This window comes from Mycobacterium sp. SMC-15, assembly GCF_045310925.1.
In the GTDB taxonomy this organism is placed as follows: domain Bacteria; phylum Actinomycetota; class Actinomycetes; order Mycobacteriales; family Mycobacteriaceae; genus Mycobacterium.
In genome coordinates this window covers 115,344-171,964 of sequence record NZ_JBJIAJ010000008.1, presented here as the reverse complement: position 1 = coordinate 171,964, position 56,621 = coordinate 115,344, and the positions used below count along the sequence as shown (strand labels likewise).

Annotated in this window: 55 protein-coding genes and 1 pseudogene (1 of these 56 only partly in view); 22 read left to right on the top strand and 34 right to left on the bottom strand. The window is 66.9% G+C overall.

The window, feature by feature from the left end; translation table 11 throughout:
* Nucleotides 1-19 precede the first annotated feature (19 nt).
* The 5 genes from ACJH71_RS13810 to ACJH71_RS13790 all read left to right on the top strand — a co-directional run bounded on the left by ACJH71_RS13810 (nt 20) and on the right by ACJH71_RS13790 (nt 5,248).
* A complete protein-coding gene (locus ACJH71_RS13810; protein WP_406758572.1) occupies nt 20-949 on the top strand; it encodes a hypothetical protein in 930 nt (309 codons plus the stop codon).
* Nucleotides 950-1,094: 145 nt separating this feature from the next.
* On the top strand, nt 1,095-1,952 hold the full coding sequence (locus tag ACJH71_RS13805; RefSeq protein ID WP_406758571.1) for an SDR family NAD(P)-dependent oxidoreductase: 858 nt from the start codon (nt 1,095-1,097) through the stop codon (nt 1,950-1,952).
* A gap of 11 nt (nt 1,953-1,963) precedes the next feature.
* On the top strand, nt 1,964-2,884 hold the full coding sequence (locus tag ACJH71_RS13800) for a ferritin-like domain-containing protein (RefSeq protein WP_406758570.1): 921 nt from the start codon (nt 1,964-1,966) through the stop codon (nt 2,882-2,884).
* Between the two features lies 1 nt (nt 2,885).
* Nucleotides 2,886-4,355 carry a flavin-containing monooxygenase gene (locus ACJH71_RS13795; RefSeq protein WP_406758569.1) on the top strand — a complete coding sequence of 490 codons (1,470 nt, stop codon included), beginning with the start codon at nt 2,886-2,888 and terminating at the stop codon, nt 4,353-4,355.
* Nucleotides 4,352-5,248, top strand: a complete 897-nt coding sequence (locus tag ACJH71_RS13790; protein WP_406758568.1) for a MerR family transcriptional regulator — start codon at nt 4,352-4,354, stop codon at nt 5,246-5,248. Before ACJH71_RS13795 ends, ACJH71_RS13790 begins: the two co-directional genes overlap by 4 nt.
* A 21-nt stretch (nt 5,249-5,269) precedes the next feature.
* Here ACJH71_RS13790 and ACJH71_RS13785 read toward each other — a convergent pair whose 3' ends face one another.
* The 4 genes from ACJH71_RS13785 to ACJH71_RS13770 form a co-directional block, all read right to left on the bottom strand.
* Entirely contained in the window at nt 5,270-5,539 is a 270-nt protein-coding gene (locus tag ACJH71_RS13785; RefSeq protein ID WP_406758567.1) for a metal-sensitive transcriptional regulator, read from the bottom strand.
* Nucleotides 5,540-5,609: 70 nt separating this feature from the next.
* The gene (locus tag ACJH71_RS13780; RefSeq protein ID WP_406758566.1) at nt 5,610-6,956 is read right to left on the bottom strand and encodes a salicylate synthase; all 1,347 of its coding nucleotides are present in this window, start codon (nt 6,954-6,956) and stop codon (nt 5,610-5,612) included.
* Between the two features lie 65 nt (nt 6,957-7,021).
* Complete coding sequence (locus ACJH71_RS13775) at nt 7,022-7,516, bottom strand: hemerythrin domain-containing protein (RefSeq protein WP_406758565.1); 495 nt, start codon at nt 7,514-7,516, stop codon at nt 7,022-7,024.
* The gene (locus ACJH71_RS13770) at nt 7,513-8,538 is read right to left on the bottom strand and encodes a Rieske 2Fe-2S domain-containing protein (protein WP_406758564.1); all 1,026 of its coding nucleotides are present in this window, start codon (nt 8,536-8,538) and stop codon (nt 7,513-7,515) included. The genes ACJH71_RS13775 and ACJH71_RS13770 overlap by 4 nt, the downstream gene beginning before the upstream one ends.
* Before the next feature lie 514 nt (nt 8,539-9,052).
* Between ACJH71_RS13770 and ACJH71_RS13765 the strand changes: the two genes are divergently transcribed.
* A complete protein-coding gene (locus tag ACJH71_RS13765; protein WP_406758563.1) occupies nt 9,053-9,325 on the top strand; it encodes a hypothetical protein in 273 nt (90 codons plus the stop codon).
* Here ACJH71_RS13765 and hemW read toward each other — a convergent pair.
* From hemW to ACJH71_RS13750, 3 genes are read right to left on the bottom strand one after another with little or no spacing between them, the layout of a single operon-like run.
* On the bottom strand, nt 9,322-10,506 hold the full coding sequence (gene hemW, locus ACJH71_RS13760; protein WP_406758562.1) for a radical SAM family heme chaperone HemW: 1,185 nt from the start codon (nt 10,504-10,506) through the stop codon (nt 9,322-9,324). The genes ACJH71_RS13765 and hemW overlap by 4 nt on opposite strands.
* A gap of 50 nt (nt 10,507-10,556) precedes the next feature.
* Nucleotides 10,557-10,952, bottom strand: a complete 396-nt coding sequence (locus ACJH71_RS13755) for a transglycosylase family protein (RefSeq protein WP_406758561.1) — start codon at nt 10,950-10,952, stop codon at nt 10,557-10,559.
* A complete protein-coding gene (locus ACJH71_RS13750; RefSeq protein WP_406758560.1) occupies nt 10,949-11,620 on the bottom strand; it encodes a hypothetical protein in 672 nt (223 codons plus the stop codon). Before ACJH71_RS13750 ends, ACJH71_RS13755 begins: the two co-directional genes overlap by 4 nt.
* Here ACJH71_RS13750 and ACJH71_RS13745 point away from each other — a divergent pair.
* The 6 genes from ACJH71_RS13745 (at nt 11,606) to ACJH71_RS13720 (ending at nt 17,583) form a co-directional block, all read left to right on the top strand.
* Nucleotides 11,606-11,776, top strand: coding sequence for an Ms4527A family Cys-rich leader peptide (locus tag ACJH71_RS13745; protein WP_406758559.1), 171 nt, complete (start codon nt 11,606-11,608; stop codon nt 11,774-11,776). The two genes, ACJH71_RS13750 and ACJH71_RS13745, sit on opposite strands and share 15 nt — an antisense overlap.
* Before the next feature lie 113 nt (nt 11,777-11,889).
* On the top strand, nt 11,890-13,569 hold the full coding sequence (locus tag ACJH71_RS13740) for a nitrite/sulfite reductase (RefSeq protein WP_406758558.1): 1,680 nt from the start codon (nt 11,890-11,892) through the stop codon (nt 13,567-13,569).
* Nucleotides 13,566-14,309, top strand: coding sequence for a phosphoadenylyl-sulfate reductase (locus ACJH71_RS13735; RefSeq protein WP_406758557.1), 744 nt, complete (start codon nt 13,566-13,568; stop codon nt 14,307-14,309). Before ACJH71_RS13740 ends, ACJH71_RS13735 begins: the two co-directional genes overlap by 4 nt.
* The gene (locus ACJH71_RS13730; RefSeq protein WP_406758556.1) at nt 14,288-15,031 is read left to right on the top strand and encodes a sirohydrochlorin chelatase; all 744 of its coding nucleotides are present in this window, start codon (nt 14,288-14,290) and stop codon (nt 15,029-15,031) included. The genes ACJH71_RS13735 and ACJH71_RS13730 overlap by 22 nt, the downstream gene beginning before the upstream one ends.
* Nucleotides 15,032-15,136: 105 nt before the next feature.
* Nucleotides 15,137-15,949, top strand: a complete 813-nt coding sequence (locus tag ACJH71_RS13725; RefSeq protein ID WP_406758555.1) for an iron reductase — start codon at nt 15,137-15,139, stop codon at nt 15,947-15,949.
* Nucleotides 15,946-17,583, top strand: a complete 1,638-nt coding sequence (locus tag ACJH71_RS13720; protein WP_406758554.1) for a sulfite reductase flavoprotein subunit alpha — start codon at nt 15,946-15,948, stop codon at nt 17,581-17,583. Before ACJH71_RS13725 ends, ACJH71_RS13720 begins: the two co-directional genes overlap by 4 nt.
* Nucleotides 17,584-17,626: 43 nt before the next feature.
* On the opposite strand, the gene ACJH71_RS13715 is transcribed toward ACJH71_RS13720, so the two are convergent.
* From ACJH71_RS13715 to ACJH71_RS13695, 5 genes are all read right to left on the bottom strand, one after another.
* A complete protein-coding gene (locus ACJH71_RS13715; protein WP_406758553.1) occupies nt 17,627-18,658 on the bottom strand; it encodes a sulfate/molybdate ABC transporter ATP-binding protein in 1,032 nt (343 codons plus the stop codon).
* The gene (cysW, locus tag ACJH71_RS13710) at nt 18,655-19,467 is read right to left on the bottom strand and encodes a sulfate ABC transporter permease subunit CysW (protein WP_406758552.1); all 813 of its coding nucleotides are present in this window, start codon (nt 19,465-19,467) and stop codon (nt 18,655-18,657) included. The genes ACJH71_RS13715 and cysW overlap by 4 nt, the downstream gene beginning before the upstream one ends.
* Nucleotide 19,468: 1 nt before the next feature.
* On the bottom strand, nt 19,469-20,320 hold the full coding sequence (gene cysT / locus ACJH71_RS13705) for a sulfate ABC transporter permease subunit CysT (RefSeq protein WP_406758551.1): 852 nt from the start codon (nt 20,318-20,320) through the stop codon (nt 19,469-19,471).
* Nucleotides 20,317-21,300, bottom strand: a complete 984-nt coding sequence (locus tag ACJH71_RS13700; RefSeq protein ID WP_406758638.1) for an extracellular solute-binding protein — start codon at nt 21,298-21,300, stop codon at nt 20,317-20,319. The genes cysT and ACJH71_RS13700 overlap by 4 nt, the downstream gene beginning before the upstream one ends.
* A 417-nt stretch (nt 21,301-21,717) precedes the next feature.
* Nucleotides 21,718-21,915, bottom strand: coding sequence for a hypothetical protein (locus ACJH71_RS13695; protein WP_047320021.1), 198 nt, complete (start codon nt 21,913-21,915; stop codon nt 21,718-21,720).
* A 341-nt stretch (nt 21,916-22,256) separates the two neighbouring features.
* Here ACJH71_RS13695 and ACJH71_RS13690 point away from each other — a divergent pair.
* Nucleotides 22,257-24,161: pseudogene (locus ACJH71_RS13690) on the top strand (glycoside hydrolase family 15 protein); the annotation flags it as partial.
* A gap of 16 nt (nt 24,162-24,177) precedes the next feature.
* Here ACJH71_RS13690 and ACJH71_RS13685 read toward each other — a convergent pair.
* The 4 genes from ACJH71_RS13685 to ACJH71_RS13670 form a co-directional block, all read right to left on the bottom strand.
* Nucleotides 24,178-24,942, bottom strand: a complete 765-nt coding sequence (locus ACJH71_RS13685; RefSeq protein WP_406758550.1) for a sensor domain-containing protein — start codon at nt 24,940-24,942, stop codon at nt 24,178-24,180.
* Nucleotides 24,942-26,831, bottom strand: a complete 1,890-nt coding sequence (gene lepA / locus ACJH71_RS13680) for a translation elongation factor 4 (protein ID WP_406758637.1) — start codon at nt 26,829-26,831, stop codon at nt 24,942-24,944. Before lepA ends, ACJH71_RS13685 begins: the two co-directional genes overlap by 1 nt.
* A 115-nt stretch (nt 26,832-26,946) precedes the next feature.
* Nucleotides 26,947-27,483 carry a hypothetical protein gene (locus ACJH71_RS13675; protein WP_406758549.1) on the bottom strand — a complete coding sequence of 179 codons (537 nt, stop codon included), beginning with the start codon at nt 27,481-27,483 and terminating at the stop codon, nt 26,947-26,949.
* A gap of 356 nt (nt 27,484-27,839) precedes the next feature.
* On the bottom strand, nt 27,840-28,388 hold the full coding sequence (locus tag ACJH71_RS13670) for a hypothetical protein (RefSeq protein ID WP_406758548.1): 549 nt from the start codon (nt 28,386-28,388) through the stop codon (nt 27,840-27,842).
* Nucleotides 28,389-28,966: 578 nt separating this feature from the next.
* Between ACJH71_RS13670 and ACJH71_RS13665 the strand changes: the two genes are divergently transcribed.
* A complete protein-coding gene (locus ACJH71_RS13665) occupies nt 28,967-29,581 on the top strand; it encodes a type II toxin-antitoxin system PemK/MazF family toxin (RefSeq protein ID WP_406758547.1) in 615 nt (204 codons plus the stop codon).
* Between the two features lies 1 nt (nt 29,582).
* On the opposite strand, the gene ACJH71_RS13660 is transcribed toward ACJH71_RS13665, so the two are convergent.
* Nucleotides 29,583-30,011 carry a CBS domain-containing protein gene (locus ACJH71_RS13660; RefSeq protein WP_406758546.1) on the bottom strand — a complete coding sequence of 143 codons (429 nt, stop codon included), beginning with the start codon at nt 30,009-30,011 and terminating at the stop codon, nt 29,583-29,585.
* Nucleotides 30,012-30,136: 125 nt separating this feature from the next.
* Between ACJH71_RS13660 and ACJH71_RS13655 the strand changes: the two genes are divergently transcribed.
* Nucleotides 30,137-30,994, top strand: a complete 858-nt coding sequence (locus ACJH71_RS13655) for a ribonuclease Z (RefSeq protein ID WP_406758545.1) — start codon at nt 30,137-30,139, stop codon at nt 30,992-30,994.
* Nucleotides 30,995-31,094: 100 nt separating this feature from the next.
* Nucleotides 31,095-31,355 carry a 30S ribosomal protein S20 gene (gene rpsT, locus ACJH71_RS13650; RefSeq protein ID WP_406758544.1) on the top strand — a complete coding sequence of 87 codons (261 nt, stop codon included), beginning with the start codon at nt 31,095-31,097 and terminating at the stop codon, nt 31,353-31,355.
* A 69-nt stretch (nt 31,356-31,424) separates the two neighbouring features.
* Here the strand turns inward: rpsT and holA are convergent, their stop codons facing one another.
* The 4 genes from holA to ACJH71_RS13630 form a co-directional block, all read right to left on the bottom strand.
* Nucleotides 31,425-32,387 carry a DNA polymerase III subunit delta gene (holA, locus tag ACJH71_RS13645; protein ID WP_406758543.1) on the bottom strand — a complete coding sequence of 321 codons (963 nt, stop codon included), beginning with the start codon at nt 32,385-32,387 and terminating at the stop codon, nt 31,425-31,427.
* Between the two features lie 12 nt (nt 32,388-32,399).
* A complete protein-coding gene (locus ACJH71_RS13640) occupies nt 32,400-33,962 on the bottom strand; it encodes a ComEC/Rec2 family competence protein (RefSeq protein WP_406758542.1) in 1,563 nt (520 codons plus the stop codon).
* 2 nt (nt 33,963-33,964) lie between these two features.
* Nucleotides 33,965-34,810, bottom strand: coding sequence for a ComEA family DNA-binding protein (locus ACJH71_RS13635; RefSeq protein WP_406758541.1), 846 nt, complete (start codon nt 34,808-34,810; stop codon nt 33,965-33,967).
* Between the two features lie 105 nt (nt 34,811-34,915).
* The gene (locus ACJH71_RS13630; protein WP_406758540.1) at nt 34,916-35,452 is read right to left on the bottom strand and encodes a DUF4352 domain-containing protein; all 537 of its coding nucleotides are present in this window, start codon (nt 35,450-35,452) and stop codon (nt 34,916-34,918) included.
* A 109-nt stretch (nt 35,453-35,561) separates the two neighbouring features.
* Between ACJH71_RS13630 and ACJH71_RS13625 the strand changes: the two genes are divergently transcribed.
* Together ACJH71_RS13625 and ACJH71_RS13620 are read left to right on the top strand one after the other, a co-directional pair.
* Nucleotides 35,562-36,722: an acyl-CoA dehydrogenase family protein gene (locus tag ACJH71_RS13625; protein ID WP_406758539.1), complete on the top strand. Its 1,161-nt coding sequence runs from the start codon at nt 35,562-35,564 to the stop codon at nt 36,720-36,722.
* Nucleotides 36,723-36,736: 14 nt separating this feature from the next.
* Nucleotides 36,737-37,846: an acyl-CoA dehydrogenase family protein gene (locus tag ACJH71_RS13620; protein ID WP_406758636.1), complete on the top strand. Its 1,110-nt coding sequence runs from the start codon at nt 36,737-36,739 to the stop codon at nt 37,844-37,846.
* Between the two features lie 3 nt (nt 37,847-37,849).
* On the opposite strand, the gene ACJH71_RS13615 is transcribed toward ACJH71_RS13620, so the two are convergent.
* The gene (locus tag ACJH71_RS13615) at nt 37,850-39,067 is read right to left on the bottom strand and encodes an enhanced intracellular survival protein Eis (protein ID WP_406758538.1); all 1,218 of its coding nucleotides are present in this window, start codon (nt 39,065-39,067) and stop codon (nt 37,850-37,852) included.
* A gap of 75 nt (nt 39,068-39,142) precedes the next feature.
* On the opposite strand from ACJH71_RS13615, the gene ACJH71_RS13610 reads away from it, so the two are divergent.
* Nucleotides 39,143-40,195: a dihydrodipicolinate reductase gene (locus tag ACJH71_RS13610; RefSeq protein WP_406758537.1), complete on the top strand. Its 1,053-nt coding sequence runs from the start codon at nt 39,143-39,145 to the stop codon at nt 40,193-40,195.
* A 39-nt stretch (nt 40,196-40,234) separates the two neighbouring features.
* On the opposite strand, the gene ACJH71_RS13605 is transcribed toward ACJH71_RS13610, so the two are convergent.
* Nucleotides 40,235-40,822 carry a PepSY domain-containing protein gene (locus ACJH71_RS13605; protein ID WP_406758536.1) on the bottom strand — a complete coding sequence of 196 codons (588 nt, stop codon included), beginning with the start codon at nt 40,820-40,822 and terminating at the stop codon, nt 40,235-40,237.
* 232 nt (nt 40,823-41,054) lie between these two features.
* Between ACJH71_RS13605 and ACJH71_RS13600 the strand changes: the two genes are divergently transcribed.
* Together ACJH71_RS13600 and ACJH71_RS13595 are read left to right on the top strand one after the other, a co-directional pair.
* The gene (locus ACJH71_RS13600) at nt 41,055-41,498 is read left to right on the top strand and encodes an MmpS family transport accessory protein (protein WP_406758535.1); all 444 of its coding nucleotides are present in this window, start codon (nt 41,055-41,057) and stop codon (nt 41,496-41,498) included.
* On the top strand, nt 41,495-44,413 hold the full coding sequence (locus tag ACJH71_RS13595; RefSeq protein WP_406758534.1) for an RND family transporter: 2,919 nt from the start codon (nt 41,495-41,497) through the stop codon (nt 44,411-44,413). Before ACJH71_RS13600 ends, ACJH71_RS13595 begins: the two co-directional genes overlap by 4 nt.
* Nucleotides 44,414-44,434: 21 nt before the next feature.
* Here ACJH71_RS13595 and ACJH71_RS13590 read toward each other — a convergent pair whose 3' ends face one another.
* From ACJH71_RS13590 to nadD, 5 genes are read right to left on the bottom strand one after another with little or no spacing between them, the layout of a single operon-like run.
* Entirely contained in the window at nt 44,435-45,277 is an 843-nt protein-coding gene (locus ACJH71_RS13590) for a DegV family protein (protein WP_406758533.1), read from the bottom strand.
* A 7-nt stretch (nt 45,278-45,284) separates the two neighbouring features.
* A complete protein-coding gene (gene octT, locus ACJH71_RS13585; RefSeq protein WP_406758532.1) occupies nt 45,285-46,067 on the bottom strand; it encodes a diglucosylglycerate octanoyltransferase in 783 nt (260 codons plus the stop codon).
* Nucleotides 46,033-46,728 (bottom strand): glucosyl-3-phosphoglycerate phosphatase, encoded by a 696-nt coding sequence (gene gpgP / locus ACJH71_RS13580; RefSeq protein WP_406758531.1) that lies wholly within the window; start codon nt 46,726-46,728, stop codon nt 46,033-46,035. Before gpgP ends, octT begins: the two co-directional genes overlap by 35 nt.
* Nucleotides 46,725-47,120: a ribosome silencing factor gene (gene rsfS / locus ACJH71_RS13575; protein WP_406758530.1), complete on the bottom strand. Its 396-nt coding sequence runs from the start codon at nt 47,118-47,120 to the stop codon at nt 46,725-46,727. Before rsfS ends, gpgP begins: the two co-directional genes overlap by 4 nt.
* Nucleotides 47,117-47,740, bottom strand: a complete 624-nt coding sequence (gene nadD, locus ACJH71_RS13570; RefSeq protein ID WP_406758529.1) for a nicotinate-nucleotide adenylyltransferase — start codon at nt 47,738-47,740, stop codon at nt 47,117-47,119. The genes rsfS and nadD overlap by 4 nt, the downstream gene beginning before the upstream one ends.
* Before the next feature lie 166 nt (nt 47,741-47,906).
* Here nadD and ACJH71_RS13565 point away from each other — a divergent pair, with 166 nt between their 5' ends.
* A complete protein-coding gene (locus tag ACJH71_RS13565; protein WP_406758528.1) occupies nt 47,907-48,959 on the top strand; it encodes a class I SAM-dependent methyltransferase in 1,053 nt (350 codons plus the stop codon).
* A 13-nt stretch (nt 48,960-48,972) separates the two neighbouring features.
* Here the strand turns inward: ACJH71_RS13565 and ACJH71_RS13560 are convergent, their stop codons facing one another.
* From ACJH71_RS13560 to ACJH71_RS13535, 6 genes are all read right to left on the bottom strand, one after another.
* Nucleotides 48,973-50,025, bottom strand: coding sequence for an NAD-dependent epimerase/dehydratase family protein (locus ACJH71_RS13560; RefSeq protein ID WP_406758527.1), 1,053 nt, complete (start codon nt 50,023-50,025; stop codon nt 48,973-48,975).
* A 59-nt stretch (nt 50,026-50,084) separates the two neighbouring features.
* Nucleotides 50,085-51,527 (bottom strand): vWA domain-containing protein, encoded by a 1,443-nt coding sequence (locus ACJH71_RS13555; protein WP_406758635.1) that lies wholly within the window; start codon nt 51,525-51,527, stop codon nt 50,085-50,087.
* A gap of 7 nt (nt 51,528-51,534) precedes the next feature.
* The gene (locus ACJH71_RS13550; protein ID WP_406758526.1) at nt 51,535-52,443 is read right to left on the bottom strand and encodes an AAA family ATPase; all 909 of its coding nucleotides are present in this window, start codon (nt 52,441-52,443) and stop codon (nt 51,535-51,537) included.
* A gap of 25 nt (nt 52,444-52,468) precedes the next feature.
* The gene (locus tag ACJH71_RS13545; RefSeq protein ID WP_406758525.1) at nt 52,469-53,722 is read right to left on the bottom strand and encodes a glutamate-5-semialdehyde dehydrogenase; all 1,254 of its coding nucleotides are present in this window, start codon (nt 53,720-53,722) and stop codon (nt 52,469-52,471) included.
* A gap of 68 nt (nt 53,723-53,790) precedes the next feature.
* Nucleotides 53,791-55,158 (bottom strand): mechanosensitive ion channel domain-containing protein, encoded by a 1,368-nt coding sequence (locus ACJH71_RS13540; protein WP_406758524.1) that lies wholly within the window; start codon nt 55,156-55,158, stop codon nt 53,791-53,793.
* A protein-coding gene (locus tag ACJH71_RS13535; RefSeq protein WP_406758523.1) for an adenylate/guanylate cyclase domain-containing protein crosses the window boundary here: on the bottom strand, nt 55,155-56,621 show its 3' portion. 729 nt of this gene lie beyond the right edge of the window; only the last 1,467 of its 2,196 coding nucleotides appear in the window; its start codon lies beyond the right edge, outside the window — the gene reads right to left on this strand; it ends in the stop codon at nt 55,155-55,157. The genes ACJH71_RS13540 and ACJH71_RS13535 overlap by 4 nt, the downstream gene beginning before the upstream one ends.

The window sequence follows — 56,621 nt, the reverse complement described above, 5'->3', positions numbered from 1 at the left end:
GTCACGATAAGGAGAAGCAATGCAGCTCGCCCTGGCCGCCGGTTCGACCGACCGCGGCACCGTATCTAACGCGCGCGCCACGGGCCTGCTGGCCGCGGGCGTCGCCCTGGCCGGCGCCGGCGTGATCGCCGTCAACCCGATCGTCCCGATGATCAGCGCGGCCGCCCAGCAGACCGCGGTCGAGCTCACCGCCACCACTGGCGAAAACCTCGACCACATCATGGACCTGCTCACGGGCCCGAACCCGGTCTTCACGGCCCTCGGTGAGCTGGGCAGCTACTACGGCGAGACCACCAGCAACAGCTTCAACGGCGTGCTGGATGGCCTCGAGGTCATGTGGTCCGGCGGAGGCCGGGTCATCGGCCTGGAGACCCTGCTCCCGCAGGTCGCTGAGTTCCTCCAGCAGGGCGACTTCCTCAACGCCTGGAACCTGCTCAACAACGACATGCTGTACAACTTGAACGGGATCTTCCAGCCGCTCTTCGACCACACTGTGCGTGGCACCGGCGAGTTCGTACCCGGCGTGATGGGCATCGGCGCGGACCTGACCAATGTTTGGGCGGCCGTGCAGGAAATCTTCGGCGACTTCAACTTCTGGAAGACCACCGCCAAGTACTTCATCGAACCGCTTACCGGTTTCGCGTTCGCGCTGTCGGAGAACCTGACCGGCGTGCCGGACGGTGTGGAGCACACGTTGCAGGACCCGTTCGACGCACTGCTCAACGGTTACATCACCTGGGACTCCGAGACCGGCGAAGACACCGGCCAGTGGTGGGGCCTGCTTACCGAGAACGGCACCTTGTCGTACTTCCTCGACTTCCTGCCGGGCAAGTTCGCCGACGCGTTGACCTCGACCATCCCGGTGCCCGAGGTGGACGTCGACCCGGGCGACGCGGCTGCCGCTGCCAGCCTGCTCGACTTCGGCTGGCTCGACAGCCTGTTCAACTAGCAGTACCGCACCACCTGTCTCGCGCGAGCGCTGGCGATCCCAGCGCTCGCGCGGCAGCAGAGCCGGGTTCGGGCCGCCACGCGCCCGAGCCCGGCTCTAAACATTGCCATTGACTAATGGCACCATTGACTGTTGACTCAGTCACATGATCCTTGGCCGATCGCCCAAACGCAGCCACGGGGCCTCCGCCGTCGTGACCGGCGCCGGAAGCGGCATCGGAGCCGCCTTCGCCATCGAACTCGCCCGCCGCGGCAGCGCCGTGGTCTGCAGCGATATCGACGATGACGCCGCCCAGGGCACCGCCGCGGCCATCACCGGCGCGGGCGGCCGCGCCACCACCGTGCACTGCGACGTCTCGCGGCTCGACGAGGTCACCGCGCTAGCCGAGGCCGCACAGTCCTGGTTCGGCCACGCCCCCACCCTGGTGATCAACAACGCCGGCGTCGGAGCCGGCGGGCAACCGATCGGCGAGATGCCGATGGATGACTGGAACTGGACGCTGGGCATCAACCTGTGGGGCCCCATCCACGGCTGCCACGTCTTCACCCCGATCCTTCGGGAGGCAGTACCCGATCAGCCTCGCGGCATCATCAACGTCGCCTCCGCCGCATCGTTCGGCGCCGCCCCGGAAATGGCGGCCTACAACGTCAGCAAGGCGGGCGTGCTCTCGCTGTCGGAGACCTTGGCGGCCGAGCTGTCCGGTACCGGCATCGGTGTCACCGTGCTGTGCCCGACGTTCGTCAAGACCAACATCGTCGAATCCGGCCGGATCACCGCCCAATCCAGCGAGGCGGCGAACCTGCTGATGCGCTGGACCGGGCTCTCCGCTGGGCGCGTTGCCCGCGACTGCCTGGACACCCACGACCGCGGCGGGCTGTACTGCATGCCGCAACTGGACGCCAAGATCGGTTGGAACATCAAACGTTTCGCACCGGAGACATTCACCCGAACCATCGGACTGGCATTCCGTGCCAGTGCGGCATTCCCAGGTAGGTCCGACTAAAGGAGATCACGATGGCTCTCGACATGGACGTCATGCTCACCAAGATCAAGGATCGGCAATGGGCGCTGGCCGATATCGACTGGGACGCACCGGGAGCCGAGCTGATCCGTCCCGAGATGGCGCCGAAGCTCAAGAAGTTCATGGCCGACCTGTGCTGGATCGAGAACATCGGCGCCCGCGGCTTTGCGGCCATGGCACGCAAGGCGCCCACCGCAACGCTGGCCGAGATCTACCGCTACTTTCATGCCGAGGAGCAACGCCACGCCAACGCCGAACTGGCGCTGATGAAGCGCTGGGGCATGCTCGAAGACGGCGAGATGCCCGAGCCCAATGTGAATATCCGGTTGGCGATGCAATGGCTCGACGACTACTCCGACGACCTGCCGCTGTCGGTGCTGGGCACGGTGATCCCGATGCTGGAAGTGGCACTTGACGGCGCCCTGCTCAAGTTTCTGCTCGACGAGGTCGATGACCCGGTCTGTCATCAGGTGTTCGAGAAGATCAACAACGACGAATCCCGGCACATCGCCGTTGATTTCGAGGTGCTGGAGCTGATCGGCCACGCCGACGCCCGCAGGCTGGCCATCGAGTTCGTCGGCACCGTAGCCTCCCCCTCACTGATCGTCGGCGCGCTGATCTCGGTCCCGCTGCTCAACCGGATTCGCAACGAGGTCATCGGCATGGGACTGGATCCCCAGCGGCTCTACGCGGCGCTGATGCGTTTTACGCAGTTCGGCGAACGAGGCGAACACACCCGGCGGGTGCCGGCCTACCAGGTGATCAAGCGCTACTCGGGCTGGATGGCCAACCCGGACAGCCCCTATCACCTGCTGGCCAACCCGGCGGTGTGGCTCTCCGGCTTGTACCCCAAACGACTGCTCAAGCCCATCCCGAGCTGGTTCAAAGAGCTCACCCACGAACCGGCGGCCTGACATGGCGCGCGCGCACATCTACCAGACGCTGATCGTGGGCGCCGGGTTCACCGGGATCGGCGCGGCGATCAAGCTGGCGGAGGCCGGCCTCGCCGGACCCGACGAGATCGTCATCCTGGAGCGCAGCGACCGGGTCGGCGGCACCTGGCGCGACACCCGCTATCCCGGTGCGGCGTGCGATATTCCGTCGCTGCTGTATTCCTTCTCGTTCGTCACCAACCCCGCGTGGTCGAGGGCCTACCCCTCGGCCAGTGAGATCTGTGCGCACATCGAGGACATGGTCGACCGGTTCGACCTGCGCCGCCACATCCGGTTCGGCACCGAGGTCACCGGACTGACTTTCGATGAGGGCGACGGCGTGTGGACGGTGTCGGCCGGGCGCACGAAGTTTCGGGCCCGCACCGTGGTGCTGGCATCCGGGCCGCTGCCGGATTCCAGCCTCCCGGCCCTGCGCGGTCTGAAGAGCTACACCGGCCACAAGATCCACAGCGCACGCTGGGATCACGACTACGACTTCACCGGCAAGCGGGTTGCGGTCATCGGCACCGGCGCCAGTGCGGTGCAGATCATCCCGGAGCTGGTCGAACAAGCTGGATTCGTCAAGGTCTTTCAGCGCACTCCGGGCTGGGTGATCCCCCGCCTGGACATGGCCATGCCGGCCGCGGTCCAGGATCTGTTCGCCAAAGTCCCTGCCGCCCAGCAGCTTGCCCGCCAGGCGCTGTTCTGGGGGCACGAGGCTAGCGCCACCGCACTGGTGTGGAACACTCCGCTCACCGGCCTGGTGGCCCAACTGGGCAAAGCCCACCTACGCGCAACGGTCAAAGATCCCTGGTTGCGTCGCCAACTCACCCCGGACTTCACCCCCGGCTGCAAGCGCATGCTGATCTCCAGCGACTACTACCCGGCGCTGCAGCGTGACAATTGCAAGCTGATCGCCTGGCCGATCGCCACGCTCAGCCCGTCGGGCATCCGCACCAGCGACGGCGTGGAGCACCACCTGGACGCCATTGTGTTCGCGACCGGCTACGACGTGCACCTGACCGGCCCGCCGTTTCCGGTCACCGGGCTGGGCGGCCGCTCACTGGCCGCGGACTGGAGCGGCGGCGGCCAGGCCTTCAAGAGCATTCAGGCCCACGGCTACCCGAACCTGTTCTTCATGACCGGCCCCAACTCCGGGCCGGGCCACAACTCCCTGCTGGTCTACGTCGAAGGCCAGATCGACTATGTGGTGCGTGCCATCGGTGCGATCCGCGGGCGGCGCCTGCGCTACCTGGACGTGCGTGACGATGTACAACGGCGCCATAACGAGCAGATTCAGCGGCGACTGGGTAAGACGACCTGGATGTCGGGATGTCGCAGCTGGTATCTGACCGAGGACGGTTTCAACGCGTCGATGTACCCGGGGTTCGCAACGCAGTATCTTCGGCAGATGCGCAGTTTCCGCCTCTCCGACTACCACGCGGTGGCATGACCGGACCGGATCGTCCCGCCAAGCCCGACTCCATCGCCGGGGTGCTGGCCAATCTGCGGCGGGTCCCCCGCCGAGTGCGGCGCGAGTCCCGCGAGGTGATCGAGGCCGCGGTGACCCAGCTCTTCGAGATCGTGGTGCGCCATCCGGGCGGCAACACGGCATCGCGCGAATACCGGATCGACGACCTGGCCCGATTGGGCGGCACCACCACCCGCAACGTACGGGTGTACCGGGACCGGGATCTGCTGCCGCCGCCGCGACGGGTCGGGCGGATCGCGTTGTACAACGACACTCACCTGACCCGGCTGCGGCTGATCACCTCGATGCTCGACCGCGGCTACACCATCGCGCACGTCAAAGAGATGATCGGCGCCTGGGAGCAGGGCAAGGACCTCGGCGACATCCTGGGATTGGAAAGCGCGATCGCCGGTAGCTGGACCACCGAACGGCCCGAGACCATGCCGCGCGCGGAGGCCGAGCGGCGAATCGGCGACCCGCCGGCGATGCGGCGACTGGTGGCGCTCGGGGTGGTCCGCCTCAACGAGGCCGACGCCGTGGCCACCATAACCAGGCCCAAGCTGATCGATGCGTTCAACGAGGTCCGCGGCTACGGCATTGCCATCGACAAGCTCATCGACCTCTACGAGCAGTCATTGCCGCACATCGACGCGATCAGCCAGATGTTGGTGCGAGCCGGCGCCGAGCACGTCCTGACCCGGATCCAGCCCGGTGCGCCCCTGCCGGCCGACACCGAGATCGCCGAACTGATCGGCATGCTGGTGCGGTTCCGCACCCAGGCCGTCGCATCAGTGACCGCCACCCTGGCCTCGTCGATCGAATCGACCATCGAGTCGATGGTCAGCGGCCTGCTCACCGAGTCGCTGCTGCAGTGACCCACGCCGCGTACGATGCCGCTAGGCCAGGGCGAGGAACAGCTTCTCGAGCTCGTCCTCGGTGAGCGGCGCCTTACCGTTGGCGGATTCACCGGACAGGCATTCGCGAAGTCCACTGGCGACGATCTTGAAGCCAGCTCGGTCCAGCGCCCGCGAGACCGCGGCAAGCTGGGTGACCACGTCCTTGCAGTCGCGGCCGCCTTCGATCATCGCGATCACCCCGGCGAGCTGGCCGTGCGCACGGCGCAACCGGTTCAATACCGACTTGACGCTGTCTTCGTCATCAAGCACGTGAGGTCCTCTCCCCGAGCCGCCTGTTATACCCTATAGGGTATCTCACTCCGGGAGTGGGGCGGCGGATTCAGCGCTCGGCGATCAGATACGGCGCCAGGGTGGCCAGCTTCTCGCAGGTCTCCTCGAATTCCCGCTCGGGCCGTGACTCGGCGATGACACCCGCTCCGGCCCGCAGCCAGCAGCGCCCGCCGCCTTCGTAGGCCGCCCGCAGCGTCAACGCGGCATCGAGGCCGCCGTCCGCCGAGAACATCACCACCGCGCCGGAGTACAGCCCTCGCGGGCACTCGTCGAGCCGCAGGATGGCGTCGATGCCGGCCGATTTGGGAATTCCCGACGCCGTGACCGCGGGGAACAGCGCCTCGAGGGCATCCATCCGATCCCGGGCGGGATCCAGCCGGCCGCGCACCGTCGACCCCAGATGCTGGACACTCCCCCGCTCTCGGACGGTCATGAAATCGGCGACGACGGTGGTGCCGGGCTCGGCGATCGCGGTGATCTCGTCCACCGAGGTGCGAACCGAGATCGCGTGCTCCACGATCTCCTTGGCATCGGATTCCAGCTCGGCTCGGACCGCCGCGTCGATCGCGGGATCACCGGTGCGTGCACGAGTCCCGGCCAGCGGCTCGGTGACCACCACGCCGTCGCCGCGCACCTCGGCCACCAGCTCCGGGCTGTACCCGAGCGCCCTAATCCCGCCCAACCGCAACAAGAATGACCGAGCCGGGGTGTTGTGCCGCCGGCCCAGCCGGTAGGTCGACGGGAAGTCCAGCGCGAACGGCACGTCGACGCAGCGCGACAGGATCACCTTGCGGTAGCCGCCGGCACGGATCTCCTCGACCGCGGTCGCCACCCGATCGCGATAGCCGGCGCCGTCCGCGTCGACCACGATCGGCGACGGCTCCGCCAGCGCGGGGACTCCGTCGGCCAACAGGCGCTCCAGCACCCCGACCGCCCGGTCACTGTGCCCGAACAGCTCGACTTTCTCGGCGGTGACGACGATACGGGTCTGCGGCCAGAACACCCGCGCCAGTGCGGTTCCCGGTGCCAACCGCTCCTGCAGTCCGAATCGGTAGGTTCCGAATTCGAAAGCCACCCAGCCGAATACCTCGGCCGCCTCGAGCAGCAACCGGTCCACCGCCTCACCGAGCACTGCTGCCGGTCGGCCCCGCCAGTGTTCGCGACGCACCACCCCGTCGCGGACCGTGCGCAGCTCGTCGCTGTCCAGCTCGACGGCGGCGCGAACCCCGGCGGCCAGGGTCCAACTTCCGCCGCGCTCGTAGAGCAGGTACTCCTGACCGTCATGTTCGGGCAGTTCCGCGGCCAGCGCGGCAGCCAGATCGGCCGGCTCGATACCCGGCGGCAACGGCACCGACGACGCAGCTTCGGAGACTGTTTCGACACCGACCTCGGACACGATTAGTAAATGTAGCCTAACCTACCAAGTGACGTGCGCCTCGCCCCGCGAACCCGCGCGCGACCTCAGCCGGGCAGCAGGGCCAGCAGTCTCGCTCGCGCTTTCACGTGCAGCTGCTCGAACTTGGAATTGCGCTGCCGCTCCATCTCCGCGGCCATCCGATTGCCCAGGTCCTCCAGCTCCGCATCGGTCAGGTCGACCGGCGCCGGCGGAGGCACCAGGTCGCGCTCCTCTTCGTCGGCGTGCGCCTCCAGGACCGTCAGGAAGGAATTCCACTCGTCCACATACCGAGGTGAGCTGGTCGGCGTCCGCAATGCCACCGCCAGCTGGTCGTAGATCTGTCGATGCTCGGCGTGTGCGATCGCGATCAGCTTGCTCGCGGCCGCCAGCGCCGGATAGTAGATGTCGTCCTCGATCTTCATATGGATGGTGAACTCGCGCAGCAAGGTATCGAGGGTCTGCTGCCGCTCGGCCGAGCCGACGGGAGCGGCTTTCAACCGGCCGCCCAACCCGCGCAGCACGTTGTGGTGGTCCCGCAAGACGGTGTAGGCGTCACTCATTGTGCGATCTCCTTCTGTTCCGCGAGTTCGGGGCACGCCAGGGTCTGCGAGGCGAGATATTTGACCCGGCCCTCACCAAGGGGGGTCACCGCGCCGTCGCGCAGCTCGACCATTCCGTCACGCACCCGCGCCTGGTAGCAGGGCAGCGGCGCGGCAGACGGTCCACGCAGCACCGCACCGGTTTCCACGTCGAACTGCGAGCCGTGCCACGGGCACACGATCCGGCCGCGGTCCACCCAGCCGTCTTCCATCGGTGCGGCCAGGTGCGGGCACAGTCCGGCGAACGCCGAGACGCTGTCGCCGTTGCGGCACAGCACCACCGCGACGCCGTCGACGTCGATGCGCTTGGGCTTCTTGCCGGCCGGGAGCTCCGCCTCCGGAAGCACCGGCGTCCAGTCGTCGATGCGCAGCCGATCACCGGACTGGTCCATCCCGATGCCCGAGCCGAACACCAGCGCGCCGCCCAGGAATCCGCTGGCCGAGGTGATCCCATAGCCGACCGCACTGGTCACGATGCCGCGCAGCTGCCGGCCGCGGCGCCGGTCCCGCCAGGACTGGATGTACAGACCCGTGGCGACGAGATTCAGCACGCCGTGCACCAGCCCGATACGCCGATCCTTGTCGTGGGTGTGCTGCCAGTCGGTCACCCCGGTGGCCGCGGAAGCGAAGTTGGCCGCAATCCCCAGCCCCAGGGCGCGCTGGGCGAATCGCGACGCGTCAAGCACTTCCGTCGCGGACTTGCTCGGCAGCAGACTCAGCGCATCCAGGGCGACGGTTGTTCCAATGGCACCGGTGGTCAGCGATGCCAACGGCGGATGTACCGGGTGACCCAGCCACACGCCGTTCAAGAAATTGGTCACCCGGGTCCTGGCCCCGCCGAAAGCATTGAACGCAAAGCTCAATACGTTCTCCAGCCGGTAGCTGGGCCGGTCCATCCACTCCTGTCGACCGAGAATCTCCAGCACTCGCCCGCCGGCTCCGTGCGCCCGGTCCGCGGCGCCTCGCGCCCGTTGAACTGCCATCCCGTCGGTCCTCCATCTGCCCCGGCTACGCCATGCGCTGGTCCTCGTTTGCGGATCTATCCCGCGAACATACCCGCATATACGATCTCCTACAAGTAACGGATTACGATATTGCTGTCTGTACCCGACTCCCGCTACATACCAGGCTGACGCTACGCGTCGCGGCTATACAAAACGTGTTGTTTAGCACTGCAATTAACGCTCCTGCAACCGCCATTCCGCGCCCCGCGAGGCGGACCTGGCAACGCCAAGACAAGATTGCTGTGAATATGTTGGTAACGCATTTCCGGTGTACAACACCCACATGTCGAAGTACCGCCTAAACCGTATCTGCGGTTTCCCACTTAGTCGCCGGACAGGCCAGCGGATGAGTGGCGCCGGCCGCTGCGATGAGATTGCAGTGACGCGTAACAGGCGTTCACGATTCGGTATCAGTCCTCACACAAAGGTTGGCAACGCCGACATCCGCGCGGACTATGGAGTCATGCTAAGTATTCGCAAACTCGTGGGATCGATGTTCGTAGCGACAGCCGCCGCGGCAATCGCCGCAGCCCCGACAGGCGTAATGCTGATGACCGGCTCGGCGGGCACGCCCGGCCAGACCGCGGTCGCCCAACCGCACGGTTCCGGCGGCCCGGACGGCAACGGCGGAGGCGGTGGCTGTGGCCATGACGCCGGTTGGCAGGGCTGTGGCGGCTTTGTCCCCGGCCAGGGTGGTTTCGGCCACGGCTGCTTCAACGGCATCTGCGGCAGCTGGGACGGCGGCCGCGGCTGGTTCAGCGGCTAACCTGCCAGCAGCGAACGCACCACCGCGTCGGCCAACAGCCGGCCGCGATCGGTCAGCACCAGTCGCTCACCGTCGATGTACAGCAGGCCGTCGGCTATCGCGGTTGCGGCGCGCTCGCGCTCCTCGGCATCCAGAACCGCCAGCGCCAGCCCGTCGCGCATCCGCAGTCGCAGCATCACGTCCTCGGTGTGCCGGTCGGCGACGGAGAGTTCTTCGAAGCCGGCCACCGGCAGGGCGTTGTCCCCCAACAATTGCGCGTAAGTGCTGGGGTGCTTGACGTTCCACCAGCGCAGGGCGCCGTCGTAGCTGTGTGCGCCCGGTCCGGCGCCCCACCAACGGCCGCCGGCCCAGTAGCCCAGGTTGTGCCGGCAGGCTGCGCCGGGCCGGCTCCAGTTGGACACCTCGTACCAGTCCATCCCGGCCGCTCGCAGCCGGCCGTCGACCAGCTCGTAGCGATGTGCCGCCACATCACCCTCGGGAGCGGGCAGTTCCCCGCGCCGGACCCGACGGGCCAGTGCGGTGCCGTCCTCCACGATCAGGCTGTAGGCCGAGACGTGATCCACGCCCGCCTCCAGCGCAGCGTCCACCGACCGCAGCAGATCGTCATCGGTCTCGCCGGGGGTGCCGTAGATCAGGTCGATATTGAGGTGCTCGAAGCCGGCGGCGCGCGCCTCGCGGGCGGCCGCCACCGGCCGGCCCGGCGAATGGATGCGGTCCAGGGTGGCCAGCACACGCGGCGACACCGACTGCATGCCCAGCGAGACCCGGGTGTACCCCGCGGCACGGATCGATTTGAAGAACTCCGGCGACGTCGACTCCGGGTTCGCCTCGGTGGTGACCTCGGCGTCGTCGGCCAGTCTGAAGTGCTCGCGAACATGGTCGAGCACGCGCGCCAGCCGCGCCCCGCCCAGCAGCGACGGTGTGCCGCCCCCGACGAAAACCGTGTCGGCCGGCTGGCCGCCCAGCCGGGCTGCCGCCAGTTCCAGTTCCTTCCCCAGCGCAGCCACCCAGGCGTCGGGGTTGGCGCCGCCGAGCTCCGCCGGGGTGTAGGTGTTGAAGTCGCAGTAGCCGCACCGGGTGAAACAGAACGGCACGTGCACATACACGCCGAACGGGCCGTCGTGGCCGCGCCGGTCCGGCGCCACGCCGGGCAGCGCTACGGCAGGCGGGGTGGATGTCATGGGGCCCGATCATCCCACGGCGCCGCGGGCGGCGCCGTGGCGTCAACCCCTCAGTCCGATGGCCCGCCGATCGCCGGCGTGTCCGCGTCCAGCGTGGACACGTAGTGGGTCAGTGACCCGACCGGCGCAGTACCGGCGGCGTCGCCACGCGACACGCATCCCGCCCATGCCCCAGGGCCGCGGTTGGCCATGATGCGCTTGGCGACGGCGATCTGCTGTTGTGCCGACGCCTGCGAGGGCAGTCCCACGCCGCCGTTGTCGCCCCAATCCGCGACGCTGATCTGCAACCCGCCGTAGCCACCGTCGCCGGTATCGGCTGTCCAGTTCCCGCCGGATTCGCAGCGGGCGATCGCTTCCCAGTCGATCGGGTCGGCGCTGGCCGAGCCGGACAATTCGGCGGCGCCGACCAGCAGCACACCCGCCGTAAGCGCTGTGAACTTCCTCATACCAACTCCACCTTGCTGGCCAGCCAGCGACCGTCGACCTTGTCCATGGTCATTCGGATCCGGCTGTGATCGAGCACGGGTTCGGGGTTGTCGGCGTTACGCACAGCCTGGTCGACCAGAAGCACCACCACGGCGTGATTCCGGTCGGCGGACTTCAGCACCGCCTCGGCGACGTTCCCGCGCGCCGTCGCCTTGCTGTCGATCAGTTGCTGACGCAGCGTCACGCTGGAACGGGTGTGCATGGTCCGGAACTCGCCGGTCGATCCGTCGGTGATGTCGGCAAAATTACGATCGATGTTGTCGGCGTCGATGTTGCTCAGCCGCAACACATATGCCTCGGCGGCCGCAAGAGCCTGCTCACCGGCGAGGTGGGTTTGGTAATGCTGGACCGCCAGCCATCCGCCGCAACCGACCGTGGCCGTCAACGTCGCCACTGCCAGCCAGCGGCGCAGCTGGGCACGGCCGCTCGTGCGCGGTGGCGGCTCGGCCACCGGCAGTGGTTCCCACACCGGTTCCCATCCGAAGTCGACACTCACCTGTCCCACCCGCCTTCCGATCGGCTGTCCGTCTGCGGTGGCCCGGTACCGAGGCGCATAGCCCCGAGCCGTTCCGATCCGCTCCCCCGGCCCGACCGCCGCAGCGTCGAGCCCCAGATGAGTTTTGCTCACGCTGATCACAACTTTGCGCCGGTAAGGAAGATTTTCGGCATCCATGGCATAATCGCCGTTGTGACCGCCGCCTACTGCACCTCGTCCGGGGTTGCCTTGGTGGCTCGGCGGCATATCGATTTCAAGCGTGTTTGCAGCTGTCGCTGTCTGCCTTGATGTCGTAGAACCGCCCACCTGTATTTTCCAGCTGGCCGCCGGATCTGCGCCGCCGGAGACAGTTGCCGGTGCACCGCGCTCAATCCCGCCGGCTCCTCTTTGAAGGAGAATCCATGACCGCCACTCCGACTGCTCCCCCGAGCAGGGCCAAGCGCAGCGAGGCCCAGTGGGCGCTCGGCGAGACCGAACCGGTCAACCCCAACGAGCAGTTCAAGCAGGAAGACCCGGCGCTGAACGTGCAGGCCCGGATCGTCGATGTGTACTCCAAGCAGGGGTTCGACTCCATCACCAAGGACGACCTGCGCGGGCGCTTCCGCTGGATGGGCCTCTACACCCAGCGCGAGCAGGGCTACGACGGCACCTTCACCGGCGACGAGAACGCCGACCTGCTGGAGGCCAAGTACTTCATGATGCGGGTGCGCTGCGACGGCAAGGCACTGTCTGCCGCCGCGATGCGGACCCTTGGCGAGATCTCGGTCGACTACGCCCGCGGCACCGCCGACATCTCCGACCGCAACAACCTGCAATACCACTGGATCGAGATCGAGAAGGTCCCCGAGATCTGGGACCGACTGGATGCGGTCGGGCTGCAGACCATCGAGGCCTGCGGTGACTGCCCGCGTGGTCTGCTCGGGTCCCCGCTGGCCGGGGAATCGCTCGACGAGGTCCTCGACCCGTCCCCCGCCCTCGACGAGATCGTCCGCCGGTACATCGGCAACCCGGAATTCGCCAACCTGCCGCGCAAGTTCAAGACCGCGGTCTCCGGTCTGCCGGACGTCGCCCACGAGATCAACGACATCTCCTTCATCGGCGTCAACCACCCCGAGCACGGCCCCGGCTTGGACCTGTGGGTCGGCGGCGGCCTGTCCACCAACCCGATGCTGGCCCAGCGGCTCGGCGCGTGGGTGCCGCTGGACGAGGTGCCCGACGTCTGGGAGGCCGTCACAAGCCTGTTCCGCGACTACGGCTACCGCCGGCTGCGTTCCAAGGCCCGGCTGAAGTTCCTGGTCAAGGACTGGGGCGTCGAAAAGTTCCGCCAAGTTCTCGAAACCGAGTACCTCAAGCGCCCGCTGATCGACGGGCCGGCACCGGAGCAGCACACCGCGACCGTCGACCACGTCGGGGTGCAGAAGACCCGCAACGGCCGCAACGCGATCGGGGTGGCCCCGATCTCCGGCCGGGTGAACGGCGCCACGCTGCTCAAGGTCGCTGAACTGATGGAGCAGGTCGGTTCGGACCGGGCCCGGTTCACGCCGTACCAGAAGCTGGTCATCCTCGACGTTCCCGACGACAAGGTCGACGGGCTGGTGGCCGAACTGGATGCGCTCGGCCTGCCGTCCAACCCGTCGCCGTGGCGGCGCAACCTGATGGCCTGCACCGGACTGGAGTTCTGCAAGCTGTCGTTCGTCGAGACCCGGGTGCGGGCCCAGAGCCTGGTTCCGGAGCTCGAGCAACGCCTCGATGACCTCAACGCGGTGCTGGACGTGCCGGTCACGGTCAACATCAACGGGTGCCCGAACTCGTGTGCCCGGATCCAGGTGGCCGACATCGGATTCAAGGGCCAGATGATCGACGACGGCAACGGCAATTCGGTCCCCGGATTCCAGGTGCACCTCGGCGGCAGCCTGGGCGCCGACAGTGGGTTCGGCCGCAAGCTGCGCCAGCACAAGGTCTACAGCGACGAGCTCGGCGACTACATCGAGCGAGTGGTGCGCAACTTCATCAAGCAGCGCAGCGCCGGTGAGCGTTTCGCCCAGTGGGCGGTGCGTGCCGAAGAAGACGATCTGCGATGAGACCCCACAGCGAAGCGGAGTTGCGTGAGCTGGCCGCCAAGGGCGCGGCCGAGCTCGACGGCGCCAGCGCCACCGAGCTGCTGGAGTGGACGGATGCGAACTTCGGCGGGGTGAACGGGCTCGACGCTTCAGGAGGACCCGCCTCCTCCTGCAACTACGTGGTGGCCTCCAACATGGCCGACGCGGTGCTGGTGGATCTGGCGGCCAAGGTCCGCGCGGGCGTTCCGGTGCTGTTCCTCGACACCGGCTACCACTTCGCCGAGACCATCGGCACCCGCGACGCGGTGGAGGCGATGTACGACATCGCGTTGGTCAACGTCACCCCACAGCAGACCGTGGCCGAGCAGGACGCGGCCCACGGCAAAGACCTGTTCGGGTCCAATCCGGCGCTGTGCTGCCGGCTGCGCAAGGTCGAGCCGCTGTCCCGCACGCTGCGCGACTACTCGGCGTGGGTCACCGGGTTGCGCCGGGTGGAAGCGCCGACGCGTGCCAACGCGCCGCTGGTCAGTTTCGACGAGCAGTTCGGTCTGGTGAAGATCAACCCCATCGCCGCCTGGTCCGACGAGGAGTTCGACGCCTACATCGTCGCGAACAACGTGCTGGTCAACCCGCTGATCGATGAGGGCTACCCGTCGATCGGCTGCGCACCGTGCACCATCAAGCCGGCGGAGGGTGCCGACCCGCGCAGCGGGCGCTGGGCGGGTCTGACCAAGACCGAATGCGGGCTTCACGCCTCGTGACCACCACGCTGGTGCTGACCGCACACGGCAGCCGGGATCCGCGCTCGGCTGCCAACACCTGTGCGATCGCCGGCCATCTGCGCCGGCTGGCGCCCGAATACGCCGTACGCGTGGCGTTCTGTGAACACAGCACCCCGAACCTGCGCGACGTGCTGCGCGAGACCACCGGCAGTGCAGGCGACGACACCGTCGTCGTCCCACTGCTGTTGGCCAGCGCGTACCACGCCCGCGTCGATATTCCGGCGATGATCGCGGAGTCCGGCGTCGGCGTACGAGTGGCTCCGACGCTGGGTGAGGACAGCCGTCTGGTGCAGGTTCTCGGTGAACGCCTGTCGAGCGCCGGTGCCTCTCGGTTCGACCCTGAGCTGGGTGTGGTGGTGGTCGCGGTGGGCTCCTCGCACGCGGCGGCCAACGCTCAGACCGCTACGATCGCAGCCCCGCTGTATCGCGGAACACGTTGGGCCGGAGTAGAAGTCGCCTTCGCCACTGACGGACCCCAGCCATCGGTACCCGAAGCCGCGGAACGCTTGCGAGCCCGCGGCGCGACGAAGCTGATGATCGCCCCGTGGTTCCTGGCCCACGGCAGGATCACCGACCGGTTGGCCACCTACGCCGCGCAGGCTGGGATCCCGATGGCCGAGCCGCTCGGCGCGCATCGCCTGGTGGCAGCGACCGTGCTGGACCGCGTCGAAGGCGTCCTGACCGCCCAGGCTGCCGCCTGACGCACGGCGGACTACCAACAACCGTTCCGCAGTGAAACCCGTCACAGCACTCATCGCCACCCTTCGCCCTTAGTATGGTTAGCCTAACCTACGTAAGGAGCTTGGGTGACGTCCACGGGCGAGGATCCCCTTATCGCGAGAATGGTAATCCGTCGGCGGTTCGCGCTGCACGAATCATGTACCAGGCTTCGCCAGATCCATCCGCATTGCCCGCGAACCTACGGTGTCGCGGTTCTCGCCGACGTCAACAAACGCCGATGGTTCCCGTTGGATTCGGTTTTCACCATCGACCGCCTGCGGGTCCGCTTCGACGAGACCGCCGCCATGACCGATCGCCGCGCGGCCGGAAACGTGTTGGCTGCGCGCTTGATCCACGAAGTGCTGGGTCGGCTCCTTCCACTGGTCCTTCTCGAGGGACGCGCGTGGGACGCGGGCCTGGAGAACCTGTGGGTGCACTTCGACCGGGACAACGACATCGACTGGGTGGCCGTTGTCGATCCGACCGTGCGGGTGCTGCCCGACGATCCCTGGATCCAGCAGAAGGGCGAGCGCTGCCAGGCCGAAGCGGTCGTGGTGCTGCCGAGCGAGTCGGCCCTGACCACCTGGGCGGCACACCGCTGCCACCGGACCCTGGCGCCGCTGTTCGTCTGGCTCCACTCGGTGTGCGAGGGGGCGATCTCGATCTCATCGATGTGGCAACTCCTGGGTTCGACTGTGGTGGTGGCGGCCGCCCAGTTGCCACGCCACACCGAGCAGGACGAGGCCATCAGCTTCCGGCGTAGCCAGGCCATCCTGGACGCGATGGTCGGCTTCGGCCTGCCAGTACGGGGGCCCGCCATGTCAGCACTTCAACCGAGGACAGCTTCCCGTCGGGTCCCCACCAGCACTGTGTCGAGTTCGGGCGGGCCACAACTGTGAGCTCCCGCCCCGACTTCTCGATGCTCGTCGGCTACGGCAGCGACATGGGCAACGCCGAGGACGCCGCCATGTCGTTCGCCGAGGCCTTCGAAGAGACCACCGGTCTCAGCGCGGAGGCCGTTGAACTCAACCAAGTGGACATCGCCGACCTGCAGTCGGCCACCCACCTCATCGTCGTCACCTCGACCTGGGGCGACGGCGAGTTTCCCGACAACGCCACGCTGTTCTGGGAGGCACTGAGCGCCGAAGCCGCCGACCGTCTGGAACACCTGAGTTTCGCGGTGCTCGCCCTCGGTGACACCGGCTACGACCTGTTCTGCAACGCTGGTCGACTGCTCGATGCACGTCTGGAACAGTTGGGCGCCACCCGGTTGGCCGAACGGGTCGAGATCGACGGCTCCTACGCCAAGCCGGCCGCGGCGTGGACGACGGACGTCGTCAAGCTCCTGGCAGCAGAGCACACCACGGCCACTGCCGGCGCCGTCGTGTCCGGCCGCGCAGCACAACCGCCCGAGGAGACCGCACCGGCCAACCCCGACCGGGATCACCCCTTCGAAGCCCGCGTCGTGGTCAACCGGCTGCTCACGGCGCCTGGATCCGACAAGGAGGTCCGCCACTTCGAACTGGACCTCAGCGGCTCTGGCATCGCTTATGCCGCAGGCGATTCCCTGGCCGTGCACCCAGTGAACGATCCCGCCCTGGTCGACGCCATCCTGGCCGAGTTCGGCCTGGGGCCCGAACACACGGTTCCCGGCCACGACGAACCGCTCGGAACGCTGCTCACACACCACCTCGAGATACGGACGCCGTCGCGGGCACTGCGGGAGCTGGCGGCGGCACGCAGCCGCGATGAGCATGCCGCGGCCGCCCTCGGCGAGAATGCCGCTGCGACACAGGACTCTTGGCTCTACGGCCGGGACGTTCTCGACCTGATCAGACTGGGTACGCTGACTGCGGACGAGGTGATCGACACCTTGCGCCCGCTTCAGTACCGCGACTACTCGATCGCGTCTAGCCCGCTGGTCAGCCCCGACCACGTGCACCTGACCGTCGCGACCGTCCGTTATGCCCTCGCGGACCGCCACTATGGCGGCGTGGCCACCACGTTTCTGGCCGATCGCGCCGAAACGGTGCGAATACATCTGCGGCCCACTCATTCGTTCCGACTGCCCGGGCCCGATGTCCCGGTCATCATGATCGGGCCTGGGACCGGAGTGGCGCCGTTTCGAGCATTCCTGCAAGAACGCCGCGCCGTCGGGGCGAAGGGACGTTCGTGGCTGTTCTTCGGGAATCGGCGCCGGGCCGGCGACTTCCTCTACCAAGCCGAGTTCGAGGACCATCTCCGGTCAGGGGTGCTGTCCAGGCTCGACCTTGCGTTCTCCCGCGACGGCGCCGCCGACGCACCGAACCGGTATGTCCAGCAACGCATGTGGGAGAACTCGACCGAGCTCTTCAGCTGGTTGGAGGAGGGCGCGCTGCTCTACGTGTGCGGCGATGCCGAACGCATGGCCAAGGACGTCGACGCCGCGCTGCATGCCATCGTGGCCACCGCCGGCAACATGGACACCGCTGCGGCGCACGCGTATGTCAACCAGCTCATCAAGACTCACCGCTATCTGCGGGACGTCTACTAGGCCTTCCCCGCGCGGTCCGGCGCGGGGAAGGCCTACCGAGCTGTTAGGCCGACACCGGTGCGTCTGCCGCCACATCGGTCAACGGCGGCACCCGGGTGGCCCGCACGTAGACGGTGTCCCCCTCGGCCAGCGCGAGCGCTTCGGCGTCCCCGCGGGTGATCTGCGCGGTGAACGGCACCTGCGTGGCGGCGTTGGTGAGCTCGACCCGCACCTCGAAGCCCAGAGCCACCACCCGGTCGACGACGGCGCGCAGCACCCCGACCCCGTTGGTGCCGTCGACCGCTGCCGCGGACACCGCCATGTCGGGGGTGCGACCGACCCGGATGTCGTGCGGACGAACCAACGCTCCGTTGAGCGAGGACACCGCGCCCAAGAACGACATGACGAACGCGTTCGCCGGAGCGTCGTAAACCTCGGTCGGGGTGCCGAGCTGCTCGATACGCCCCTGATTCAGCACGGCGATGCGGTCCGCGACGTCCAGCGCCTCGGCCTGATCGTGTGTGACCAGCACCGTGGTGACGTGCACCTCGTCGTGCAGCCGGCGCAGCCAGGCCCGCAGGTCTTCGCGAACCTTGGCATCCAGTGCCCCGAACGGTTCGTCGAGCAGCAGCACCTGCGGGTCCACCGCCAGCGCCCGTGCCAGGGCCATCCGCTGGCGCTGGCCACCGGACAGCTGGTTGGGGTAGCGGGTCTGAAAACCGCTGAGCCCCACCACTTCCAGCAGGTTGTCGACCTTTTCTTTGATTTCAGACTTGGGCCGCTTGCGGATCTTGAGCCCGAACGCCACGTTGTCGCGCACCGTCATGTGCTTGAACGCCGCGTAGTGCTGGAAGACGAATCCGATCCCGCGCCGCTGCGGCGGCACACCGGTGACATCGACTCCATTGATGGTGACTGTTCCGCTGTCCGGGTGATCCAGGCCGGCGATGGCCCGCAACAGGGTCGACTTGCCCGAGCCGCTGGGGCCGAGCAGCGCCGTGAGCGAGCCGGACGGGACCGCGAAGTCGACGTTGTCCAATGCGACGAAGTCGCCGTAGCGCTTGTTCGCCCCGCGCACCGTGATTGCGTTGCTCATTTGTTTCCCTTTCCGGCCCGCACGTCGAGCACCACCTGGACGATCAAAACCAACACCGACACTGTCATCAGCAGCGTGGACAAGGCGTAGGCGCCGTATTCGGCGCCGCGGTTGTAACGGTCGGACACCAGCAATGTCAGGGTCTGCGACTTACCGGGCAGGTTCGACGACACGATCAGCACCGCACCGTACTCGCCGAGGGTGCGCGCCACCGTCAGCACGATCCCGTAGGTCAGCCCCCAGCGGATCGAGGGCAGCGTGATCCGCCAGAACGTCTGCCACCAGCTCGAACCCAGCGTGGCCGACGCTTCCTCCATATCGGTGCCCAGTTCATGCAGCACCGGTTCGACTTCTCGGATCACGAACGGCAGCGTGACGAAGATGCTGGCCAGCACGATGCCGGGAAGGCCGAAGATGATCTTGAGGCCCCAGTCGTTCTCAACGAAGCCCAGCAATCCCGCAGATCCCCACAGCACGACCAGCGCCACACCGACAATCACCGGCGAGACCGCGAACGGCAGGTCGATGACCGCCTGGAGCACGCCCTTGCCTCGGAACTTATTGCGCGCCAGTACTAATGCTGTCGGAATACCGAAGATGACGTTCAGCGGAACCACGATCGCCACCACCAGCACCGACAGTTGCAGCGCCGAGATGGCCGCCGGCGTGGAGATGTAGTCGTAGAACTGTCCCAAGCCGGGTTCGAAGCTGCGCCACAGAATCAGCGACACCGGGACGATCAGCAGCAGCCCGATGTAGGCCACCGCCAGGAAGCGGAACAGATAGCGGATCTTGCGTGACGACGTCATGTCAGGACCTCTCCTGCCGCTTGCTCACTCGCGACCCCAGCACCCGCAACGCGAGCAGCACCAGGAAAGAAATCGCGAGCAGCACCAACGAGATCGCCGCCGCGCCGGTGCGATCGTCGTTCTCGATCAGCGTGCGGATCCACTGCGAGGACACCTCGGTCTTGCCGGGCACCGCGCCACCGATCAACACCACCGAACCGAACTCACCGATCGCTCGGGAGAACGCCAGCCCCGCCCCCGTCAACAGCGCCGGGGTCAGGGCCGGCAGCACCACCACGCGGAAGATGGTCAGCCCGGAGGCGCCCAACGACGCGGCAGCTTCCTCGACCTCCCGGTCGATCTCCAGCAGCACGGGCTGCACGGACCGCACCACGAAGGGCAGCGTGACGAACGCCAGCGCCAGACCGACGCCCCAGGCGGTGTGCTGCAGATGCACGTGCACCGGGCTGGCGGGACCGTAGAGCGCCAGCATCACCAGGCTCGCGACGATGGTGGGCAGCGCGAACGGCAGGTCGATGATCACATCGATGAAGCGCTTGCCGATGAAGTCGTCGCGCACCAGGACCCACGCGATCAACAGGCCGAAAACCAGGTTGAGCACGGTGACGCCGGCCGCGATCGTCAGCGTCACCCGAAACGACTGCAGTGCGGCGTGCGAGCTGACCGCCAACTGGAACGCACGCCATCCGCCGCCGCCGGCCTGCCAGGCGATCGCGGCCAGCGGCGCCAGCACAATCAGCGACAGCCACACCGTGGCAGCACCGACGCGCAGCGACACCCCTTCGCGGCGGAATCTCGAATGAGTGCCGCCCTCGCCGGGCCGAGTCGCCTCGGCGACCACTGTCGCGCTCATCCGGTGACCCGGGTATAGATCTTGGTGATGGCGCCGTTCGACTTGTCGAAGAGGGAGCTGTCGACGACGTCCCACCCGCCGAGGTCGGCGATCGTCCACAGCTTGTCGGGATCCGGGAACGCGTGGCGGAATTCGTCGGCGATGCTCGGGTCGGCCGGGCGGAAGCCGGCTTCGGCCCAGAGGCGTTGCGCCGCCGCCGTGTACTGGAAGTTCTTGAACGCGGTGACGGTGTCAAGGTGCCGACTGGAGGTCACCACCGCCAACGGGTTTTCGATCTTGAAGGTCTGCGACGGGTTGACGTGCTCCACCGGCTTTCCCTTGCGCTCGACTGCGATCGCCTCGTTCTCATAGCTGATCAGCACGTCGCCACTGCCCTGCAGGAACACGTCGGTGGCCTCGCGACCGGAGCCCGGGCGCAGCTTGAAATGGTCACTGACGAGCTTCTCGATGAAGTCCAGGCCGGCCTGCGGATTCTTGCCACCCTCGCTCTTGACGGCGTACGGGGCCAGCAGATTCCACTTGGCCGAGCCAGAGCTCAGCGGGCTGGGGCTGATCACCTCGACCCCGGGCCGCAACAGGTCGTCCCAGCCGGTGATGTGCTTGGGATTGCCCTGCCGGACCACCAAGGTCACCACCGAACCGAACGGGATTCCCCTGGTGACATCGGCGTTCCAGTCCTCTGCGACCTTGCCCGCCTTGACCAGGCGGGTGACGTCGGGTTCTACCGAAAAGTTCACGATGTCGGCGGGTTTGCCGCTGGCGACCCCGCGGGACTGGTCGCCCGATGCGCCATAGGAAGTGACGATCTGGACATCGGCGCCCTCCTCGGTGTTGTAGAAGGCCGGGATCACCTTGCTCCAACCGGGTTCGGGAACCGCGTAGGCCACCAGCGTCAGGGTGGTGTGCGCGTCGGAGCGCTCACCGCCTCCAACGACATCGCTGGGTCCGCCGCCGCATCCTGCGAGCGTGGTGACTGCCATGGCGGCGGCCAGTGCCAGCGCGATGTTGCGCGCGATGGTGTTGGGCATTGATGACCTTTCCGGGCGAATCCGTATAGACGTCGGCAAGAATGCTTGTCCGTCGGATCGCGAAAGGCGTTCGATTTCTAAAGATCGTGCGTCAACAAGGACGACACCGGTACGCCGACGGGTGCGGTATCAGCGACAACAGTGCAGGTCGGCCACAGCGGAAGTGATCACGGCGAGCTTCGGGAACGCCAAAAACTGGCGCCGCCGGTCACCGGTCGCTGCGAACATGCGGGGAAGCATAACAGAGCGCGGTGCGGGCAGCGCCCGGCCCGGTTCAGCGCGTCCGAAGGGCTCAGCGCGTCAGCAGCCAACTGACGATCACCAGCACAATCAGGCCGACCAGCACCAACGTGACCTGCGAACGCGGCATCAGCGGGCCCCACCGTCGCGACCGTGCCGCACACGCTCCTGCACCCGGATTCCCTCCCCTAAAGCCGCGTCCAGTACTGAGGCCAGACCGTAGGCCAGCAACAACACCACGGGCATCACCACCGCGGTCTGCACCACGAAGCCGAGGCCGGACAGCCACAGCTCAACACCGTCCCACCAGCTCAGGAAGCCCACCACCCTGCCTACTGTAGCGGCGATCGCAAGCGCGGCGGAGCCGGGCGAAGCGGGTCGCCGCCATCGTCCCAGCGCGACGATCGCAAACGCGGCGCAGCACGGCGAAGCCGGTCACCGCTGTTATCTTGGCGGGCCGCAGTCGAAGCCACGATCGGCCGATCCGGGTAGACGCGCGGCATGAGGCCAGAGATGATGGCGGAATGGATCTGCACACCCCGCCGGGCGATGCACCCGCCAAGACCGCCCCGGAGATCATCGCCCCCGTCGGTGGCTCCAACACCGCCGCTCCGACGCCTCCTCTGTCAGCGACCGCCCCGGTGCCCTATGCGGCGACACCGAGTCAGGTCCGCAACCCGTTTCCGCCGATCGCCGACTACGCATTCCTGTCGGACTGCGAGAACACCTGCCTGATCTCGGCGGCAGGATCGGTGGAGTGGATGTGCCTGCCGCGCCCCGATTCCCCCAGCGTCTTCGGCGCCATCCTGGACCGCAGCGCCGGACACTTTCGGCTCGGGCCGTACGGGGTCTCGGTGCCCGCGGCACGGCGCTACCTGCCCGGCAGTCCGATCATGGAAACCACCTGGCAGACCCACACCGGCTGGCTGATCGTGCGGGACGCGCTGGTGATGGGTAAATGGCACGACATCGAAGCTCGGTCCCAGACCCACCGGCGCACACCCACCGACTGGGACGCCGAACACATCCTGCTGCGCACGGTGCGTTGCGTCAGTGGCACCGTCGAGCTGACCATGAGCTGCGAGCCGGCCTTCGACTATCACCGCACCAGCGCCACCTGGGAATACTCGGCCAACGCCTATGGCGAGGCGATCGCGCGGGCCCGGCAGAACCCGGACGCCCACCCGACGCTGCGATTGACCACGAACCTGCGGTTGGGGCTGGAGGGCCGCGAGGCCCGGGCCCGCACCCGACTGACCGAGGGCGATGACGTCTTCGTGGCCTTGAGCTGGTCGAAACACCCTGCGCCGCAAAGCTATGCCGAAGCCGCCGACAAGATGTGGAACACCACCGAGTGCTGGCGGCAATGGATCAACATCGGAAACTTCCCCGACCATCCGTGGCGCTCCTATCTGCAGCGCAGCGCGCTGACGCTGAAGGGCCTGACCTATTCACCGACCGGAGCCCTATTGGCCGCGCCCACCACGTCGCTGCCGGAAACACCTCAGGGCGAACGGAATTGGGACTACCGATACAGCTGGGTACGTGACTCGGCGTTCACCCTGTGGGGCCTGTACACGCTGGGGCTGGACCGCGAGGCCGACGACTTCTTCTCGTTCATCGCCGACGTGTCCGGCGTCAACAACGGGCAGCAACACCCGTTGCAGGTGATGTACGGCGTCGGCGGGGAGCACGAACTGGTCGAGCAGGAGCTGGACCACCTGTCCGGCTACGACAACGCCCGTCCGGTACGGATCGGCAATGGTGCCTACAACCAGCAGCAGCACGACATCTGGGGCACCATGCTCGATTCGGTCTACCTGCACGCCAAATCCCGCGAGCAAATCCCGGAAACCCTGTGGCCGGTACTGAAACGCCAGGTGGAAGAGGCGATCAAACACTGGCGCGAACCCGACCGGGGCATCTGGGAAGTGCGCGGCGAACCGCAGCACTTCACCTCATCGAAGGTGATGTGCTGGGTGGCGCTCGACCGCGGATCGAAGCTGGCCGAGCTACAGGGCGCGGTCTCCTACGCCAAGCAGTGGCGCGCGATCGCCGAGGAGATCAAGGCGGACGTGCTGGCCAACGGGGTCGATTCCCGCGGCGTGCTGACCCAGACCTACGGCAACCCGGCGCTGGACGCATCGTTGCTGCTGGTGGTGCTCACCCGATTCCTGCCGGCCGACGACCCGCGGGTCCGCGCCACCGTCATGGCGATCGCCGAAGAGCTCACCGAGGACGGCCTGGTGCTGCGCTATCGCACCGAGGAGACCGACGACGGGCTGTCCGGCGCCGAGGGCACCTTCACCATCTGCTCGTTCTGGCTGGTCTCGGCATTGGTGGAGATCGGCGAGGTCAGCCGGGCCAAGCATCTGTGTGAGCGGCTGCTGTCGTTCGCCAGCCCGCTGCACCTCTACGCCGAGGAGATCGAGCCCCGCACCGGCCGGCACCTGGGCAACTTCCCGCAGGCGTTCACGCACCTGGCGCTGATCAACGCGGTCGTCCACGTGATCCGCGCCGAGGAGGAGGCCGACTCCACCGGGGGCTTCCAGCCCGCGAACGCGCCGATGTAGCGCTCGGCCCGGGCGGTCAGCCGCTGAGGTTGCGGACCTTGTCCAGCATCGCACGAGCCAGGTCGGCGGCTGTGGTGTCGCCGGCCGGCGGAGCACCGGAGTGGTCCTCCTCATCGACGAACCAGAACACGTCGACATCGACGACACAGTTCACCCGCGCCGCGAGCGCCCGCGAGACCCGCAGTCCCGCTTCGCCGTCCACCGTGGTGCGCACAGTGGCCACCAGCACCGCATCCTGGTTGGAGACCTCGGTGATCTCGCCGCTGGCCTCGCTGTCACCCCCACTGTCGCGGGTCACCACCACGCCGTCGCAGCTGCCCCACTGCTGGGCGAACTTCTCGAAGAGCGCGCCGGCGTCTGCGGCATTGTCCAGTGCGATCACCGCCTCACCCACCCCGGTCAGCGGCGAGTCGCCATCGCTCGAGCTGTCCCAGAACTCATGGGCGACGTCGCGTACCTGGGCGGAGCTGTACACGCTGCGCTGACCGCCCACCGCTGCGCCGACGCAGTCTTCCGGCGCCGCGGACTCCCACGCGTCGGGCAGTTCATCGAGACCGCCGAACCGCGGCGGCAGGGAGGGGTCACTGCGGAAGGGCTGGCCGGTCAGCTTCGACAGCTCGGAATCGTCGAGCAACACCTGCCGGACCGCCATCCCACTCACCGGGGTGGGCGCCAATCCCGCTGCGGGCCGGACGGTCCCGGCGACCACCGTGGTGCACCCGCTGGACAGCAGCACGACCGCCACCGCGCCCGCCGCGATTGTGCCTGCCCGGACGGCCACTACTTCTTGGCCTTGTCTCCGGCGCCGCCCCCGCTGTCGGTGGACAGTGCCGCGACGAATGCCTCCTGCGGCACGTCGACCCGGCCAATGGTCTTCATCCGCTTCTTGCCCTCTTTCTGCTTCTCCAGCAGCTTGCGCTTACGGGTGATGTCACCGCCGTAGCACTTGGACAGCACGTCCTTGCGGATAGCCCGGATGTTTTCTCGGGCAATGATTCTCGAGCCAATCGCGGCCTGTACCGGCACTTCGAACTGCTGGCGCGGTATCAGCTCCTTGAGCTTGGTGGTCATCTTGTTGCCGTAGGCCGAAGCCGAGTCCTTGTGGACGATCGCGCTGAACGCGTCCACCGCCTCGCCCTGCAGCAGGATGTCGACCTTGACCAATTCGGCCTCCTGCTCGCCGGCCTCCTCGTAGTCCAGACTGGCATAGCCCCGGGTACGCGACTTCAGCGAATCGAAGAAGTCGAAGATGATCTCGCCCAACGGCAACGTGTAGCGCAGTTCGACCCGCTCCTCGGAGAGGTAGTCCATGCCGCCGAGCTCCCCACGCCGAGACTGGCAGAGCTCCATGATGGTGCCCACGAACTCACTCGGCGCGATCACGGTGGTCTTGACGACCGGCTCGTAGACGGTGCGGATCTTGCCTTCCGGCCAGTCCGACGGGTTGGTCACCACGATCTCGTCGGACTCGCCGCCCTTGCCCTCTTTGATCACCCGGTAGACGACGTTGGGTGCCGTGGAGATCAGGTCGAGGTTGAACTCGCGTTCCAGCCGCTCTCGGGTGATCTCCATGTGCAGCAAGCCCAGGAATCCGCACCGGAAGCCGAAGCCCAGCGCCACCGACGTTTCCGGCTCGTAGGTCAGGGCAGCGTCGTTGAGCTGCAGCTTGTCCAGTGCCTCGCGCAGGTTCGGATAGTCCGACCCGTCAACCGGGTACAGCCCGGAATAAACCATCGGCTTGGGCTCGCGGTATCCGGTCAGCGCCTCCGTGGCGCCATTGCGTGCGGAGGTGACGGTGTCACCCACCTTGGATTGGCGCACGTCCTTCACGCCGGTGATCAGGTAACCCACCTCGCCGACGCCAAGCCCCTTGGTGGCCTTGGGTTCCGGGGAGACGATGCCGACTTCCAGCAGCTCGTGGGTGGCGCCGGTGGACATCATGGCGATCTTCTCGCGGGGAGTGATCTTGCCGTCGACGACGCGGACGTAGGTGACCACTCCGCGGTAGATGTCGTAGACCGAGTCGAAGATCATCGCCCGTGCGGGCGCGTCGGCGTCGCCGGTGGGTGCCGGAACCTGCTTGACCACTTCGTCGAGCAGTTCGGCCACGCCTTCGCCTGTCTTGCCCGACACCTTCAGCACGTCTTCGGGCTCGCACCCGATGATGTGGGCCAGTTCGGCGGCGTAGCGCTCGGGGTCGGCAGCGGGCAGGTCGATCTTGTTGAGCACCGGAATGATGGTCAGATCACGGTCCAGCGCCAGGTACAGGTTGGCCAGGGTCTGCGCCTCGATGCCCTGTGCGGCGTCGACCAGCAGGATGGCGCCCTCGCAGGCCTCCAGCGCACGCGACACCTCGTAGGTGAAGTCGACGTGTCCGGGCGTGTCGATCAGGTGCAGCACGTAGTCGCCGGCCGCAGCACCGTTACGCGGTTCCTTGACCGTCCAGGGCAGCCGAACGTTCTGCGCCTTGATGGTGATGCCGCGTTCACGCTCGATATCCATCCGGTCCAGGTACTGGGCCCGCATCGATCGGTCGTCGACGACGCCGGTGAGCTGCAGCATTCGGTCGGCCAAGGTGGATTTGCCGTGGTCGATGTGGGCGATGATGCAGAAGTTCCGTATCTGCGCCGGCGCGGTGAAGGTCTGGTCGGCGAAACTACTGATGGGAATCTCCTGGTGAACGGGGGGCGGTGGTGCCTACTGCCTAGTCAGGGTAGCGAGACGGTGGCTTCAAAACGAAACCCCCGGAGACCCATCTCCGGGGGTTTGCGCTTCCGATCGCCAATTACAGGTCAATTGCGAAGTAACCGCCGATGTCGGCCATGCCCGCCTGGAAGAAGAGCGCGGCATCTTCCCAGGCACTTTCGCCGGCCAAACCGGCGGCGATCGCGGCGTCGGTCCCGAACAGGTAGTCGGCGGCGTTTTCGAAGTCGATCTGGTCGCCGCCGTTGAGGATCGCGAACAACAGCACGTTGTTGCCGTCGATGAACTGCGTCAACGCGCCGTTGAGCAGGCTGTAGGCGCCCGGGTCGGAGGAGATCTCGTTCTCCCAGTTCACGCCGTAGAGCAGCGTGCCGAAGGCGGCGTTCACGTCGTCTTTGTCGATGGTCAGGAACGGGTTGGCCTCGGAGGCGTCGATAACCTTGTCCCCGACGCCGGCCATGGTGGCCTGCGACTCGAAGAGGAAGTTCATCGACTGGATCTCGCCCGCCAGCACAGCGCTGAAGTCGAAGCCGGTCGAGTCGGTGTCGGCAGCCGCCAGCGGCGCCAACGCAAGTGCCGTACCAGCGACGAAGCTGCCGAGCACGCCGATTTTCCGCATGTCCATTCCCCCCAAATGCCCTTCACTATTGCTGCCCGGCGGCCGGTTTCCCCAACCCCCGCCGGAAGCTCCCCCCAGCACCGTTGCTGTAAGCCGGATAAAATCTAACAAGGACCTGTGATCAATACAAGTTAATGTTCACTTTCGTCTTGGTTTCTTCGAGCTCTTCCCCCAAATTCTCCCAGGCGTCCCGGTGTTTGCGCAGGTCAACATGTGCTCAGGATCACTTCGCCGCCCGCCCATGCACAGCATCCGATGCCCTGGACACCCCCAAGTGAACGCCCGAACCGACGGCATCCACGGCAAGACGAAACCCCCGGAGAGGATCCCTCCGGGGGTTTCGCTTCGGGCTGCGATCAGGAGTCGAAGATGCCGAAGTAGCCCATCAAGTCACCCCAAGCGAAGCTGAGGTAGTTAGCGGCCTCTGCCCAGCCGGTGTCGGCGTTGCTGGCGATGTCCATCGCGCTGTCGCCGCCGAACAGGTCGCCGCTGCTCCAGTCGAGCACATCGCCGTTGTTCATCAGCGCGTACAACAGCGAGTTGATGCTGTCGTCGAGCGGGACCATCGCGCCATTGAAGACGCTGTACGCGCCGGGATCGGAAGCCAGTCCCGCCATGGTCGGGTTCAGTCCGTAGACCAGGTGGTCGAACAGGGTCGAGCCATCGTCCTGAACCGTCGATACGTCCGCCGGCTTGATGATGTCAAAGCCCTGCGGGCCCGTGGTGACGTCCGTCGATGGCACACCCGCCAGCAACGTGTCGGTGCCGAAGAGGAAGTTCATCGACCCGATCTCGCTGCTTACGATGGGCGCCAAGGGATCGGTGTCGGCAGATGCCAACGGCGCCAATACGAACGCAGCGCCGGCAGCGAAGCCACCAATGACGACGAATTTGCGCATGCTCATGTTCAATGCCTTTCGCGAATGTCCTTCTTTTGGCGGTAGTCCGCCCAGGAGCCCCCCAGCACCGCCTCTGAAATCCGCAGGGGCTCTGTCAGTTTCACTAGTCTTGGTTCGATTGGAACCTTGCGAGATAGGTGCCCAAATCCATATACCTCCTGACAGCCCGTCGGTGCGCAGACGAGCCCGGGCGAACACACACCGGACTCAACCAAGACATCAGTTTCCGGCGAACGCCATGTCGTAGATGTCGTTCCGGACGGTGGCTTGCCCCATTTCAAGCACCCCCGGAGGAAAAGCTAAAACCCCCAGACTGCAGTTTTTCGGCGACTTCCACTCACCGCTAGAAATCTTCCGCCTAGCTGACGCCGGCGCCCGCCCCGTTGAAATGAAGCCCCCTGTTAATGAATATTCCCGTACCGTACGCCGATGCATCTCTACGGACAACACAAGTGGCACTTCAGTTTTCGTACAGATTCCTGTGCACTTTGTTTACGTTCACGTCAAGGAATCGGTGTCGTCGCGGCGCCGCCACGGAAGCGCGGAGAGCAGTGCCCGAAACGGGTTTCGCCTATGCTGCGAGCATGGCTTCCCCGCGGAAGACCCCATGGGAGTCGGTGCAGCGATTCGCGGAAAACCTGGTGTTCAACGAGGCGCCACGGTTCATCCGCCAACTCGAGCAGGCACCGCAGGTACAGCAGCGCATCCAGCGCGGTATCGAGCAGGGCATCAAAATCGGTCTGGAGATGCTCAGCGGCGCGACATCGGAGCCGGCTACCGAAATCGCCTCCGGCCGCCCGGTGACCGACAGCAGTGTTCCCACCGCGCACCGCGCACGCCGGCTGGTCTACTCCCCCGATCTCAACGGTCGCGCCGACCCGGGCGAGATCGTCTGGACCTGGGTGGCCTATGAGGACGAGCCGGACCGCGGTAAGGACCGACCGGTGCTGGTCGTCGGCCGCGACCGCAACGTGCTGCTGGGCCTGATGCTGTCCAGCAGGCAACGGCATGCCGAGGACGCGAACTGGGTCGGCATCGGTGCGGGCAGCTGGGATGACGCTCACCGGGTCAGCTGGGTGCGCCTCGACCGGGTGCTCGACGTGCCCGAGGAATCGATCCGGCGCGAAGGCGCCATCCTGGAGCGTTCGGTGTTCGAGGTGGTGGCCGCCCGACTGCGCACCGAATACTCGTGGAGTTGAGTTAACCCTGGGCGATGTAGTCGCGCAGTTGCTCGTGTTCGGCCTGCAGCTCTTCCATCCGGGACTTGACGATGTCGCCGATGCTGACGATCCCTGCCAATCGGCCGTTTTCGAGCACCGGTATGTGACGCGCGCGGTGCTCGGTCATCAACATGCTGACGTCGTCGGCGGAGTCGGCCTTGGCGCAGGTCGCCACCAGTCGGGTCATGATGGCCGACACCGGCCGGGCCAGCAGACTGGCGCCGTGGACGTGCAACTGGCGGACCACGTCGCGCTCGGAGGCCACCCCCTCCAAACCCTCACGTCCGATCACCACCATGGCGCCGATATTGTGCTCGGCCAAGCCAGCCAGCAACTCCATGACCGTGGCATCCGGATGGATCGTCACCACCGCCGCACCCTTGTTCCGCAATACATCCGCGATCCGCATTGAAGCCTCCCGCCGCAGTGATCTGCTTCACACCAGGCTAGGCCATTTCGGCCGGACCGGGGTGGCGATAACGAAACTCCGTCGATCGCATAGCGCGCAGCCGAAATCTGTGGCATATGTGACGCATGACGATCGAGATCACTCTGCTGGGCACCGGAAGCCCGATCCCCGACCCGAACCGCGCCGGACCGTCGACCCTGGTCCGAGCCGGGGGCCAGCAACTACTGGTCGACTGCGGACGGGGGGTGCTGCAGCGCCTGGCAGCGGCGGGCGGCTCGGCCAACACCCTGTCGGCACTTCTGCTCACCCACCTGCACAGCGACCACATCGCCGATCTGGGGGATCTGCTGATCACCCGATGGGTCACCACTTTCACCCCCGACACCCCGCCGCTGCCGATCATCGGGCCACCGGGCACCGCGGAGGTGGTGGAGGCGACCCTGCGAGCTTTCGGTCACGACATCGGCTACCGCATTGCCCATCACGACGATCTGACCGCCCCGCCCCCTGTCGACGTGCAGGAACACACCTCGGGCCTGGTCTGGGATCGCGACCAGGTGCAGATCACCGTGGCACCCACCGACCATCGGCCGGTGACGCCGACCATCGGTTTCCGGATCGAGCACTCCGATGACAACGGGACCGCCTCGGTGGTGATGGCCGGCGACACCGTGCCCTGCGACAGCCTCGACGAGCTGGCGGCCGGAGCCGATGCGCTGGTGCACACCGTCATCCGCAGCGACCTGATCGAGTTGCTGCCCCAGCAGCGCATCCGCGACATCTGCGACTACCACTCCTCGGTGCCCCAGGCGGCTGCGACCGCCCGACGGGCCGGCGTGGGCACCCTGGTGCTGACCCACTATGTGCCCGCTATCGCGCCCGGACAGGAGGAGCAGTGGCGGGCGTTGGCTGCCGCGGAGTTCGACGGGCCGATCGAACTCGGCGACGACCTGCATCGAGTCGAGGTGACCGCCCGCAGCTGAGTCGAGTTGGGGAGTTGCCGAACCAGCTGGTACCCTGAACAGCTGTTGCTCCCGCCTCGGGAGGCAAACCCAACTCAAGCTTTTGCGAAGGAATTACTCCGTGGCCAACATCAAGTCGCAGGTGAAGCGCAACCGGACCAACGAGCAAGCCCGGCTGCGCAACCAGTCGGTGAAGTCGGCGGTGCGCACCGCGATCCGCGCCTTCCGCGAGGCCGCCGCAGCCGGCGACAAGGACAAGGCCGGCGAGCTGCTGGTCTCGACCAGCCGCAAGCTGGACAAGGCCGTTACCAAGGGCGTCATCCACAAGAACCAGGCTGCCAACAAGAAGTCGGCCCTGGCGAAGGCGCTCAACCAGCTCTGACCTAGCGGATTGTCCGCAAGCGGCGGCCCCTGATTCCACATTGGAACAGGGGCCTTCGTGTTGTCTGGGTCAGCGGTCGGCCAGCTCGGCGACCCCACGGACCGCGGCCTCCAGCGCGTAGTCGGCGTCGGCAGCGGCGCCTTTGACGTCGGCGTTGAGGGCGGCCACTAGCCGCACCGCGGCCGCCATCGTCCCCGGCGACCAGAACCGGGCCTGCTTCTGCGCCTTCTGCACCCGCCAGGGCGGCATACCCAATTCACCGGCCAGCCGGTAGGGATCACCGGACTTGGACCGCACCCGGGCGATGGTGTGAATCGCCTCTGCCAGGGCGTCGGCCAGCACCACATGCGGTTCGCCACGAATCATCGCCCAGCGGAGCGCCTCGGTGGCACCGGCGACGTCGCCGACGACCGCCCGATCGGCGACGTCGAATCCTTTCACCTCGGCTTTGCCGCTGTGGTAGCGGCGCACTGCGATGGCGTCAACATGCCCGCCGGTATCGGCGACCAGCTGCGAACACGCCGAGGCCAGTTCGCGGATATCGGAGCCCACCGCGTCGAGCAACGCCGTCACAGTGTCGTCGTCGACGCGGACTTTGAGCCCGCGGAACTCGGCGCGAACAAAGTCGGTCCGTTCGGAGGCCTTGGTGATCCGGGCGCAGGCGTGCACCTCGGCGCCGAGTTCCCGCAGCTTGCCCGCCAGCGCCTTGGCCCGCCCCGCACCGGAGTGCACCACCACCAGCACGGTGCCCAGCGGAATGTCGGCGGCCGTCGCTTCGATCAGCGTCACGGCGTCCTTACCGGCTTCGGCGGCGGCCTCGAGCACCACCACCCGTTCGTCGGCGAACAGCGACGGGCTCAACAGCTCCGCGAGTTCACCCGCCGCCACCTCACCGGCTCGCAACCGGTCCACCGGGATGTCGGTGCTGCCGGCCTGGGCCCGCACCCCGGCCAACACCTGGGCAACGGCCCGCTCGACCAACAGTTCCTCATCCCCGAGGATCAGATGCAGCGGCGAAACCGATTGGCTCACCCGCCAATCGTGTCACGCTGCGCCGACACCCGCCCAGGCGGTCAACACCTGCGTGGCCGACCACGTCAACAGGCACAGTGCCAACACGGCCAACGCCCGCCGGCACCACCGCCATCGCCAGCACACCACCATCAGGACGGCAGCGGCGCCGACCCCGGCGACCCCGGCCACTCCCCCCGGCACCGGCACGGTGGCGGCGGGCATTGCGCCGGCCCAGTGCGCGATACGGCACACCCACCACAACTCCGGTCCGGTGAAACGGATCAATAGATAGGCGCCTGCCGGCCACCACCCGCACAACACCGCCGCGGCGCTGCCCAACACGGTGATCGGCGCGACCAGCGCCGCCACCGCCAGGTTGGCCGCGGTACTCACCAGACTGAGCCGCCCGGAGATGCCGGCGATCAACGGCGCGGTGACCAGGTTGGCGGCCCACGCCACGCAGACCGCGGCGGCCAGCGATCGAGGCCAGCCGCGCGCCACCAGCCGGGCCGTCCACACCGGCGCGACGAGCACCAACGCCGCGGTGGCCACCACCGACAGGGCGAACCCGACATCGACCGCCAGGTGTGGGGCCAACGCCAGCAGCACCAGCACACTGGCGGCCAGGCTCGGCACGGCCTGGCGACTGCGCGCCGAAAGCACGCCCAACAGCGCGATGGCCCCCATCACCGCCGCCCGCAGCACACTGGCCGTGGGCTGCACGACGATCACGAACGCCACCAATGCCCCCGCGGCCAGCACGGCAGCCGTCCGTGGACCGACCAGCCTCGCCGAGAACAACACCGCGCCGCAGACGATCGTCACGTTGGCACCGGAGACGGCCATCAGGTGGGTCAGGCCGGCGGCCCGAAAGTCCCGACCGGTGGGGACGGTTATCGCCGACGTGTCACCGAGCACCAACGCGGGCAACATCCGAGCCTGTTCGTCGGGCAGCACTCGCGCGGCGGCGGCCGCGAACCGGGCCCGGACCCGATGCGCTACCCGCGCGACCGGCCCGGGCTGGCCGCGCACCGCAGCGCCGGTGGCCGTGAGCACCGCCACCGACAGGTCCCGCCGGGCCGGGCGGGCGATCTTGGCGCGGAACGCCGTCGGCTGGCCGACCATCACCTCGCCGAAGTCGACGCTGGAGGCGAATACCAGCACCCGGCCGGACGCGGCCACGTTGTCGACGCGCTGCAGGGTGGCCCGGAACATCACCCGCCGTGCGCCGGCCGGCAGCGGACTCTCGCTCGGGGTGACCGTCACCGCCGCTGCCGTGCCGAACACCGCGGTGATCGGGTGGTGCTCGACGGAGGCGGTACGCAGCGCGACAGCCCATCCGAAGCCCGCGCCCGCCATCGATGCCGCGGCAACCGCCGCACCCACGAGCCGCCAGCCGGGCCGCCGGAGCCGCCCGGCATAGCAGCACAGCACGCCGGCCGTCACGCCCAGCAGGGCGCACAGCACGGCCAGCACGCCCCCGATCTGCCACTGAATGCCGGCCGCCGTGACCAGCCAGCCCACCACCGCCGCCGGCACCAGCCGAACGTCGAGCCGAGCCGCTGGTGTCGGTACGGCCGCGGGCGGTGTCACGCTCAGACACGAACCAGGGCACGCAGCTTCTCCAGGCGCGCCGGGCCGATCCCGTCGACGTCGCCGAGCTGATCGACGCGGGTGAACTTGCCATGGGCGTCGCGCCAGGCCACGATGGCGGCCGCCGTCACCGGACCCACCCCGGGCAGGGCGTCGAGCTGCTCGACCGTCGCGGTGTTGAGGTTGACCGACTCGCCGGATTTGGGCTCAGGACCGGTCGGCGCGGTGCTGGTGCGGGGAGCTTCCGGAGCCTGCGAGGCGGCCCCGACCGAACTGCCCAGTACCGGCGGCCCGGCCGGCGGCGCCAGACCGACCACGATCTGTTCGCCGTCCACCAAGATCCTGGCCAGGTTCAGGCCGACCGTATCGGCACCGTCGAGCGCACCGCCGGCGGCGGTCAGCGCATCTGCGATGCGGGAGCCAGGCGACAACGTCGCCAAACCCGGCTTGTGCACCAAGCCGACCACACTGACCACAACCTGCTCGGCGGGCGGCGCCGCGGCACTGGCGGCCGATTCGTCGGTGCGCGGGCTGGCAGTCGAAACCATCTCCACCGGTGGCAGTTTGGCGCTGAGCACCGGCGCAGGCTGATCACGCAGCACGGTGAACACCGTGATGAGCACCGCGACCGCGGCGATCACCGCCAAGGCAATAGCACCGGCTCGGCCCGGGTCGGCCCGTACTTTTGCAAGCCAGCCCGCGTCGGCGGCGCCGTCAGGCAACCACCGCGGCAGCAACGAATTCGGGTCAGCCTCGTCGTCGGCTTCGCAGGTGTGCTCACCATGGTCGGATTCCGGCAGCAGGCCGAGTCGACGCTGCAGCCGCTCGCCGGGCAGTTCTGATGCCATGCGCCCGACGGTAGGTGCCGGCACCGTCAGACCGGTTCGCTCACCGCACGATCCCAGCCGATCTGTGGATCAACCCGGGACTGTGCGCAACCTGCCGCGACGCCGCTACGGGTTCAGCCACTCCCCGACGTCTTGCGAGATGCCCGACGACGGCGCGTAGCGCACCTTTGACGCCGTGACCCCGGTGGGCAGCGCGAAGACCACGCAACCGGTGTTCGACGAGCCGGCCGGGATCAGAAACCAGCCGTAGGCGAAGTCCTTGCATTCGGTCACGGTGGCGAAGTCGGCCCGGTAGCTCTGATCATCGGAACCCACCACAGTCACGTCGCTGTTGCTGTTGCCGACGATGGTCGTAGTTCCGGCGTTCTCGATCCGCACCTTGGTGGCCAGGTAGGTCTTGCCGGCCGCGCCCCAGCCGTTCGGGACCGTCGCCGGGGCGATGACCTCTGTCAACGTCACGGCGATCTTCTGCCCGCCGATGCGCATCAGATCCAGCGTCTGGCCGATGTGCGCGGCCGGTCGCGGGGCCGGCGTTTGCCGGGCCCCCGGTGACGAGTCCGGCGTGGCCTGCTCCGCTGGTTCCGCCGAACACGACACGAGAGACAAGACCAGAACACCGAGCGCGACGACCCACCGTCTCATGAGGTCCAGCCTACAAAAGCGCACGGTAAGCCCTCCCCCGAACGGCCGCGGAAGTGGCGATTAGGGTGCATACCAACCGTGAGTTCACCCAACCAACCGGGAGGTCGACGTGAGACTGGCACTGAGCGCGGAGGAGGCCGCATTCCGCGACGAGATGCGGACCTTCTTCACCACCGAGATCCCCGCTGACATTCGCGAACGCAGCCGGTTGGGCCATTCGAACTTTCCCGACGACATCGTCACCACCCAGCGGATCCTCAACGCCAACGGCCTGGCGGTACCCAACTGGCCGGTCGAGTGGGGCGGCAAGGACTGGACGCTGACCCAGCACCAGATCTGGCACGACGAGATGCAGCTCGCCTCGGTGCCCGAACCACTGACCTTCAACGCCAAGATGGTCGGCCCGGTGATCGCGGAATTCGGCTCCCAGGCGATCAAGGAGCGCTTCCTGCCCGCCACCGCCAACCTGGACATCTGGTGGTGCCAAGGTTTTTCCGAGCCAGAAGCCGGCTCCGACCTGGCAAGCCTGCGCACCACGGCGGTGCGTGACGGCGACAGCTACATCGTCAACGGGCAGAAGACCTGGACCACGCTCGGCCAGTACGCGGACTGGATCTTCTGCCTGGTGCGCACCGACCCGCAGGCACCCAAGAAGCAGGCCGGTATCTCTTTCCTGCTGTTCCGGGTCGACACACCGGGTGTCACCATGCGGCCGATCAAGCTGATCGATGGTGGCTACGAGGTCAACGAGGTGTTCTTCTCCGACGTACGGGTGCCCGCCGATCAGTTGGTCGGTGAGGAGAACCACGGTTGGACCTATGCGAAGTTCCTGCTGGGCAACGAGCGGACCGGCATCGCCGGGGTGACCCGCACCAAGGTGCGTGTCGCCGAACTCAAGCAGCGCGCCAAGGCGTTGGGGGCCCTCGACGATCCGCTGTTCGCGGCGCGGGTCGCCGAACTCGAAAACGATCTGCTGGCACTGGAGCTCACCCAGATGCGAGTGTCGAGCGACTCCGCCGACGGCAAGCCGAACCCGGCGTCATCGGTGCTCAAGCTGCAGGGCAGCCAGCTGCAGCAGGCCGCCACCGAGCTGTTCGTTGAGCTGGCCGGTCCCGATGCCCTGCCCTTCGAGGCAGGCGACGGCATCGCAACGCCCACCTGGGCGCAGGACGCGGCGCCGACGTATCTGAACTACCGCAAGACCTCGATCTACGGCGGCAGCAACGAGGTACAGCGCACCATCATCGCGTCGACCATTCTCGGCCTTTAGGAGGCATGACAGCTATGGACTTCCAACTCAGCGACGAGCAGGTTCTGCTGCGCGACACCACCCGCTCGATGTTGTCGGGCTATGACACCGAGACCCGCAACAAGGTCATCGAGACCGACCCCGGTTTCAACCCCGAGGTGTGGAAACAACTGGCGGACATCGGGATTCTCGGTCTGGGTTTCGACCCGCAGGAATCCGGACCGCTGGAGATCATGGTGGTGCTCACCGAGGTCGGCCGGCGGGTGGCGCCGGAGCCCGTCGTACACGGAGCACTCGGGCCGGGCGCACTGATCGCCGAGCGCGGCACCGCCGAGCAGCGCGCGCTGCTCGACTCTGTCGCCGAGGGCGAGCAGATCCTGGCGTTCGCCCACACCGAGCCGGGCATGCGGGGAACCGCAGGTAAGGTGGCCACCACGGCTGTGCCGCAAGGCGATTCGTGGCGGCTGACCGGACGTAAGAACCCGGTGCTGACCGGCGATCGCGCCGACACGCTGGTGGTCAGCGCCGCGTTGCCGGACGGCGGGACCGGGCTGTTCCTGGTCGACGCAAGCGCTGACGGTGTGACGCGGGCGCCCTACCGGACCTTCGACGGCCAGCGCGGCGCCCAGATCGACTTCGCCGACACGCCGGCTACCGCGCTGGGTGAGGCAACCGACGCCTCGGCCGCCATCGAGCGCGCCGTCATCCGCATCTCTTCGGCCCTATGCGCCGAGGCCGTCGGCGCGATGGAAGAGGCTTTGCGGCTGACCACCGACTACCTCAAGACACGCAAGCAGTTCGGGGTCACGCTCAACACCTTCCAGACCCTGACCCAGCGTGCCGCCGACATGTACGTGTCGCTGGAGTTGGCCCGCAGCATGAGCATGTACGCGGCGATGTCGCTCGCCGACGACAACTACGACCCGGTGATCGCGGCGCGCGCCAAGCTGCAGGTGGGCCGCTCCGGGCGCCACATCGCGCAGGAAGCCATCCAGTTGCACGGCGGGATCGGGGTGACTTGGGAGTATCCGGTCGGCCACCTGGCCGCCCGGCTCACCGCCATCGACCACACCCTGGGTTCGTCGCAGGATCAGCTGCACGTGCTGATCGACAACCTGGGCGGCTACGACCTGGCCAAACTGTAGCCCCTAGAAGTGGTAGCCGATCTGGGCGCCGGCGTCGCTGACGAACGCCGCGTCCAGTCGGCGAACCAGGGCGTCATCGCGACAGCGCAGTCTGCCCGCCGCGGCAAGCGCCGACGCCCGGTGCGCACCCAGATACAGGCTGCCCAGGACGTCGAGGTCCAGCTCCACATCGGCTTCGGCCTCGGTCGGGACGCAGTCGGCCACCCCCTCACTGATGGTCAAGGCGAATCGTCCACCGTCGCCGCGGAATCCGTCGCGCACCGCCACCACGACGGATAGCTCGGGCACCGCCAAGGAGTAGCGGCGAGCCTTGAGCACCGCGGGGATGTCCATCATCCGCAGCCACAGCGCGTCCGAGCGCCCGGTGGTGGTGGCCAGCCGGGTATCGGTCAGCAGATACGGCATCGGGTCGTCTGGGTCGGTCTCGATGACGATCTTGCCCATCAAGTCCAGCCCGAGCAGCGCCCGCCACAATGCGGCGTGCGCGGCCGGGGTGACGGCGCGGAACTCGCCGACCCGCACCGACTTTGGATGCTCACCGTGCACCCGGTAGAGCACATAACCGTCAGGATGCAGCAGCCCAAACCATTCGGTGCCGCCGTCACGAGTGTTCTCCCGGTCGGCGAGCAGGTCATCCCAGAGGGGCCGGGGGCGCGCCAAACCGCCCGGGACACGCTGGCGCCACCGCTCGTAGACCGCGGCGAATTCGTCACGGCACCCACCCGCTTTGACCAGCCGCACCCCACCGGGGTCGGGTGCGTCGGCGTGCAACTGGGCGAACCGCCGGTCGATGGTCAGCTCGTGGTCCACCGTCGCCGGGCCGTAGCCGAACCGCCCGTAGATGCCGCCCTCGCTGGCGGTCAACGCCGCGATCGGATAGCCCGAATCGGCAATGCGCCGGTGCAATTCGGTGTACATCATCCGGAGCACACCCCGGCGCCGATGGGTCGGGGCCACCACGACGAAGCTGACCCCGGCCGTCGGCAACACTGCCCCGCCGGGCACCGTCAGCTCCAGATCCAGGTAGCCCGACATGCCGACCACCTCATCGCCGTCGCAGACCACGATGGAGCTGTCGGGGGTCGTCAGGGTCCGCCAGGCGACCATCGACTCGGCGTCCCAGTCCTCTCCGAAGCCCACGGCGGCCAGCACGGACATCGCCGACCAATCGTCATCGGTAGCGGTACGCAGGGTCAGGGTTTGGGATACGGTGCCGGTCACGTCGTCCGAGGCTGCCACAAACGCTCTTGGACCGCACCCCAATAATATTGGGTACACCCGTCACCGAGGAGCATGATGCCCACTTTCGACCGCCCGCTTCGCGTCATCCAATGGACCACCGGAAACATCGGTCAGCGCTCGCTGCACGCCATCATCGGCCGTCCCGACATGGAGCTCGTCGGGGTCTACGCCCACGGCAAGGACAAGGTCGGGGTGGACGCCGCCGAGTTGGCCGGTTGGGCGGAACCGACCGGGATCACCGCAACCAATGACATCGACGCGCTGATCGCGCTGAAGCCAGATGCGTGCTGTTACAACCCGCTGTGGCCCAGCATCGATGAGTTGGTCGCACTGCTCGAGGCCGGGGTGAACGTGTGCTCAACCGCGGCCTGGATCACCGGGGGCAAGCAGAGCGTGCAAGACCGCAAGCGCATCGAGGACGCCTGCCGGGCCGGGAACTCCACCATGTTCGGTAGCGGCGCGCACCCCGGGCTGACCAACATGGTCGGCATGGTGCTGTCCGGGGCCTGCGAGCGCGTCGACGAGATCCGGATCACCGAGTCGGTGGACTGCTCGACGTACGAGTCGGCGGCCACCATGGCGGCGATGGGATTCGCCCAGGACCCCGACACCCCCGGGTTGGCCGAGAGCGTCCGCCTCGAGAGCGAGGTTTTCGCCGAGTCCGCGGCGATGATGGCCGATGCGATCGGCGCACAGTTGGACCGCATCACCTTCGACGTGCAGTTCACCGCCGCGACCGGCGACAGCGACCTGGGCTTCATGAAGATCCCGGCCGGCACGGTGGGCAGTGTCTTCGGCTATCACCGCGGCTGGGTGGGGACGCGCAACGTGGTCAGCGTTGGCTTCAACTGGATCATGGGCAACCAGGTCACCCCACCCAAGCCGGTGGCACACGGCCACGTCATCCAGGTGTTCGGACTGCCCAACATGCGCACCGTCATCAACTGCCTGCCGCCCAAGGACTGGAACGAGCCGAACTTCAACGGTCTGGGCTCGATCTACACGGCGATGCCGGTGACCAACGCGGTGCCATCGGTGGTCGCGGCCGAACCGGGCATCGTCACGCTGGCCGATCTGCCGCCGATCACGGGCCGGACCGGCGGTTAGCGAGGCTCGACGCAGGAGAGGCGAAGCTGGACCGCCGAATCAAACCTGCCGGTTGGCGGTGACGGCTCCCGACGCCGCATCGACGGTGACGTCGCGTTCGGTCAGCTGGTCGTCCCACACGTCGGCTTCCCAGACGACGGTGCCGTTCATGTCGAGCAGGCTCAGCTCGGTGATCGAACTGTTGGGCACTGCCCGCAGTACACGTTCCACGGCACTGCGGTAGTCCAGATGGGTGCCGTCGACATTGGCGCGCCGCTTGGCCTTGTCGGCGTCACTGTCCTCGGTCACGGTGGGGCCGACCAGGACAGACACCCCGTCGGAATCGATTTTGACCTGATGTTCGGTGCCGTCGGCCGTGACCACGCCGGCCTTCCAGGTACCGGCGTCGCTGGTCTGGCTCTCGATGAAGATCAGCACACTGTCGGGTACCTGCGAGGTCGCGAGGGCACCGGCGCGAAGCAGTGTCTGTGGGTCTGGCGGCGCGTCGGGGCGAGTCCAAGACGCCTCGGGGGCCGCCGAATCCTGCGACGACGTGCCGGACGTGCCCTTACCGCTGCATCCGGCCAGCGCCAGCGTTGCCACGATGACCACCGCACCGAAGCGGATGACATTTCCCAGAGCGCGCATCAGCGGCCATGCTACTGAAGTCGGGGCGCCGGCGCTGAAGTCAGGCGCCGCGACCGCCGCCCGTTCGCGGGGCCGCGGCCAGAATTGCACCGTTTGCGGTCCTTAGCTAAGCGAAGGGTTATGCTGCCGAAGGGCGCGATTCGCGGAATCATCGATGCTTCCGACGAAGCCGGAGAGCAGACCGTCCAGCGCCGACGTTCAACCGCACTATCGGTAGGCGGAAGGCGGTGAGATGGGGAAAGTCTCGGTCGCCGGCATACTCAAGCGGCATTGGATTCCGCTGGTCTTCATCGTGGTCATCGCGATCTCGAGTGTGATCGTCAGTCGACTGCACAAGGTGTTCGCCTCCGAAGACCTCAATCCTCACGCTGGTACCGGCATCGAAATCGTTCAGTTCAACCCGAAATCCGTCGCCTACGAAGCTTTTGGGCCACCCGGCACCACCGCCGACATCAACTACTGGGACGCCGAGGCCAACGTCCATCAGCTGGTAGGCGTGCCGCTGCCCTGGACCTACACCGTGGTCACGGTGCTACCCGCCGTCATGGCCAACATGATCGTGCAGGGCAACACCGGTGAGATCGGCTGCCGAATCAAGATCGACGACCGGCTGCTCGACGAACGCCGTGCCACCGGCCTCAACGCCCAGACCTTCTGCCTGGTGAAATCCGGATGATCAGGCGGATCAAAGAACAGTTGGACCGCCACCAGGATCCGCACGTCAAGCGGCCCTTCTTCGCGCACATGCTGCGCATTTTCGCGGTGCCGATCATCATTGCCTGGATCGTGCTCACCGTGCTGGTGAATGTCCTTGTCCCCCAACTGGAAGTCATCTCCGAGGAACATTCCGCGCCACTGGCACCGGTCGATGCGCCGTCGATGATCGCCAGCAAGCTGGTCGGCGAGAACTTTCAGGAGTACAAGTCCAACAGCACCGTGATGATGGTGGTGGTCGGCGAGGAGGAACTGGGCGAGGCCGCCCACCACTACTACGACGAGATCGTCGCGAAGCTGGTCGCCGACAAAGACCATGTCGAGCATGCCCAGGACTTCTGGCGTGACCGACTGACCGCGGCAGGCGTTCAGAGCTCTGACGCAAAGGCCGCCTACATCATGCTGAACCTGGTGGGCAACCAGGGCATGACCGAGGCCAATGACTCGGTCGTCGCGGTCCGCCAGGCCATCGACGACACTCCCGCGCCGCCCGGGGTCCAGGCTTACGTCGCCGGACCTGCTGCCCTGACAGCGGACTTGCGCGAGATCGGCGATTCCAGTCTGGTCAAGATCACCCTGTTCACCATCGCCGCGATCGCGATCATGCTGCTGATCGTCTTCAGGTCGGTGTCGGCGATGTTGACCCAGCTGTTCCTGACCCTGCTCGAGCTGATCTGCGCCCGCGGCGTGGTCGCCGTCCTCGGCTTCAACAACGTCATGGGTCTGACGACGTTCGCGGTCAACATCATGGTGATGCTCGCGATCGCCGCCGGCACCGACTACGGCATCTTTCTCATCGGCCGGTATCGGGAAGCCCGGCTTGCCGGCGAGGACCGGGTCGACGCCTACTACACCACCGTGCGCAGTGTCACCCCGGTGGTGCTGGGTTCGGGACTGACCATCGCCGGGGCGTCGGCGATGCTGTACTTCACCAGGCTGCCCTACTTCCACACCATGGGCATTCCGGTCTCGGTGGGCATGCTCGTGGTGGTCGGCGCCGCGCTGACCCTGGGACCGGCCATGCTGGTGGTGGCCACCAGCTTCGGCCTGCTCGAGCCCAAAAAGGCCACGCGGGGCGGGTTCTGGCGCCAGGCCGGTGTCTCGGTGGTGCGCTGGCCCGGACCTATCGCGGTGGCCAGCCTGGCGATCATCATGATCGGCCTGGTCGCCCTGCCGGGATTCAGACCGGGTTACGACGACCGCAAGTACCTGCCTGCCGACACCCCGGTCAACGTCGCCTATGCCGCCGCGGAGAAGCACTTCTCGGCGGCCCGAATGGCGCCGGACATCACCATGGTCGAATCCGACCACGACATGCGCAATCCCGCCGACATGCTGGTGCTGGACCGGGTCGCCAAGAACATCATGCGGGTGGTCGGCATCGGGATGATCCAGGACATCACCCGCCCGCTGGGAATTCCGCTGCAGCACAGCTCGATACCGTTCCAACTCAGCGTCTCCAACCAGCTGATGATCCAAAACATGAAGACGCTCAAGGACCGGATCAAGGACATCGACACCATCTCCCAGCAACTCGACAAGGACATCGAGCTGCTGATCCAGATGTATGGATACCTCCAGGAGGTCGACCGAACATTCGACGACACAGCCGAGGTCACCCAGCGCACCGTGGACGTCTCCGACCGGATCCGCGACCACATCGCCGAATTCGACGACCAGTTCCGTCCGCTGCGCAGCTACTTCTACTGGGAGCCGCACTGCTTTGACATCCCGATGTGTAACGCGCTGCGTAACACCTTCGACGCCACCGACGGGATCGACCAGCTCGCAGAGCAACTGCACTACCTGTCCAACGACATCACCAAGACGGCGCACCTGCTGCCGCAGGCGGTCGAACTGCTGCCCGCGGTAGTCGACACCATGCGAATCATGCGCGGGCTGGTGCTGACCGTGCACTCGACATTCTCGGCGTTCATCGATCAGATGGAGGACCTGAGCAACACCCAGATCATGATGGGTCAGAGTTTCGACGACTCCAAGAACGACGATTTCTTCTATCTGCCCGCAGAAGCATTCGACAACAAGGACTTTCAAACCGGCCTTCGACTGTTCATGTCGCCGGACGGCAAATCGGCGCGATTCTTCGTCACCCACCAGACCTATCCGGCGACCGCGGAGGGTATCAAGCGGGTTGAGCCGGAGCGGATCGCTGCGCAGGAAGCCCTGAAGCAGTCGTCCTTGTCAGATGCCAAGGTCTACATCGGCGGCATGGCCGCGCTCTACGAAGACATGCAGAACGGCGCGAAGTACGACCTGATGATCGCGGTCGTGGCGTCGCTGACGTTGATCTTCTTGATCATGATGATGATCACCCGCAGCCTGGTGGCCGCCGCGGTCATCCTCGGCACCGCATCCAGTTCTATCGCCGCGTCGTTCGGCATCTCAGTGTTGATCTGGCAGCACATCTTCGGCCAGCACATCTATTGGGTGACACTGGTACTGGCGGTCATCGTGTTGCTGGCGGTCGGCTCGGACTACAACCTGTTGCTGGTCTCCCGTTTCGAAGAGGAGATACACGCCGGGCTCAAGACCGGCTATATCCGGGCGATGGCCGGCAGCGGCGGCGTGGTGACCTCGGCCGGAATGGTGTTCGCCGCCACCATGGGCATCATGTTCTTCAGTGACCTCAAGGCCATCGGGATGTATGGCACCACGGTGGCGATCGGGTTGCTGCTGGACACCTTTGTGGTCCGGGCGTTCTTCATGCCGTCGATCGCGACGTTGCTGGGCAAGTGGTTCTGGTGGCCGCAGGTGGTCCGGCCGTGGGGCCCCAACAAGAACATTCGCGGGATCGCCGCGCACACCCCACGTGAAGAGTCCACCGACACAGACAGGTTCGCAGCGCCCGCGCAGTGAGCAACCCGGGGGTCGGCGCGTTCAGACCCCACCCGGGTCGACGTCGACACACACCGCGACGGCACCGGCCCCGACATGCAGGGCCAACGTCGGGCACAGGCTGGTGATGACAGCGGGCTCGCAGATCGGCAACCGCTCCGCCAGCGCACCGGCCACGTCTTGGGCCCCCTGCGGATTGGCGACGTGATGCACCGCCAGCGCCGCAGAGCGGTCTCCCACCACATCACAGACCCGGTCGATCATCGACGCGACAGCCTTGCTGACGGTGCGGATGCGCTGCGCCAGAACGAGCTTTCCGTCCTCGACCGCCAACAGCGGTTTCAGGGACAGGGCGGTGCCCAGCCAGGCCGCCGCGCTGCCGATCCGGCCGCTGCGCCGCAGGTTGTCCAGCCGCTGCACCACCATGTAGGCGTGACCGCGTTGCACGGCGGCGTCGGCCGCCGCCGCAACTGTCTGCAGGTCGGCGCCGCCGGCCGCCGCTCTGGCAGCGGCCAAGGCCGCGAATCCGGTGCCCATCGCTGCCGACTTCGAGTCGATCACCCGTACGCCGGAGCCGACCTGACCGGCTACCCGCTCGGCAGTGCCGAACGTCCCGGACAGCGCCGAGGAGATGTGCACCGCCACCACCCCGGAGCCCGCGCTGTAGGAAAGCGCATTCCGGTAGACCTCAGCCAGTTCCTCCGGACCAGCCCCGGAGGTGGTGACACGCTCGCGCGCATAGATGTCCGCGGGCACGTCGTCGACGCCGTCGCGCAGATCGGCTCCGTCGAGCAGGATGTGCAGCGGCACCGTGCGTATTCCCCAACGGTCACGCGCCTCAAGAGGCAAGCAGGCCGACGAATCGGTCACGACGACAACGCTCATCGGATGGTCACACCAACGGGCCGGGCACGCCGGCCTCACTCAGGGCTTTGAGCATCAGGTCGGCGACCGCCCGGTGCGCTTCGAAGTTCCAATGGATACCGTCGGGATTTGCACGCCCGCTCATGACCTCTTCGCCCACTGCGGCTTTCAGGTCCACCAGGGGAACATCGTGTTCCCGCGACCAGGCCGTAATGGCACGCACGGTGGGTTCGCGTCCCTGGTGGGCGCGGCCGTACGTGTCAGCAATGTGCACCGACGGCAGCGAAGCCACAATCGGAATGCCAGGCCGGTTGAAATCGATTGCACCCCTGGTCATCTCAAGATATTCCACGGTGAGATGCGGCGGCAGCGCCGCCCGCGCCACCGGCGAGAACCGGGGCTGCAGCCAGCCGTAGCCGTCTCGGACCCAACGCCGCAACCAGGTCGGCCGCACGTAGCGAATCAACTCACGCAACGCCGTCGGCCACACCGACGGCAATGAGTCCATCCCGCTGGTGGCGAAGATGACTGCCCCAGCACGGGGCAGTGCCGCCCACGCCCTCGGGTCCTGGGTGGACGCCCACCAGACGTCGCGGCTGGTCCAGCCGATCCGGCCGATCAGTTCGACATCCCAGTCCAGCTGGCTGGCAACGATGTTCGGCCAGATCCGCGGATCGTCGGCCGGCAGGCCACCGGTGGGCCCGTAGTAGGACAGCGAATCGGCGAAGACCAGCAGCGTGGGACGGGCCGGTGCGGGCTTCCAGCCGTCAGAGGACTTAGAGTTCACAGTCGGCCACCTGTGCTGAGGCATTCCAGACGTCGAGACGCCATCGCACGTCCGCGAAGTCGTCCTGGCCCGGATCCGAGCCGGCATCTGGACCGTCGGAGTATCCGCTGAGCTGGGTCCAGCTGGCGTTGGCCATCCCGCCCAGCACCGGCCAGTTCTCAACCGGCAACCGCAGCAAGGCCGCGGTCAGTGCGGCGATCAAGCCGCCATGGGCGACCAGCACCACAGGCTGATCGGCGTGGTCGGCTCTCCCCCAGTCCGGTTCCCCGGCCACCAGCTCGCGCACCAGCGGAACGCTGCGCTCGGCCACGTCGATTCGGCTCTCCCCGCCATGGGGTGCCCATCGGGCGTCGTCGCGCCAGGCCAACCGGGCTCCCGGTGCGGCGGCGTCGACCTCTTCGTGGGTCAGTCCCTGCCAGTCACCGAGATGGGTTTCCCGCAGCCGGGTGTCCACCCGGACCTGCAACCCGTTGTGTTCGGCCAGCACGGTGGCCGTGTCGTAAGCCCGCCACAGGTCCGAAGACACGATCAGCAGTGGGTGCCGCTTGCGCAGTACCTCCGCCGCCGCCTCCGCCTGCGCACGGCCCAGGTCGCTCAGAACCGTGTCCAACTGGCCCTGCATCCGGCTGCCGGCGTTGAACTCGGTCTGTCCGTGTCGCAGCAGGATCAGCCTGCGGATCCTCACGACGCGTCCTCGGGCGCCTGCTCACCGGCTGGGCCCTCGAGGTCCACCGGCACCAGCGGGCAGTCCTTCCACAGCCGGTCCAGCGCATAGAAGTCGCGCTCGTCCTGGTGCTGGATGTGCACGACGATGTCGACGTAATCCAGCAGGGTCCAGCGCCCCTCCCGAGTGCCCTCGCGGCGCGCCGGCTTGTAGCCGGCTAGGCGCATCTTGTCCTCGACCTCGTCGACGATCGCGTTGACCTGTCGCTCGTTGGACGCCGAGGCGATGACGAAGCAGTCGGTGATGACCAGTTGCGCTGAGACGTCGATGACGACGACGTCGTCGGCCAGCTTGTTCGAGGCGGCGCCGGCCGCCACGGTGGCCATCAGCACGGCCTCGGGTGTCGCGGTCATTGTTGGTCTCCGGGGGTCGGTTGGTAGAGGCGGCGCTTTGACACGTACTGGACCACCCCGTCTGGTACCAGGTACCAGATCGGGCGGGATTCTGCCGCGCGCCGGCGGCAATCGGTGGAAGAGATCGCCAGCGCCGGCACCTCGACCAGCGTCAACGCGTGCGGAGGCAGGGAGCCGAGCGCATCAGCGAGATGGTCGCCGTTGAGCTCGTAGCCGGGCCGGCTGACCCCCACAAAGCGCGCCATCTCGAACATCTCCGGCCAATCCTGCCAGGACAGAATGGTGGCCAGCGCGTCTGCACCGGTGATGAAGTAGAGCTCGGCATCGGGATTCTGTTCTCGCAGGTCACGCAAGGTGTCCTTGGTGTAGGTGGGACCGCCGCGATCGATGTCGGCGCGGCTCACCGAGAACCGCGGGTTCGACGCGGTGGCGATCACCGTCATCAGGTAACGGTCTTCTGCGGCGGTGACGCGGCGTTCCTTGAGCCACGGTTGCCCCGTCGGCACGAACACCACCTCATCGAGCCCGAACAGATCGGCCACTTCGCTGGCGGCGACCAGGTGGCCATGATGGATGGGATCGAACGTCCCACCCATGACTCCAAGCCGCCGTTTTCGCACGATAGGCCAGCTTACTTGGGGTCCTCGACGGCACGAGCGCACTGGTGGCACCGCTGGGGTGCGGCGCGGTCGGCGGACGCGGCGAGCTACTTTCCGCTTCGGCGTACGCTCATCGCAGGCGCAACCCCCCGTTGCTGCCGCGAAGCGGACGCCAATCGTGTAGAAGATGTCTGTGGAAGATTTTCCGTTGAGTTCAATTGATCGCGCCCAGGCGACCAAAGACGCCATGCTCAGGCGCTTTCACACTCGGGCGCAGATCACCGGCGAGATCCGGCTGCCGGCCGTGCCGAGCATGCTCGATGAATACGTGTCGATGTGCGCGAGCGTGTTCGCGGGCCTGGGCAAGCCCTTCAGCGACCTCGAACTCAACCGCCTCAGAGAAGTGCTGGAAGGCCAACTCTCCGAGGCCTACTCGCACTCGCTGCGCTCAAACATCATCATCTCCTACAACGCCCCGATCGGCCCCAGCCTGAACTACACGGTCCGCGCCCAGTGGAGCAGTGTCGCGGAGGCATACGAGGCCTGGCTGGCAACGCGGAAACCACCGTTGTTCGGCACCGAACCCGACGCACGGGTTTGGCACCTCGCTTGCGAGGCCGACAATCCGGCAGCCCATCGGGTGCTCGAGATCGGTGGGGGCACCGGGCGTAACGCCCTGGCGCTGGCGCGTCGCGGGCATCCGGTCGACGTCGTCGAGATGACCCCGAAGTTCGCCGAGATGCTCAGGACCGATGCCGAGGCGGAATCCTTGGACGTGCGCGTCATCGTGCGGGACGTGTTCGCCGACGCCGACGACCTGCGCGACGACTATCAGATGATGGTGCTTTCTGAGGTCTTGACCGATTTCCGGTCCACCGAGGAGCTACGCAGCCTGTTCGAGCTGGCCGCCCGCTGCCTGGCTCCCGGTGGACGGCTGGTGTTCAACAGCTTCCTGGCGCACGACGGCTACGAACCCGACAGCGCGGCTCGGGAATTCTGCCAGCAGGTGTACTCGGGTCTGTACACCCGCAATGAAATGGCGGCAGCGACGGCCGGACTGCCCTTGCAGCTACTCTCCGACGAATCCGTCCATGACTACGAGAAGGCGAACCTGCCCGACGGTTCCTGGCCGCCCACCAGCTGGTACATCGAATGGGTCAGCGGGCAAGACGCGTTCCGAACCACGCGTGAAGAAAGCCCGATGGAGTTGCGCTGGATGATCTTCCAGCGGACGCATTGAGCGTCCGGGCCTACTAGCGCCGGGCCAGGCCGTCGTCGATCATCTGCTGGAAGTGCTCCACGACGGAGTCGGCAACCGGCCGGAAATCGATGGCCAGCTCAGTACGCGCACGCGAACTGTCCAGGCATAGTGGCCAGCCGACATTGTGCTCGACAAACGGGCGCGTCAGCCCCGCCACCGGCGCCACCAGCTTGACCATGAACTTGGGCAGCTCGCAGGTCGGGAAGGACAGTCGGGCGCCGAAGTGTCGCCGCAACATTCGGCTGAGTTCCAGCATGCTGACGACCTCGGAGTTCACCACGTAGCGCCCCTGCGCCCCGGGCGTGTAGCCGGCCGTGATGTGCGCGCGGGCCACGTCGCGCACATCGACGCAGCCCATCTGCAGCGCGGGAGCACCCAGTGCCATCGACATGTCGATGAAGTGCTGCATGGTGTCCATGCTTCCCGAGGCGCTGGCCGTGGTCAGCGATGGACCCAGCACCAGGGAGGGGTGAATGGTGACCAGGTCCCAGCGCTGCTGGGCCTGCTGAATCTGCCAGGCCGCCCGCTCGGCGACCGTCTTGGAGTAGGGATAGGGCTGGTGCTCGGGTGTGCTGGTGGTGTTCCAATCCGCCTCGGTGAAGCACGCCTTGCCCTGCATATCCGCGTTGTCGCCGTAGATTGCCGCCACGCTGCTGGTCAGCACCACCCGGGCCACCGAAGGGGTGGCATCCACGGCGGACAACACGTTGCGCGTGCCTTCGAGCGCGGGCCGTACCAGCTGCCGGTCGGCGTCGCGGATGGTGCCGAGCAGGAACGGTGAGGCGGTGTGGATGACCAGTTGGCAGCCCTGCATAGCCTCGGTGAAACTGCCCGGTTCGAGCAGGTCCGCCCGGTGCAGGCTCAGCTGCCCCGGGTGCCGCTCGGCAAGCGCGTGCAGATGTTCCAGGCCGCGGGGCTTGTCAGGATCACGGACGGTGGCCCGCACTTGGTGCCCGTCCTCGAGGAGGTGGCGCACGATCCAGCTGGCGATGTAGCCGCTGCCGCCGGTAACCAGCACGGGTGCACTGGAATCGATGGTCGTCATGAACCACCCTCTCTGATCGTTGTCCGGGTACGCCGGCAGCGCGCGAACTCGGCGTGGGGCTAGACCGGCAGCAGAGCGTCGATGACCCCGGCCAGCTGCTTGGCCGAGCGGCATTCGTGCATCGGGATGACGTCGGCGTAGCGCGGTACCGCGGAATCCCCACTGCCCCACAGGTGCCGGGGCTCGGGGTTGAGCCAATGCGCATGCCGGCTGGCGGTCACCAGGTGCGACAGCACTTCCACTCCGGGGTTTCGGTAGTTGGTACGACCGTCGCCGAGCACCAGCAACGCACTGCGCGGCGACACCACGTTCGGGTAGTTCTCGGCGAACGAAACGAACGCATTGCCGTAGTCGGAATGACCGTCGCGGGTATAGACCCCGGACTCCCGGGTGATCCGCTGGATGGCCACCGCCAGGTCGGCCTCCGGCCCGAACAGATGCGTCACTTCGTCGGTGGTGTCGATGAACGCAAACACGCGGACCCTCGAAAATTGTTGGCGCAGTGCATGAACCAGCAGCAGGGTGAAGTGGCTGAACCCGGCGACCGACCCGGAAACATCGCACAACACCACCAGCTCGGGCCGGGCGGGGCGCGGCTTGCGCAGCACTACGTCGATCGGCACCCCGCCGGTCGACATCGACTTACGCAGGGTCTTGCGCAGGTCGATGGTGCCGGCACGGGAACGTCGCCGGCGCGCGGCCAGCCGAGTTGCCAGGGTGCGGGCCAGCGGCGCCACCACCCGGCGCATCTGCCGCAGCTGTTCGCCGGACGCACGCAGGAACTCGACGTTCTCGCTCAGCTGCGGGATTCCGTACATCTGCACATGCTCGCGGCCCAACTGTTCGGCGGTGCGCCGCTTGGTCTCGGCGTCCACGAGCTTGCGCAGCGCAGCGATCCGCTGCGCGGCCATCGCCTTGGCGATCTGCTCCTGGGAGGGGCTTGGTTCGTCACCGTAGGGCGCGAGCAGCCCGGCCAGCAGCTTGCCTTCCAACTCATCGAGCGCCAGCGCTTTGAGCGCCTGGTAGGCCGAGTAGGACGGGCCCCGGCTGGAGCGGTATTGCCCAAAGGCCCCGACGATCGCCGCGATCATCGCGGACAACCGGGGATCGGTGTCGGCGAGGTCGGGGTTCTCGGTCAACAGATCGAGCAGCATGGCCCGCATGTCTTCAGCGTCCTCCGGCAGGGGCACATCCTCGGCCGGCTGCTCGTCGCCATCGACCACGACCGTGCGCCCGCCCAGCGCGGCCGGGAACCACAGATCGAACATGGCGTCGTAGGTGTCGCGGTGGTCGGGGCGGCGCAACACCGCGCAGGCCAGTCCTTCCCGCAGCACCTCCCGGTCGTCGAGCCCGATCACGGTCAGCACCCGCCCGGCGTCGACTGTCTCAGAGGGGCCCACCGAAATCCCCTGCCCGCGCAGCGCTTCTACGAACCCCACCAGATGCCCCGGAATTCCATGCGGGGCAAGGGGTTGCGGCGGGCGGGTACGGCGCACCATCAGACGGCCATCAGTTCAGTCGCAGCTCTCCGGACGCCCGCACCTGATCGGATTGGTGCTTGAGCACTACCCCCAGGGTGGCCGCGACGGTGGCGTCGTCGATGGTGTCCATACCCAAGGCCAGAATGGTGCGGCCCCAGTCGATGGTCTCGGCCACCGACGGGAGCTTCTTGAGCTGCATACCGCGCAGCACCGCGATGATGCGAACCAACTCGGCGGCCAGATGTTCGGGCAACTCGGGCACCCGCGACAGCAGAATGCGGCGTTCCAGGTCCGGATCGGGGAAGTCGATGTGCAGGAACAGGCAGCGGCGTTTGAGCGCTTCGGACAGTTCCCGGGTCGCGTTGGAGGTCAACACCGTGAACGGGGTCCGCGTTGCGGTGATCGTGCCCAGTTCCGGGACCGTGACCGCGAAGTCGGAGAGCACCTCCAGCAGCAGGCCCTCGATCTCGATGTCGGCCTTGTCGGTCTCGTCGATCAGCAACACGGTCGGATCGGTGCGCCGGATCGCGGTCAGCAGCGGACGCGTCAGCAGGAACTCCTCGGAGAACACGTCCATCTTGGTGGCGTCCCAGTCCTCGCCCTGACCGGCAGTGTTGCCGGACTGAATACGGAGGATCTGCTTGGCGTGATTCCACTCATAGAGCGCCCGGGCCTCGTCGACACCCTCATAACACTGCAGCCGCACCAGCCCGGAGCCGGTGGCCGCGGCGACCGCGCGGGCCAGTTCGGTCTTGCCGACCCCGGCCGGTCCCTCCACCAACAGAGGCTTTCCGAGCCGGTCGGCCAGGAACACCGCGGTGGTGGTGGCGGTGTCTGCCAGGTAGCCGGTCTCGGCCAGCCGGCGCGCGACGTCGTCGATGTCGGAGAACAGCGGCGCCTGGCGGGCCGGGGTGGCGGGGCTGGCGGGTTTTTCCATGCGGATGTAACTCCTTCGAGGCGCCTTAGACAGGACGGGTGTGGCCGTCACCCCACACGATCCATTTGGTCGATGTCAGCTCCGGCAGCCCCATCGGGCCACGGGCGTGCAGCTTCTGAGTGGAGATGCCGATCTCGGCGCCGAAGCCGAACTGCTCGCCGTCGGTGAAGGCCGTGGAGGCGTTGACCATCACCGCTGCGGCGTCGACCTGCTCGCTGAATCGCTGGGCAGCCGCCATGTTAGTGGTGACGATGGCCTCGGTGTGGCCGGTGCCGTATTCGTTGATGTGGTCGATCGCGTCCTCGAGCCCATCGACCACGGACAGCGCGATGTCCATCGCCAGATATTCACGGCGCAGGTGGTCCTCGGCAGCGGCGTCGTCGGCATCGCCATGCACCGCGACCCCGGCCGCGGTCAACGCGTCCACCAGCCGAGGCACTGCGGATGCGGCGATGGACTTGTCGATCAGCAGGGTCTCGGCGGCGTTGCAGACGCTGGGCCGGCGGGTCTTGGAGTTCAGCAGCACCTGCTCGGCGATGTCGAGGTCGGCGGCCTCATGGACGTAGACGTGACAGTTGCCGACGCCGGTCTCGATGGTGGGTACCAACGCGTCGCGCACCACGGCTTCGATCAACCCGGCCCCGCCGCGCGGGATCACCACGTCGACCAGTCCGCGGGCCTGGATCAGGTGGGTGACGGTGGCGCGATCGACGGACGACAGCAGCTGCACCGCGTCGGCGGGCAGGTCCTCGCCCTCCAGGGCGCCACGCAGCACGTCGACCAGGGCCTGGTTGGAGTGGGCCGCCGACGAACTGCCGCGCAGCAGTGCGGCGTTGCCGGACTTCAGCGTCAACCCGAATGCGTCCACAGTGACGTTGGGCCGGCCCTCGTAGACCATGCCCACCACGCCGAGTGGGACGCGCTGCTGCCGCAGCAACAGTCCGTTGGGCAGGGTGTAGCCGCGCAGGACCTCGCCGACCGGGTCGGGTAGGCCGGCGACCTGCCGCAGTCCGGCGGCGATCCCGTCGACCCGGGCCTTCGACAGCGCCAACCGGTCCAGGATGGCCTCGGGCGTCCCAGCGTCACGGGCGTTCGCGACGTCGCGCTCGTTGGCCGCCAGGATGTCGTCGGCGTGGGCCAGCAGCGCGTCGGCTGCGGCGTTCAACGCACTGTTCTTGGCTGCGGTGGACAACGCCGTCAGGGAACGCGAGGCGACTCTCGCGCGGCGGGCGGCGTCGTGGACCTCTTGGCGCAGGTCGGGAAGCACGGGGACGCTCATCGTGCCAGAGTATCGGCGAACGCCCGATCAGGTAAAACGGCCCCACTGTGTTGACGTGCGGCGACCCGCTACGAAGATGCCGCGGGACGCCGCTGATCAATGATGCGGCCCAGCTCTTGCAGCAACAGCGGCTTGGTCATCACCAGTTCTTCGATGTTCTCGCGGTCGATGACTACCGCGGTCACTTCCTCCAGGGCGTGCGCGTCGAACAGACTGGGTTGCCGGGTCAGCGTGGTGACTCCGAGAAACGCACCGTGCCGCAGCGTGGCGTCCGACCAGGCCGGATCCGCACTGGTGAGCCGGACACTGCCCTCGGTCAGAAATGTCATCGCGGTCGGCACCTGGCCGGCCCGTTGCAGGGCCTCATCCCTGCCGTAGCGGACCACCGTGGCGTATGACTCCAAAGCGCGCTGGTCGTCGTCGGTCAACCGGAGCGCGGGTGCCACTACTGACCGCAGTGCCTCAGCCACCCGTTCCGGTGTCGAGAACACGTCCTCGGCTTCGTCAAGGTGTAGTCCCTCCCTTCGGGCGGCATACCAAAGCCATCGCAGGAAGGTGGTCTGCGCCGCACCGTCGTCGGCCGGTGAGCCCAACGCAACCGTGGTGCGGTACTGGCCACCACCGAGCGCCGCCGAATCCGGCGCCTCGCCGGTGGTTCGCATCGGCAGAGCGGTCGCAACCCGCGACAACAAAGCGCACACCTGATCCGGCGGATCGATGACGGCGAATGTGGTCGTGATCGATACCCGGTGGGCACCGCCGGATCGACTGATGTTGGTGAACGAGGTACCGGCCAGCACCGAGTTCGGCGTGACCTGTAGCCCGTCGGCGGTGCTGATGTGCACCGCCCGCCAGTTCACTTCGACGACCCGGCCGCGCGCGGTGGGGGTGGAAAGCCAGTCGCCGATCCGAAATGGCTGCTCGAACAGCATGAACAGGCCCGACACGATCTGGCCGACCGAATTCTGCAACATCAGGCCGATGACCACCGACGTGACACCCAGCGCGGTGAACAGGCCTCCGATTCTGGCACCCCAGACGTGGGACAGGATCAGCGCCAGGCCCACACCGATCAGCAGGAATCGTGCGACATCGACGAAGATGGTCGGTATCCGGCTGCGCCAGGAGCCTTTCGGCGCGCTCTGGAAAAAGGTCACGTTCAGCCCCGACAGCAGCACCACCAGAACCACGAACCCGAAAGCGGTGTAGATGATCCGCAGCGTCGGATCGTGTCCCGGTACGCCGGCGACATGCGCCAGTAACACCAGCAATGCGCCCAGCGGCAACAGGTAATTGCGCGCCAGAGCCACCGGTCGGGCGAGATGGCTGCCTCTGCGTGCCAGCGCCACATGCCCTTCGGTGAGCAGTACCAGGCCCACCGGGAGGCCGATCGCGACACCTGCCGCCCAGTACAGCCATGCCCCGAAAATGTTCACGGCGCCTCGGACAATCGCCAGGCCTGCTCCTCGGCGTCACCCATCGTGAGGGTGCCGGCCAGTGAGAATTCCGCGGTGCCGTCCAGCATGTCGCGCACCCTGGCGGTGACGTAGATGCCGGATTCCGGTGTGACTCTGCGCAACTGATAGGCCAGGTTGACGGCAGAGCCCCACAGGTCATAGGTGACCCCGGACCGGCCCACCAGACCGCTGACGACTTCGCCGGTGTCGACCCCGGCCCACAAGCTCAGCCGGTAACCGGTTTTGACGTCGAACCGATCAACGATGCGCTGCATCTCGCAGGCGAATTCGACGATACGGTGCACCCCATCCAGCCTCGGGGTGGTCAAGCCACAACCCGCGAGATAGCCGTTGTACATGGTGCGAATCCGTTCGACCCCAACGGCTTCGGCCGCTGCGTCGAACTGTCTGACCAGATCGTCGACGGTTGTCACCAATTCGCTTGCGGAGACCTCGGAGGACAGCTGGTCGATTCCATGCAGTTCGGCGTAGACAACGCTGACGTTGTGGTGCTCTTCCGCTATGGCCTGCTCGCCCCCGCGGTAACGCCGTACCACCGACTCCGGCATCAGGGACAACAGGAGCTCATCGTTCTGTTTGCGCTGCTGATCGAGCAGCTCCTCCTTCGTGCGAAGGCTGTAGCTCATCTCGTTGAACGCCTTGGTCAGTTCGCCGATCTCGTCAGCCGTCCGGGCCGGCACCGCGGCGCTGTAGTCGCCGGCGCTGATCCGCTGGGCTGCGACCTGCAGACGGCGGATCGGCTGCAGGAAGAGTCGCGCCAGCAGCATGGCCAGCACGCAGATGGCGAAGATGACGCCGGTGGTGGCAAGCACCACCCGCTTGCTGAACGAAGTGACCGCGGCATAGGCGTCGGAGTAGTCCCTGGTCGCCAGAATCGACCACTGCAGGTCCGAGTTGGGTACGGTCAGCGGCGCGTACGCAGCCAGCTCGCGGTTTCCCAGATAGGCATACCCGTTGGTCAGCGTGCCGGTCTGGCCACGCTGCGCGGCCTCCAGTCCCGGTCCGCCGACCGGCTGCACCAAGGTGGTGGTTCCCAGCCGCAGCGCGCGTTCCACCGTCGCCTCCGAGGTCCCCGCGGCCACCGCCTCCCGGCGATACCGCTCCGGATCCTCCAGGAACAGTCGCGAATCGGAGCGCATCAGGTGGTCCGGACCTGCCAGATAGGTCTCGGTGGTGTGACTTAGCCCGGCGGCCTCCCACTCACGGTCGGCGGTCATGATCCGATTGACTTTGGCGCTGGGCAGCGGCAAGGCCAACACGCCCTCGACCGTGCCCTTGGTGCCGACCGGAGACACCAGCCAGGCGGTGGGTGTGTCCAAGTTGGGTTGGTACGGCTGGTAATCGGTGATCCAGACAAAATTGACTGCGTTGGCCGCCAACGCCTTGCGATAGGCGTCGCGCAGACCGGATTCGCGGTAGGG

Excerpts from the sequence above, each read along its gene's own strand:
- ACJH71_RS13635 (WP_406758541.1), bottom strand. The coding sequence starts at position 34,810 with ATGGCATCAGAACTGCCCGGCGAGCGGCTGCAGCGTCGACTCGGCCTG.
- ACJH71_RS13790 (WP_406758568.1), top strand. The coding sequence starts at position 4,352 with ATGACCGGACCGGATCGTCCCGCCAAGCCCGACTCCATCGCCGGGGTG.
- ACJH71_RS13545 (WP_406758525.1), bottom strand. The coding sequence starts at position 53,722 with ATGAGCGTCCCCGTGCTTCCCGACCTGCGCCAAGAGGTCCACGACGCC.
- ACJH71_RS13565 (WP_406758528.1), top strand. The coding sequence starts at position 47,907 with ATGTCTGTGGAAGATTTTCCGTTGAGTTCAATTGATCGCGCCCAGGCG.
- ACJH71_RS13550 (WP_406758526.1), bottom strand. The coding sequence starts at position 52,443 with ATGGAAAAACCCGCCAGCCCCGCCACCCCGGCCCGCCAGGCGCCGCTG.
- ACJH71_RS13765 (WP_406758563.1), top strand. The coding sequence starts at position 9,053 with ATGTTCGTAGCGACAGCCGCCGCGGCAATCGCCGCAGCCCCGACAGGC.
- ACJH71_RS13600 (WP_406758535.1), top strand. The coding sequence starts at position 41,055 with ATGGGGAAAGTCTCGGTCGCCGGCATACTCAAGCGGCATTGGATTCCG.
- ACJH71_RS13560 (WP_406758527.1), bottom strand. The coding sequence starts at position 50,025 with ATGACGACCATCGATTCCAGTGCACCCGTGCTGGTTACCGGCGGCAGC.
- ACJH71_RS13715 (WP_406758553.1), bottom strand. The coding sequence starts at position 18,658 with ATGAGCAACGCAATCACGGTGCGCGGGGCGAACAAGCGCTACGGCGAC.
- ACJH71_RS13700 (WP_406758638.1), bottom strand. The coding sequence starts at position 21,300 with ATGGCAGTCACCACGCTCGCAGGATGCGGCGGCGGACCCAGCGATGTC.
- ACJH71_RS13620 (WP_406758636.1), top strand. The coding sequence starts at position 36,737 with ATGGACTTCCAACTCAGCGACGAGCAGGTTCTGCTGCGCGACACCACC.
- ACJH71_RS13610 (WP_406758537.1), top strand. The coding sequence starts at position 39,143 with ATGCCCACTTTCGACCGCCCGCTTCGCGTCATCCAATGGACCACCGGA.
- ACJH71_RS13755 (WP_406758561.1), bottom strand. The coding sequence starts at position 10,952 with ATGAGGAAGTTCACAGCGCTTACGGCGGGTGTGCTGCTGGTCGGCGCC.
- ACJH71_RS13660 (WP_406758546.1), bottom strand. The coding sequence starts at position 30,011 with ATGCGGATCGCGGATGTATTGCGGAACAAGGGTGCGGCGGTGGTGACG.
- ACJH71_RS13770 (WP_406758564.1), bottom strand. The coding sequence starts at position 8,538 with ATGGCAGTTCAACGGGCGCGAGGCGCCGCGGACCGGGCGCACGGAGCC.
- ACJH71_RS13630 (WP_406758540.1), bottom strand. The coding sequence starts at position 35,452 with ATGAGACGGTGGGTCGTCGCGCTCGGTGTTCTGGTCTTGTCTCTCGTG.
- cysT (WP_406758551.1), bottom strand. The coding sequence starts at position 20,320 with ATGAGCGCGACAGTGGTCGCCGAGGCGACTCGGCCCGGCGAGGGCGGC.
- octT (WP_406758532.1), bottom strand. The coding sequence starts at position 46,067 with ATGCCTCAGCACAGGTGGCCGACTGTGAACTCTAAGTCCTCTGACGGC.
- ACJH71_RS13595 (WP_406758534.1), top strand. The coding sequence starts at position 41,495 with ATGATCAGGCGGATCAAAGAACAGTTGGACCGCCACCAGGATCCGCAC.
- ACJH71_RS13665 (WP_406758547.1), top strand. The coding sequence starts at position 28,967 with ATGGCTTCCCCGCGGAAGACCCCATGGGAGTCGGTGCAGCGATTCGCG.
- ACJH71_RS13590 (WP_406758533.1), bottom strand. The coding sequence starts at position 45,277 with ATGAGCGTTGTCGTCGTGACCGATTCGTCGGCCTGCTTGCCTCTTGAG.
- ACJH71_RS13795 (WP_406758569.1), top strand. The coding sequence starts at position 2,886 with ATGGCGCGCGCGCACATCTACCAGACGCTGATCGTGGGCGCCGGGTTC.
- ACJH71_RS13740 (WP_406758558.1), top strand. The coding sequence starts at position 11,890 with ATGACCGCCACTCCGACTGCTCCCCCGAGCAGGGCCAAGCGCAGCGAG.
- ACJH71_RS13730 (WP_406758556.1), top strand. The coding sequence starts at position 14,288 with ATGCGGGCTTCACGCCTCGTGACCACCACGCTGGTGCTGACCGCACAC.
- rsfS (WP_406758530.1), bottom strand. The coding sequence starts at position 47,120 with ATGACCGCGACACCCGAGGCCGTGCTGATGGCCACCGTGGCGGCCGGC.
- ACJH71_RS13800 (WP_406758570.1), top strand. The coding sequence starts at position 1,964 with ATGGCTCTCGACATGGACGTCATGCTCACCAAGATCAAGGATCGGCAA.
- ACJH71_RS13670 (WP_406758548.1), bottom strand. The coding sequence starts at position 28,388 with ATGAGCATGCGCAAATTCGTCGTCATTGGTGGCTTCGCTGCCGGCGCT.
- ACJH71_RS13775 (WP_406758565.1), bottom strand. The coding sequence starts at position 7,516 with ATGAGTGACGCCTACACCGTCTTGCGGGACCACCACAACGTGCTGCGC.
- ACJH71_RS13805 (WP_406758571.1), top strand. The coding sequence starts at position 1,095 with ATGATCCTTGGCCGATCGCCCAAACGCAGCCACGGGGCCTCCGCCGTC.
- ACJH71_RS13735 (WP_406758557.1), top strand. The coding sequence starts at position 13,566 with ATGAGACCCCACAGCGAAGCGGAGTTGCGTGAGCTGGCCGCCAAGGGC.
- ACJH71_RS13655 (WP_406758545.1), top strand. The coding sequence starts at position 30,137 with ATGACGATCGAGATCACTCTGCTGGGCACCGGAAGCCCGATCCCCGAC.
- ACJH71_RS13810 (WP_406758572.1), top strand. The coding sequence starts at position 20 with ATGCAGCTCGCCCTGGCCGCCGGTTCGACCGACCGCGGCACCGTATCT.
- hemW (WP_406758562.1), bottom strand. The coding sequence starts at position 10,506 with ATGACATCCACCCCGCCTGCCGTAGCGCTGCCCGGCGTGGCGCCGGAC.
- ACJH71_RS13605 (WP_406758536.1), bottom strand. The coding sequence starts at position 40,822 with ATGCGCGCTCTGGGAAATGTCATCCGCTTCGGTGCGGTGGTCATCGTG.
- ACJH71_RS13745 (WP_406758559.1), top strand. The coding sequence starts at position 11,606 with ATGAGTTTTGCTCACGCTGATCACAACTTTGCGCCGGTAAGGAAGATT.
- ACJH71_RS13675 (WP_406758549.1), bottom strand. The coding sequence starts at position 27,483 with ATGCGGAAAATCGGCGTGCTCGGCAGCTTCGTCGCTGGTACGGCACTT.
- cysW (WP_406758552.1), bottom strand. The coding sequence starts at position 19,467 with ATGACGTCGTCACGCAAGATCCGCTATCTGTTCCGCTTCCTGGCGGTG.